A 57,671-nucleotide genomic window follows, 5' to 3' on the forward strand; every position below is an offset into this window, starting at 1 on the left:
GCGAATGTCAACAAAAAAGGGTGGCGAAGCCACCCACACATGTTGATGAAGAGCCGGAAAAATTTATATTTGCGCCCATGAACGAGCAAGAAAAAGCACAGGAACAGAACAAGGCCCTGATCGCCGCATGGAGCGATCATTCCCGCATGTGGAAAGACAACACCTGGGTCTACCCCGTCATTAGCCGTCGCGCAGGCGGTTTATCGGTAGGTATAAACCTAAATCCCGACCACAAATGTTCCTTCGCCTGTGCCTACTGCCAGAGCGGCCCGCAAGAAGGTCACGAAAGTGTCGCCATCGATATCGACGGCGTGGAGCGGGAGCTTCGTCAATTCCTGGAATTCTACAAGTCCGGCGAATTCAGCAAGTGCGATTTCTTTGGACACGTTCCCGAAGACAAAAAGATTCTAAAGGACATCTGCCTTTCTGGCGATGGAGAATCCACCATCGTCAAGGAATTCCCCGAAGTGTGCAAGCGCATGCGCAAACTCCAGAAGGAAAACGAAGGGCAGTTCAAGCTCCGCCTGATTACAAACGCCAGCCGCCTCGGGAACGAGAAAGTCGAAGATGCCCTGGCCTACCTGCTGGAAAGTGACGGTGAAATCTGGGCCAAGCTGGACGCCGGTACCGAAGAATGGTACAAGCGCATGAACCGCTCCGCAGTCAAGTTCGAAACCATCCTGAACAACCTGGAAAAGGTCATCAAGCTGTACCCCATCTGCATCCAGACCATGTTATGCAGCCTTCAGGGAGACGTTCCCACCGACGCAGAAATCGAACAGTACATCGGACACCTCCAGCGAATTTACGCAGCGGCACCCAAGAACTTCGTAGAAGTTCAGTTGTACACCGTTATCCGTCAGACGGCCACTCCCGACGTCCTCCCTCTCCCCAAGGAATTCCTGGAAGCGGTCGCCAAAAAGATTAACGAAAAATTGCCGGTACAGGTTCGAATTTTCTAAAGTAAAATTAAACCATATAACGAAAGAAGCCCGCGTCGAAGCGGGCTTTTCTTAATTTCGCCAAATTTCAAAATCGGCAAAATTGCCGTCGCGGCACTCGCCCTAGATCAACTCTTCAGGCGGGAGGTTCGTGTCGGCTTCAGGTTCCTGGTAGCAGGTTTCGGGAATCTGAACCTGGTTCTGGAAATAGGCACGATGGGCGGCGATTACCTTTTCGCGGGCAAAGGCGGCATCCTTCCATTCACCAATCTGAACATCCTTGCCTTCCAGTTCCTTGTAGTTCTGGAAGAAGTTCTTGGTAATGCGGAGGAACATCTGGTCCACATCCTTGATGTCGTGAATGGGGCGCGGGTTAAATACGGGAACGCCAAGAACCTTGTAGTCCTTCTTGCCGCCGTCGGTCATGTCCAGAGCGCCAACCACGCGGCAACTGCAGACGGTACCGGTCATCATGGAGGCGGGGCTGTAAATCAGCATATCCAGAGCATCGCCATCATCGGCCTTGGTGCTGGGGATAAAGCCATAAGTACAGGGGTAGCTCATGGAGCTCAGAAGGCAACGATCCAAGCGGAAAACATGAAGACGTTCATCATATTCGTACTTCAAATTGGTGTCCTTACCAATTTCCACAACACAATCCACTTCGTACGGATATTTCTTGCCGATGGGCAAATCCAAATAGTTAATAGCCATTTTTCTCCTACGAGAACTCACCTTGAGTTCTTCATCTTTTGACAATCCATCAAATTTTGTAATAAGAATTTAGTATTATAATCCTATACGTCAAGCGGTAAGGGGTCTAACATTGAGATAATGTTGTTCTCGCTCACCGTTTTCTCAACATCTAGAGGATATAGGGGCGTGCCTGCTTGAACATCAGTTCGCGTTCGTCGCCCATCACCTTAAATTCAATATCCAAAATCAGCTCATCGGCGCTCTTCTTGTAGAGTTTGGCGAAATGAGTCTGGATTTTCTCGACGAAGCCATAGAGTTCCGTCACCTCGGAATCAGTCAAGACGGGTTCATCCGGAGACAACGTGGAGCTCTGCAGAAGAACCTTCTGAACGCCCTTGGCCGCAGGAACGATAGAGAAAATTTCGGGTCTGGAATTGTTTTCGGGATTCGTAATGGAAACTTCACCCTTCTGCACATTCACATAAATGCCGGCAACAGAGAAGTCTGCGATGTTCTGGGTAACAATGACACCATTGGCAGCTTCATCGATGAAGGCTCCATGTACGGCAACAGCCATCTGCACAGAGAAATGGTCGATGTTCCACAGGGTTCGTTCCTCGTAGGCCTTAAAGCTCCAAACCGAGGCCCAGACCTTACGAATTTCATCGGAGGGCAAATCCTTAGGCTCGCGGGTCGCCTTTACTGACTTATAAAGTCCTGCGCCATTAAATTCATCAAGGTCTTCGGAGTTCGTGCTGGAACGCAAGCGCACCGGAGTCTCCCCAAAAATCTTGTAGACCTTTTCATCCAGTTCCGTACCGAATTTTTCGTCTACGGGAATATGGCGGATCATGTAACGGATATTATCAAGAACAGCTTCCCTTGTACGGGTATCTGATTCAAACTTTTCGTCAGCAGTTACAGCGGCGATGTACTTTTTCAGCGGCAAGGAATCGTCCTTGACTGCAGACTCGCACAGGGTCTCGATGTAATCGCAAATTTCAGAAGAGCGACCTTCCTTCTTGCAATCCTTTTGAGAGCGAAGGCAAAGAGATTCCGTCACCTGGGCATAGCTCATGAAATTATCGTAATGATAGAACGGTACCGCAAAACCATCAGGAGAATTTTCGGGAATAAACTTTTGAAGTTCAGCCAGGTTTGCTGCCTTGACGCCTACGAATCCCGCAGAATTAAAACCAAGATCCTTGAAATCGGGGAATCCCTTTTCGCTCAAGTCATAAGAGAGGATCGTCTTTTCTTTCTTGAGACTTTCCCAATATTCCTTAGCTTCTTTCAAGGTCGTCTTTTCTACGGTATAGGACGTGGTGCTGACCGTCAGCTTCACCAGGCTATCGCAAAGAGCCAGAAGGGAGTCCGGCAGTTCATGCCCGTTAAAGGCTATGTTGGGAGTCTTACGAGCCTTGGCCGCAAGGTTCACATGAGAAAGCGGAGTCTGGGCATCCTTGCTGATAGCGCCAGCCACCAGCGGAATTTCGGCAGGCAGGGTTTCAAGAATTAAAATATCATGGGAAGAAACAATAGCCGTATCCAGTTCATCGGCGGTAAACTTTCTGAGAGTACCGTAAGCGACACCCGTATTCATAATCTGAAGACTGACGTCTCCAAAGATTTGGGCATGAGTGTACACGGGAACGTCTAACCGTTTAAATTCATCAGCGTAATCTTCGGCCGCAGATTCGGCCACGCTACCCGACGGCATATAATACAGGCGATTCTTTTTTGTTCCCACATTCAGGAACTGCAGACGGGATTCAATAATGCGATGAGTTTTCGCCACCAGTTCTGCACTAATCTTGTCTGTCGGGAAGAACGTCAGGGCGATCATGGAATCTTGAGCCGCATAATAGACTAACGTTCCAGCCACAGTCTTCTTTTTCGTGCTGTAATAAACATCGCTTTCAAATTCCGACAAGCTACGGGAATCCTTCAGCACCTTCTTTGCAAATTCATAATGCAGAGAATGCTTGCCGGTATTCTGCAAATGCAGCACAGGCTTCTTGGAATCAAAATCCGTAATGATGAATTTGACCAGGTAGCTTCGGCCAATTTCAGTCGACGACTTATAAGCCTTCTTCAAGAAAGCATCGTAACCTTCATCAGCAGTAAATCCAGAAGCTTCATCTGCAGTATTCTTGAATTCGTCAAGGCGACTCAAGGAAACATCGATATTACGATCCTTGTCCGCGCCCAGCTTTCCGGCAAAGAATTCGTTTCCCCAGGCCTTCACCACCACATCGGCAGAATCGCCTACGTCAAAGGAAATAGAGACACCCGAAGAAGTACACTTCAGATTGTCACTATCCGATCCCGGACATAAAATTTGCTGTCCATCGACTCCGACAAAAAAACTCTCAAGTTTCGCACCAGAAGCGTTAATATGCAGACCAGAAAATTCCTCGTTCACCGAAGAAGAAGAACTGTCATCGGAACAAGCCGAAAAAAAGGCCACTGCGCTTAGTGTGGCCATAAAACAATTACGATATTTTTTCAGATTAATCATCAAAATCACCAGGGCACTTTTCAAAAGTATCATCAAAGCTACTTACGCGGCCCTTTTCATCAACATTTCTACAGACAACAGGCAAGGAGCGTTCTGAAGTGCAACCATCCTTGATTTCAGTTTCACCGTCAGCCTTGAAAACCTGCAGACAGTCCATTTCCTGGCAAGAACGCCATCCAAAGCCAAAGGAAGAGTGGTAAAACTTGAACACCTTGTCCTTGTAGGTAAAGGAGATGTTATCGTTATGATGGTTTCCACCCCAGCTATACTCGGCCTTAGAAACAGGCACCATTTTACCATTCACATAAAGTTCAGCTTTTTCAGTTTCAGAGGAAACCGGAACAACAGACATGAGCATTTCCACTTCGTCTACAGAAGACTGAATGTAGAAGTAACCATCTTCACCTTCGTAGTTAAAAGTGCAAATCCAATCCTGCTGCATGAATTTTTCAGAAGCAGGCTTGCCATCTTCGTCGGTATAGGAAACCTTCACGGAATCCGGCTTACGGACTTCGAAGATGGACATGGGATCATCGTTCTTTACGGGATCTGCAGAAGAGTTGGAAGAGGAATCATCACCGCAGGCAGCAAATAAAGCAAGTGCGCCAATGGACAGGATAAATTTTAAGTTCATATTTTCTACTCCTAATTTTTTGAAATAAAATAAAAAAATTTTTATAAATCGTAAATCAAGAAATTATCGACTGCGCCAGCGGGCAGAAGTCGTCTTGTCGAAAAGTCCGAAATAGAACTTAGGTTCCTTACGGTCAGGGCTATAGCCTACTTCAAAACGCACACGGTCCAAGGCGGGAATCACCAAGTGCAGGCCACCGTAAACAGCACCTTCATAGTTCTTCCAGCTTGGCGAACCTTTGTCCCAAAGCAGACTTCCATCAAGGCCAGCCACCAGCTGCAAACCATAGAAGAAATTGATTCCCCAGAGAGAAGCCGCCTTACGTTCGCGCAACACAAAACGTTCTTCCAAAGTCAGAAGAGCCTCGTGGACGCCTAAACTATTGCTGTCGGCTTCATGTCCGCGGAAGGTATTGGTTCCGCCATGATAGAAATAATCGTAACGTTCTACATCGCCTGGACGAATACGAACAAGAGCCGTAGCCCCAGTAATAAAGCGCCATGCCGTATAATAGGCGCGTGCATCCGTCAGCAGTTCCCAGTAGTTCTCGCCGCCCATGTCGTCACAGCTTTCCACAGTACAATCAGCATCATGATCGTCTCCATAGCCTACGTGAGTCATCATGTACTCAAAATACACACCCTTGCGGCTGTCCAGTTTACTATCGCGGAAATCAAAGGCAAAGCCAAGGCCCGCTTCGGGAAGCCACGCCGCCTTCTCCAAATAACGAACCGCCACCGTTCCCAGCAGCGAAAGTCGGGAAAGCACCTGATATTCTACATCCAGATCGGCCAGGTAGCTATCGTCCTGAAAGGAACGCAAGTCATCCCAGCTATCGGTCCGCAAGAATTCGAAATTCCAGCCCACCGGGAGTCCAAACAAGTACGGCGAACTTGCATAGAAGGCATATTCGTTGCTTTCAAAAATCGGGTCAATTGCAGTACGGTACTGGACCTCGGCACGAATGTCCTCACCAAGCACATTGAGATTTGCCAAGGCAAGGCCGATCATGAGCCCGTCGCGGTCAGTCGTCTTCCCCGCCGGAGCGGGAATCCAGCGGAAAATTTCCTTGAAGGAATAATGAAGGACCATCCCGCCGCCATTATCGGCACTTTCACAGTTTGCGGAAATCTCTGTGAATAAATCCAGATCCTGAAGTTTTAATTTTTCAGACTCAAATTTCTCTGTAGAAAAGGGTTCGCCTTCACGATTCTGCAATTCACGCAGCACCACGCGTTCATTTGTATGTTCTAGACCACCCAGTTCTATTTTCTTGATAATCGACCCATCAACACAGACAGCACCAACAGACGGGACCATCAAAAAAAGCGCCAACAAAAGCAGCAAGGCTTCCAAAAAGTGTAATGGGGCAAAAACTATCTTCACAAATCCTCAAATTTATAGTACAAAGATAAAAAAACACATTTCATTTTTTCTATCTTTGGCTTCGTCAAGGAGAAAACCCGAGGTTTTTATGTTAGACTTTCTTGCCAACAATTGGCCCTATCTTATCGCACTAGTCATTATCGTCTTTGCAGTCTTCGCAATTCGCGGACTCCGCAAGGCCCTCAAGGAAGGTGGTGGAGCATTCAGTCTCGAAACCATCAAGAAGGCAACCGAGCCCAACTTCGCCGCCCTCAAGCAGAAGTCTCATGCCCTGCTGGCAGATGCCGACATGATCTGCGAAGTCAAGGAAGGCGCCACCTACGTCATCCCCAAGAAGGAAGACCTGAAGCTGTTCCGCAACGCCGTCAAGCAAAAGTACAAGTTGGCCATGTTCCTGGTGCCGGGCACCACACAGGTTGCCTATTTCTTCTGCAAGACTGAACAGGGCCTCCGCCGCCGTATCGACAACCTGGTCATTAACCAGAAGTTCCAGGCCGGCAAGAAGCCTTACAACGATGTCGCCACCGGCGAAAAGCTCCGCTTCCCCAAGACCTAGTAGATTAAAGGTTAAAGGATAAAGATTAAGCGCGATCAAGGTCGCGCTTTTTTCATAAGCATTTAAAGCAGACTTCAAAATTCAACCGCACGAAACAAGATGTTCCGAACATACAAAGACCTTGCCATTGCCGAAGAAGAATCCAAACTGATCGAAGCGATTGACCAAACCAGAAATCTACTGGTTGAAGCGCCCACCGGTTCCGGCAAGTCCCTATATATTCCCTGGTTCCTTTCGAAGCATTGTACAGGTCGTGTGGTAGTACTGCAGCCCCGACGCATCGCTGCTCTTTCCCTGGCCCAGTATTCCGCAAAATTACACGGCGAACCTTGTGGCAAGACCGTAGGCTATCAATTCAGACAGGACACCTGCAAAAGCGCAGAAACCCGCATTCTGTTCCAGACCTACGGAAACTTTCTGCAGGAACTTCTCCACGGGAAAATGGACGCCGAATGGGTTATTTTCGATGAATACCACGAGCGCAAGTCGGACATGGATTTGCTGTTCAGCTACCTGCTTAGACTACAGACGAAAGACGAAAGACGCGAAAAAAACAGTGATAAAGTTCCGCGAATTGCGGTCATGTCAGCAAAGCTGAATCGCGAAGAAATGGAAAATGCCCTAGGCGTAAAATGTCTGGAATTGGGACACCCTCTTTATCCGGTCCAGATTTTACATCAAACCCCATTAGCAGGTTCCTCCCTCGAAAGTGAAGTGGTCAAGGCCCTCAAGTCCCTGTACCGCAGCAACGTCTGGAAAACCACACTGGTATTCCTCCCCGGTAAAGCCGAAATTTCTAAATGCCACACTGCAGCCGAAGAATCCATGGGCAATGCTGCAGAATTTCTAGATCTGTATGGCGGTCAGGAACGTGATGTTCAAGACAGAATCTTCGAAGAAACGGAACGCCCCCGCGTCATCTTTACCACCAATATTGCCGAAACCTCCATCACCGTTCCCAACGTTAGCGGCGTGGTAGATAGCGGCGTGGAACGAATTTCCGAATACGACGACAGCCAGAAAGTAAACGTACTACGCACCGCCTCCATCTCGATGCAGAATGCCATCCAGCGTTCCGGACGTTCAGGCCGTACACAGAACGGAGCCTGCATCCGACTGTGGAGCGAAGAATCAGAAAACAGAATGCCCCGCGGAATCATTCCCGAAGTTACCCAAATTGAACCTTCCGAATTCTTGTTACAGAAGTCCGCACTGGAACGTTTCTTAGACGAGAGAGAAGGAACTAGAGGCGAGAATGGATTGGTTCTGCCGACGGCTATTCCCGAAAAACGAGAAATCGTCGCGAAGGAACTTCTGCAAGAATTGGACATGGTCGACGAAAATGGAATTACGGAATTGGGTCTGCAGGCCGTTCAGTCCCCCCTTTCCGATGTTCAGCTGGCTTACGTTTTAATCAAGTCCAAGCCTGCAGGAATCAGTAATTTAACTTTGTCTGCAATGGCATGGATTCACGGCGGCACAGAAACGTTGCAAAAGAACAAGCAGCCCACCAACCTACTGATGTTGGCAGGCGATTCTTCTGGACACGGCAACAACATTCCCCGCGAAGTTTCACTAACGCTGCGACAGTTGCAAGACTATTGCAAAAAGGAGAACTTCAAGAAAAGCGCAGACAACGAAACCGAAACCATCCAGATGCTAATGAAGGCCTACTCCGATAGGCTTGCCTCCCCCACGTCCAGTAACGGATCCTATAAGCTTCCCAACCAGAATGTCATCCGCCTGCAACATCCGGAACCGCCCTTTGCATTGCTGGCCATGACCATGCTCCGCACCAGCTCTGGCGCCGCTGCAGGCACCAAGACGGAACTCCGTCTAAACCTTTACGTTCCCGTTCCTAGAAGTCTTCTAGAAAACGAGGACGAAGAAGCCCGCTACGAACTCATTTGGCGTAGTGGCCAGGAACGTTTTATCGGAAAGGAAATCCGCGGCACAGTCGAACGGGAAATTCTCCCTCAGGAAGCCTCCCCCGCCGTTCTTGATCAGCTAAAGGAACTGACCGTCAGCGCCTGGAAAGAAAAGCTGGAAAAGGAAAACTGGACCGGGCGTTACCTTACAGAAAATCTGCAGACTCTTCTAATCAAGATGCGACTGGCCGCACAACTGTATCCAGAATTCAGCCTTCCTGAATTCAATGAAGAAGATATGGAACTGATCTTTGATGAATTCGCCAACGGCATCTTCCTGCTACGCGACCTGAACGAAGACCGCTACCGCGCCATTCTTGAAGACTACTTCGGACGATCCATGTTGCAATGGCTTCACAAGACCTTCCCCGACCATTACATTCTCCCCAACGGCAAGAAAGCTCGCTACAGTTATCAGGAAGTTGAAGCACCGGAACCGGGAACCCCCGGCAGCAATCTCGTTACCCAAAGTGCTGAAGGCGTTCTCGTAGAAGTTTCCGCCCGCATCGAAGACTTGATGCAGTTGCGAGGCGAACATAAAATTGCCGACGGAAAGTTGAAGGTCCGCTACGATATTCTTGCCCCAAACTTCAGAACCATTCAGAAAACTTGGGACTTAACAGGATTCTGGCAGAACACCTACGCCGAAGTCCGCAAGGAACTTCGCGGCAGATACCCCAAGCATCCCTGGCCGGAATCCGTTCTCTAGGCCACGGACCCCGAACTACTTGATAGTATAAATCACCAGCGACTTGCTGTATTCGTAATTGACAATCAGAATGGGAGTTCCCACAAGGGGGCTGTTCTTCTCATCAATAAACAACATACCTTCAGGACCGCGATCTTCAGGATCCATGGTATATTCAACAAGCTTCGGAGCAACATGCTCCGTGCCAATGCTGGTCAAGTCAAAAACAGCAACACCACTCATCCGTTCCAATCCAACGAAGGCTAGACGGCGGCCATTTACAGTACCGATTACAATATTTTCCGGTTCGCAGCCCTTATCATCGCTGCGGGCATCAGCCTTACGTTTTCCCTTCTTGGAATTCCAGTTAAAATATTTGGGATACTTTCTGGCAAATTCCCTTTCCAGGGCATCTCCGGAATCCCAAATCAACTTACCCGAAAAACCATCAAACACGCTAATGGAACGGGAGCCAAATTTCACCTTGCACATTTCTTCATTGCCGCAAATTTTTGATTCGTCAAAATTCTTGACATCGGCACCTTCATTTGCTGTCACGACAAAAGTTGAACTTTCCGTTTCGAAGGCCTTAATTCCATCAGGTTGACGGAGTCCCCTAATGAACGCATTTTCAATACGGATCTTGCCATCCTTAATGGCATCCAGTCCAAACCCGGCCTTGGAATGATCCACATAGCCTAAATCAAACACGCCATCCAATTTCTTGCCGACCACGTCGATGCGGGCAATGGCGTTGTTTTCCTGCAAGCTGACCCAAGCCCATTTAGAATCCTTAGAAACTGTAATGTATTCCGGTTCCACATCCACATCGTCAAAAGGAACCACGGTCACCACAGGAGAAATATCCATAAAGGTGGCATCATCAAGACTTACAATGGCAACACCGCCAGGAGGATTGATTTTACCATCTTCGCTAGGTTCGCCTTCGCAAGCCACTAGCAACGCCTTTCCATCAGGGGTAAACGTAATCATATCCGGATGACTACATACCTTGTACGTCCCGATTTTCTTGACGCCCCCCACCACAGACGAATCCTCAGGTTGCTCCCCCACGTACTGCATCAGCTCAACAAAACCATCTTCCCAAGCCGGGTCCGCAAGCAAACTAGAGGCAATCAAGTTTCCATGAATAGAAACACTTGTCGCTTCCCCATCAAGCGAGAATGTTTTTTGAACCACAGGCTTCGTCGGATCAGCCAAGTCCACGACATCCATATTGTTGGAATCGCCCACAGAGAACAGCAACCTGTTTTGAGGCATGTAGGCAGAAATCTCGGCAGATTTCAGCTCAATTCGGGAAAGAGGTCTAAGAACTGACGTCTCCTGGGAATCGCCACCCTTCTTGGCGCAGCTAATCCCCGCAGCAAGCAACAGCGGTATCAAGATAAAATTTAGACGAACCATTCCAGACACCCTTTAAATTTCTAGTCGAAAATCAACCAGAACAGCAACATACCGAGACCGAGACCGCCCATAAAAGAAGTAGAAGTCATCATGGCGGCCTGCTGACGGTCCATATTTTCCTTTTCCTTCTTCTTTTCATTAACGCCGATAGAAACGCTCAAGGCCTGGGCGCAAACTTCGTTGTTCTGCTTGGCAGTATTGTAGCTCTTTTCCCAGTTGGCGCTCTTGGCCTGTTCCACTTCCAGAGCCTTCTTCAAGGAATCCCTTTCTACAGAATAGGAACTATCGCGAACAGCCATCACGGAATCACGGACAGCGATTTCACGCTTCAGTTCATCTTCGGCAGAAACTTCTGCAGGAGCAGCCTGTTCAACAACAGCAGGCTCAGCCGGAGTGGCGACAGGTGCAACCACAGCGGAATCCTGGGCAAAAAGAAAAGTCGCCGAAAGAACGACGACTGCAAAAATAGAGGCAATCAAATTCTTCATGTTTTACAATATAGCAAACTGAAGAATTTGAGTTTTGGAACTATCGCGGAAGAACCATCTGCTTTTTCCAAATACCATTGGCACCCTTTACATAGTAAACACCAGGCACCATGGCGTCACCAGGAGCAACCAAGGAACCATCTAGACGGCGCACCTGCAAACGGCTTCCCGAGAATTTTGGAACAGACTTCAAGTTTGCAATAGATGTAAGACCATATTCGTCATCAGAAGATGCAGGCTCCACTGACTGGGAAGAAGATGAAACTTCATTTTCAGAGGAAGCAGGCTCCGCGGACTGGGAAGAAGATGAAACTTCATTTTCAGAGGAAGCAGGCTCTGCTGACTGGGATGACCCAGCCACCGCATTTTCAGAGGAAGCAGGCTCCGCAGACTGGGAAGAAGATGAAACTTCATTTTCGGTAGAACTACTCAACCCGATCTTCCGTTCGTCCATGAATATGCCATGAACTACTTGCAATGTCACGTCCTTAATTGAATCCGGAATTGCAACAGCCTTTTTAGCCTGATCAACAACCGTTACAGAATCCATGCCAACACTTTCACCAAAGTAATACTTACCTGCGGTAGTCACCTTGGTCTCACCACCCTTAACAACAGTATCCCTTCTAGTGACATGGTAATAGGCTACAGAAGCATACCACCAGTCAAACTGGAATTCATAGGTTTTAGACGCAAGAATTTCTCCAGAACGATAAGATCCATCTTCAGGAAAGTCGTCCTCCACAAACACCCGAAGATTATTGGTATTGGTAGAATCATAACCATTCATCTTATTGCCATGGATATCCAAAATAACCGTAGCATAGTCACTCGAACCTTGCTCCCACCTTCCAGAGGAACTCGAACTCAACCAAGAGTAATACTTATAGTCGTTGGAATAAGTTTCACTACAGGCAGCGGTTACCGTATACGGGAAATTGTACTTGGTATTTCGAGAAGGCTTTAAAGTCCAAATATCTTCATGACGAGTTTGCGTGACAGAAGTAGCCGTTTTCAAATCCTTGCTACCTTTCCACAAGGTCTCATCCATATAGGCCATCTTCAAAGTCACCTTGGGAAACGAACTATGAAGCAAAGTATCGCACACATTGCGAACATAAATGGATTCTTCAGCCCAGGCAGACACACCCAGCAGCATTCCAACAAACAAAACTTTTTTGGCCAGATTCATTTTAGCCTCCAAAACACAATTTTACTACCACTAAAGATATATCAAAAAAAGACAGTCCGTAAACTGTCTTTTACAAAGAGTGATTAAATCAGCCGAATTTTCGTAAAAAAGACTACAATTCCGTTGACTTAATGCGTTTCCACCCCTCTTCAGGAATCATGGCACCCATGACCTGCACCACTTCGTTAGAAACAACACTACCCAACTTACCGGCACGATCCATATCCCAGCCATTCATATAGCCATAAAGGAAACCGGCAGCCCACAGGTCGCCTGCCCCGGTGGTATCAATGGCCTTGGCAGCACCAGCCTCCACACGAGTCACCACGCCGTCCTTGGCAATCAAGGCGCCACGCTTGCCGATCTTAACCACAGCCACCTTGGCCTTCTTGGCAAGAACTTCAAGAGCGGCCTCTTCCTTGACACCGGCATAGGCGAAGGCTTCGTCTTCGTTGGCAATCACGATATCGATCATCTTCTTTTCGAAGAGTTCATCGAACAAGCCGCGGCAGGCATCCACCACCCCAAAGGAACTGAAATCCAGAGCGGTTTCAACACCAAGGGAACGGGCCAAGGTAAAGCACTTCCTGAAATTTTCGGTATCGAAGGCGCTATAACCTTCCGCAAGAATCAGGGAGACGCCATCAAACAGTTCCGGGCAGAAATCCTCAGACTTCATATCGTTAGACGCACCCAAAAAAGTCCACATAGAACGCTGGGCATCGGGAGTCACCGCGCTAAAGACGCAACCCGTAGCCACGTCAGAAAGACCCATACGATTTTCCACATTGTGAGACTTCAGATGATTCTGGAACAGTCGACCCAGTTCGTCATCACCCACGCGGCTAATAAAGGCGGAATCGCCACCCAGCTTCGAAATACCCACCATGGTATTGCAGGTAGAACCGCCAGGAACGCGAATGGGATTATTCAACTCGCCCAGGAACTTTTCCATCTGGGACCAATCCACATGATTCATGCCACCCTTCTGAACACCCTGTGCAGCCATCCATTCTTCGCTGACATTGGCCAAGACATCAACCAGGGCAGCTCCAATACCAAGAATTTTTTTTGTCATATGAGTTCGTTCAACCTTTAAAAAACAAGGCGGGTACAGAGACCCGCATTTTTAAAACTACCGACGGCGGCGAAGCTTTTCGCTTGCATCCAGAAGGAATTTACGTTCAGAGTCAGTCAGCGAATTGATTCCGCTTTCGTTCACCTTCTTCAGGATTTCGTCCATGCGCTTGTTTTCGTCTACATAGAAAACTTCACCTTCCAAGGGTTCGTCCGACTTGCGGGAACTGCGACTGGATTCCGCACGGCCACCGTCATTCATCTTGAACTTAGGGCCGCGGGCCTTGCGGGCGGCGCGTTCAAACTTGTCGGCAAGATTACCAATCTTGCCAAAGCCACGTTCGTAAAAATGCATATAGATAAAGCCACCAACGACACCGCCCAAATGAGCCAGGTGAGCCACGCCATCTCCGGAGGGAGCCATGAACACGTCGATACCCACCATAAACCACATGGCGTACTTGATTCGCATGGGGAAGAACATGAACATGAGAATCACACGGTTGGGGAAGAACTTATAGTAGGCCACGAACAGCCCCATCAAGGCGCCAGAGGCTCCGATAATGGGATTATTGGTCAGGCCCAGTACACACATAACCAGGCTGAACACTGCAGCAAAAATTCCGCAGAACATATACATGCCCGTAAAATGTTTCGAACCCATCATGTCCACCACGTCGGAACCGAACATCCAGAGCATCAGCATGTTAAACAGGAAATGCCAGAAATCCACATGGACGAACATGTAAGTCACATAGCGCCAGGCTTCGTACGGAACCGTGGGGAAATAGGCGCCAAAATAAGTGATATAGTCGCGAAGATTGCCCGGTCCAACACCGGGAATGTTCAATTGCAAGCCTAGCACACCACCCAGAACAAAGGCTGCGGCAAAAACACCAGCGTTGATCAGGAGCAGAACTCGCAAAACCTTAGGCAAAAAACTAAACGGTCGCATTTCACATTACCTATTCAATAAATTGTCGAAAGAATTTTCACTACGAAAAATAGCAAATTCACACAGCTGACTTTGTGATAAACCGAATTACATTTTCGGGCAGGAACTTCTTTAAAGTCTCGACACCTTCAGCGGTATCAGCGATTCCACATTTTACGATTTCACGGACCACGGTACTGCTAATAGCCAGATGTTCCTGCTTGCTGGAAAGCAGCACGGTTTCGCAATCCGGGTAAAGCACCTTGTTGTTCCAGGAGACGCTCTGCTCGAAATCCAGGTCCATACCGTTACGGATTCCGCGAACCAGGAACTGGGCCCCGACAGACTTCATGAAGTCTACAGTAAGACCTTCGTAGGAAGCCACCTTTACGTTGGGCAAATGGGCAACAGCTTCCCGTACCAGAGATTCACGGCAGTCTCCAGCCAGCATATACTTCTTGGAGGTATTTACCGCCAGCAGTATCCACAATTCATCAAAAAGTTTGCAGGCCCTTTCTGCGATATCCAAATGACCTAAAGTAAAGGGATCAAAGGATCCCGCAAAGACCGCCACTCTAGATGTAGCAACATTCTTCTCGGACATTTCTACCCCAATTAAAGATCCTTGCGGAAAATGACCAGGGAGGATTCGCCATACTTTCGGACAGAGGCCTCACCCGCTTCTTCGGATTCCTTGACCCAGGCCGGTAAATTCTTGGTGGGAGCCTCGAACACCGCCACGCCACCAGGATTCAGCCAATCAACGAAAGGGCGCAAATCCGGGTAATCCATATTCTTGAAAGGAGGATCGGCGTAAATCAGGTCAAAGCCTTCTTCCTTGCAAAAGGTTTCCTTGGACAAAGTCAGGGCATTGCTTTCCAGCAAAGTCAACTTCGATTCAAGATTCAAGGCCTTGTAAGCCTGTTGCACCAGGCGGGCTTGCACATGAGCCATTTCTACAGCAATCACGCTGGCGGCGCCACGACTCAAGGCTTCGATTCCCATGATACCGGTTCCCGCAAACAGATCCAGCATACGGAAATTTTCTACGCCCTGAAGAATATTAAAGAGGGCCTCCCTCGTGCGGGAGGCTGTAGGTCTAGTTTTTGATGTGTCCGGAGAGGGAACATTGCGTCCCCTCAGATTTCCACCTGTGATGCGAATGGGCATGAGTTCAACCCAATTACGGAATCACGAACATTTCGAAACGAATGGCAGTCAGCAAGTCCTTTCTTGCAAACTTCATTTCTACAGACGGAACGCCCATGCGGATGGGAGATGCGCTAAAGGCAGCGACAAATGCCTGCAGATCGCTAAAGTCAGCAGAAGTAGTTACCTGATAGGTAAAACGCTTGTAGACACCGAAATCTTCAACAACAGGCTTTTCGAATCCATTGAACGATACCTTGTTGGTAGAGCCCAAGGTCTTTATAGCCTTGACTTCGTTGGCAACTTCAGCAGCGGAAACAAACTTGTTGACAGAATTCAGGTTAACATTCTCTACGTTGTACTGACCGAAGGCGGTAATGTCGGTTGCAGGAGCGTTTTCCGGCAGAGGCGGAGTCCTAAAGTTGGAGCTAACCGTCTTGATGCGATCCAGGAAGCTGCGCTGAGAAGCAGGCTTAGCAGCCACACCACGAACATAGAAGTAGTTGGGAGCCTGGTAGATACAGTCAGAGAAGCCCACGTCTTCGGGAGTTGCCGAATTCATGAAAGCAACGAACTGACCCAGAGAAGACTTCTGGAAGGAAACCTTTTCGAGAGGCAGGTAGGAATTGTAATCCGTGCGTTTGTTGTTAAACAGAGCCTGAGGATTGATTTCACCCACGACCTGCTTGGCGGTCATATTGTCGCGGTAACGCAGGGCGGCAGCCTGTGCAGCAGCCTGAGCTTCCAACGAACCACCTGCGGAAGTCCGCTGTCCGTTGCCCATGACAAGTGCGGTGCGGCTTGCATCTTCGGCACCAATCAGAGACAAGTAAGCCTCGGGGAAAATACCCTGCAGAGGAGCGGGAACGCCACAAATGCTGAGGAAGGCACTGAAAGCAACAATGGCAAACAGAGCGGCAACGGCAACCGTAAGAGCCTTCTTGCGGCTCTTCTTCTTCAGTTCGTCGATACTGGTAACGTGAACCGGAGAAACGGACTCGACCACAGTCAGTCGTTCAGCGGCATCAATCAAGTTCAAATGAATCATACACCCTCCAATGCGTAAAGGGCAGCACCAATGGCACCGGCGCAACTCAATACGGCAGCGGAATCTTCAGCTTCCACCGGAAGTCTAATGTTGGAGAAAGAATCCATGGATGTGAGCAGACAATCCGGAAGAGCCTTTCTGAGGCATACCATGAATTCGGGGTCCAGAGCCATTTCACCGCAAAGATTGACATTCTTGGTGACAATGGCAGAATTTTCTTCCTGGGCAACCTTAATCTGTTCGACAATGCCCTCGACAAGGATCTTGTAAGCTTCTTCCTTAGTCTTGTTTACCAGGGGAAGAGTAGAGACACAACGCAGGGCCTGCAGATTATCCTTGGTGAGCCAAATCAGCGTCACACCGGCGTAGTCAGCCTTAATAACGCATTCCAGTTCAGTCATGTTTTCTGCAAAGGCCATCAGGTTCATTACAGAAAGAACATCCACGTCCAGGGACTTCGGTGCGAGGGACTTGTTACGGAAGCCCTTGCGCATGTTGTCCACCCACTGGTGGCGGACCGCAATCAGCATGACGGTAAAGCCCAGCGATTCGCTTCCGCTCAAGACCTGGTAATCGATGATATAGGCACCAGGATCAGCATTCGTAATCAGGGAAACGTACCACTTCAGGTATTCGTCCAGAGTCTTGGCAGCCTCAGCCGGAACAAACACCTGACGGACAATAGACCTGAATGCAGGAACGGTAACCGAAACTGCATCTACGGATTCAATCTTCGCAAATTCCATCCAACCTTCGAGGACGGATTCAAAAGCAAAAACGTCATCCAGAGGGCTGGTTTCAGTCTCGAGAATAGCTGTCTTCAGAACGCGGCGTTCATCCACATCAAAAACGGCAACTTTCAGGGAGGCGTCAGCCACCTCGATACCCATGTATAATTTCTTATCACTCATACTATCAATGACTTACAAAAAGTTTTCCATGTAAAAAATTAATCAAAAATTACCCCTTGCAGTATGGTCTCCAACTTTTTCTTGCCAATTCCAGGCACTTTTTTCAGGTCTTTTTCACTTTTAAAGGGGCCAGAGGACTCTCTTTGGGCAATAATCTTTTCGGCAAGCTTCGGACCAACCCCCTTCAAGGCACAAAGCATATCTAAATCCGCCGAATTGATCGGTATGGGAAATTGAACTTTTGGCGGCTTCTTTTTGGACATTTTTTGAGAATTGTCTTTTATTTTGTCTGCAACAAAAACCGTTTTTTCAACCGGGTCTCCGCGTAATTCCCTATGAGTTGAATCTTCAACATTCGCGATGACAACAGGATCTCCGACCTGGAACGTATCGATCGAAGGAAGTCCCCAAGGCAAGAATCGGTAAACGATTCCCATGACAAAAAGGACAAAAGACAGAAAAACCATCTTTTTTTCTGGTCCGTTCATAAGAACTCTCGTAAGGCGAGGGTCTGAATCTAAAAAATCAAGGGACTAGACGAGCCTCTACGGCAGCCACGTCCGATGGTACATCTACAGAAATGGAGATATAAGGACTTTTAACCATGCGTATGGTCCTGCAATTAATAATACGCATCTGTTCCAAAGAGCGTTCCAATTCAACGCTGGATTGAGGAAGAGCTGCGAATTCATCGCGGGAAGCCCGAGAATAAGCATATACACCCTGATGTTGGAACCACTCCGCAGATAACTGATCTGCTGTGGCGAGACATCGCTCGTCTACATCACGGGTAAAATCAAGAGCCACACCATCTTTCACCAGGACTTTCACCACGGTGTTCAAGTGATGTTCGGCAGGATTAAGGGGGCAGGCAACCGTCACCCAGCAATCAGGATGACATTCCAGTTCCCTAGCCACCTGAGCCAGCAAAGCAGGCTCCACAAGCGGTTCATCCCCTTGCAAGTTTACCACAAGGTCAAGTCCCAGCTTGCAAGCGGCCTCAGCCACACGATCAGACCCCGTCTGGGCAGGACCGGTCATGACACATTCAAAACCAGCCCTGGTCACTACATCGGCAATGACTTCAGAATCAGTAGCACAGACCACCGTCCCAAAACAGCCCGCATCACGGGCCCGTTCCAAGGTGCGTACAATCATTTCCTTGCCAGCTATCTTGACTAGGGGTTTCCCGGGATAACGAGACGACCCCATGCGGGCAGGAACTATGCAATGCACGGTCATAGACTAAAAATCGAAGAGATTAACCGCCAATGACCTTGGGAATAGCAAAGTGGTCGTTTTCTACGGCCGGAGCGTTTGCAAAAGCCTGTTCCAGGGTGAAACCCTGCATGGGAACATCTTCGCGAAGAATGGTAGCACCATTTTCGACACCAGTCATAGGTTCGACATCGGCAAGGTTCAATGCCTTCAAAGCTTCCATCTGGTTCAGCATCTTGTCAAGATGACCCTTCAGAGCCGGAATTTCCTCTTCGGAAACACTCAGGCGAGAAAGCTTAGCCAATTTCAATACTTCTTCACGTTCAAGCATAAAAGCCTCTTTTTTATCAAATACAGGAACAATGTAGAAAAAAGTAGATAGTAGGTAGTAGGAAGTAGACGGTTGGAAGGCGGTAGTAGACGGTAAAAAGAGTGAGAAGGGCGGAGCCTGCGGCTCCTTTCAGCAGTGAGCTATGAGCTGTGAGCCGTGAGCTGTGAGCCGTGAGCTGTGAGCCGTGAGCTAGATAATCGCGCCAAAGGCGCCTTACTTTAACTCATAATTCGTATCTAGGTCCCTGGATCCCTCGACTTCGCTCGGGATGACACACCCTCACAGCCCACCATCCACTCTTCACTATTAACTATTAACTGTTAATCGTTCACCCTCTAGACCACTTCCAACGATGCGTACTTCAGGATAATGGTTCTCGTGACACCGTCTCCAAAGCGGACGTCCACTCGGGCGTTGTCTCCAGTTCCGTAGGATTTCTGAACCACGCCGATACCATATTTGATGTGGCGAACCTTTGCTCCCTGGTGGAACGGATTCTCGCTGAATTCGTCGTACACCACACGGGGGCCTGCGGGTGCCGCAGGAGCAGGCTTGGGAACAGAAACCGGATTGCGGTAGACAATGCGCTTATCGTTCTTGCGAATGGAATCAGGAACAGCGCCAGGGCGACTGAATCCACCGCTAAAGCCGCGTGAACCGAAATTAGAAGGTGCGGAACTGCGGCCACCAAAGCTACCGGAACTGGGACGACTGCCAAAGCTACCAGAGGCTCCCGGACGACGAGGAATGGGCGGAGGAGGATTTCCCATGCGAGGAGCCCTGAAGCCACCACCCTGAGAGTAATCCTGATTGAAGCTATTGAAACCGCCACCAAATCCGAAATCTTCACACGGTACAAAATCTACAACAGACGGATCCAATTCCTTGAGGAAGCGGGACGGGGCGAAGGGACGGATATTCCCCTGGAAGAACCTGCGTTCCGCATGATACAGGAACAGCTTCTTTTCGGCTCGGGTACATCCCACATAGAACAGTCGACGTTCCTCTTCCATCTGTTCATTCATCTCGGATCCAGACATCATGGAAGACATTCGGATCAACGGGAAAATTTCTTCATCGCAACCCGCAATATGAACCGTATTGAATTCCAGGCCCTTGGCCATATGAATCGTCATAAGGGTAACTTGTCCCTTAGAAGAATCCACCTTCTTGTCGCCATCTGTCAAAAGGGAAATATCCTGGAGGAACGCATCCAAAGTAGCACCGGGATGTTCTTCATCGAATTCACGGATGGCGTTAACCATTTCATCCAAGTTAGCGATTCTTTCGTCAGCAGTAATCTCATCTTCCTTACGGAGGAATTCCTTATAGCCAACGTCATTGATAATCTTTTCGGCAAGGATGGGCAGCGGAGTCTCGCCTGCGGCCACCAAAGCCTTCCAACCGAGAACCAAGTCTGTAAATCCCTTAAGTTTGGGAGCCGTACGTCCAAGGCCATTGGCTTCGGCCAGCAGATTTTCCCAGAAGGAACCTTCCCCATTACGTTCCTTTTCCAGGACCGTTTCCACAGTCGTCTTACCGATGGAACGAGGAGGCGTATTGATAACACGGAGGTAGGCGGCGTCATCACGTTCGTTGGCCAATACGCGCAGATAGGCAATAATGTCCTTGATTTCCTTGCGGTCCCAGAATCGCGTTCCACCAAAAATCACAGAAGGAATGCGTCGATCGTTCAAAGCCTTTTCAAGAGAACGGGACTGGGAATTTGTTCGATAGAAGACCGCAGTCTTGGCATACGATTCAGGACCGGCCTTGGCAATAGTATCGGCAATGGCAGAAGCTTCGGAGCGATCGTCCATAAAGTGGCGAACATGAATCAGTTCACCCGCCTCCTGCTTGGAAAACACGTTCTTCTGCATTTCCTGCGGACGGATATTGTGAGCGATCACAGACCCTGCGCCTCTGACAATATTCGATGTGGATCGGTAGTTCTGTTCCAGTTTGACGATTGTCACCGGAGCAAAGTCGCGATGGAAATTACGGATGATCTTGATGTTGGCACCACGCCAGCCATAAATACTCTGGTCGTCGTCGCCCACCACAGTCACATTGTGCTGTTCATTCATCAGCAACTTCAGCAGTTCATACTGCACATCGTTGGTATCCTGATATTCATCCACAACCACATACTGAAAACGGGTAGCCAGCTGATTCGCCAAATTGGGCAACTTCTGCAGCATGAGCACCGTATTGAACAGCAAGTCGTCAAAGTCCATGGCATTGGATTCCAGAAGTTTCTTCTGGTATTCCGTATAATAGCGGGCGTACTTTTCTTCGTCAGGGTACTGAGCATTGTTGCGAGCCACTTCCGGAGTCTGCAACAAGGTACTGTTCCCTACCACCATCATAGAATTCTTGAACTTGGAAATGGCGGCGTGAGCCTTTTTTACATCAGCGGCTTCCACATTTTCATCACCGTCAGCCTTAAGAATTTCTTTAAGGATACGCTTTTGATCATCATCGTCATAAATGGAGAAGTTACCGTCGTACCACCTACCCCCCGAGCCGGCCATAGCGGCCACTACGGATTCCTTGGACAGGCAAAGTTTCAGCAGACGAAGACAAACAGAATGGAAAGTTCCCATCCAGCTGAAGCTCATCCTGCAATCCAGAAGCTTGTGAATACGTTCCTTCATTTCGCGAGCGGCCTTATTGGTAAAGGTCACCGCCAAAATACGATCGGACTCCACATTGTGGGCAGAAACGAGATGGGCTATCTTATAGGTAATGCAACGGGTCTTTCCCGAACCAGCACCAGCGAGAATCAGCATGGGTCCCTGGATTTTCTTGGCTGCAGCAGCCTGTTCCGGATTCAGTTCCCGGTCCAACACACCATTGTCCACAATATTTGCCATTTACCTCTCCTGACTTTTTAGGACTCGCAAGATAGCAAAAATGTCGAGACCCATGGGTCCCGACATCTAAGTTTTGCAATACATCTACGGAACTATTAATCGTCGGCAGTAGATGCACCCAGAGCCTGTTCCAGAGTTGTAATACCCTGCAGAGCCTTGGAAATACCATCCATACGAAGCGTAATCATTCCGCATTCCTGCATAGCGGCGCGCTTAATCACGTCACCGGAAGAACGTTTGATGATCAAGTTACGAACAGATTCGTTAGGCACCAGGAATTCATAGATACCCGCACGACCCTTGTAACCAGAACCGTCGCACTTATCGCAACCCTTACCATGATAGAACTGCATATCCGGAGACAAGTGCAATTCTTCGCGGAGGGATTCGGAAATTTCATATGGTTCCTTACAGAACTTACAGATACGACGCACAAGTCGCTGAGCCAACACGCCCTTGATAGCGGTAGACACAAGGAAGGGTTCCAGTCCCATTTCCAGCAAACGGGGGAATGCACCAGCAGCATCGTTTGTATGCAACGTACTAAAGACCAAGTGACCCGTCAATGCGGCTTCGATAGCCATTGAAGAAGTTTCCTGGTCACGCATTTCACCGATCATGATCACGTCAGGGTCCTGACGGAGCAAGGCACGAATGCCCGCGGCAAACGTAAACCCGGCCGCATTGTTGATCTGCCCCTGGTTGACGCCGTCGATATTCAATTCCACAGGGTCTTCCATGGTAGAAATGTTAATAGTACTATCAAGAATTTCACCAATAGATGCGTAAAGCGTAGTAGACTTACCGGAACCCGTAGGACCAGTAACAAGCACAATGCCGTTAGGAGCGTTAATAGCGTCGATAAACTGCTTGAGCACGCGAGGATCGAAGCCCATATCCTTCAGCGGGAACTGACCGGAGTTGGGGTTCAAGATACGCATAACGATCTTTTCGCAGACACCGCGCTTACGGAGAGAGATGGGGAATGAAGACACACGAAGGTCAACTTCAGAACCCTTGTATCGCACCGTAAAACGACCATCCAAGGGTCTACGCTTTTCAGCAATATCCATCTTGGAAAGCAGCTTGATACGGGACAAAATCTGCGGCATCAGACGAGCCGGAATAGGAGACATGACCTGCAGGTCACCGTCAATACGATAGCGGAGCTTCAGGAAGGTTTCCTGAGGTTCCAGGTGAATATCGGAAGCCTTACGGGCAATAGCTTCGTGAATCAAGGTGGTCACGATCTTAACGACCTGGCGACCTTCTTCGTCACTCAGTTCTTCTTCCTGGTTGCCCTGACCGCGTTCCACGGTCTCAAGTTCTTCACCATCCTTGGAATCACCGATAAGGTCTGCCAAAGATTCTTCGGTGCCGCCACCATGGCCAGCATAGACTCGTTCGATGGCCTTCTGCACATCGGCATCGGAAGCCATCACCACGTCCACGTCCATCTTCACCTTGAACTTGATGATGCTGATGGTACGCATGTTGGTGGGGTCCGTCATAGCAAGTGTCAGGATGCTATGGGCCTGACCCATTCCGTCTTCACCCTTCTGCATGTACAAAGGACATACCTTGTACTGCTTACACATATCTTCAGGCAGGTAAGTGTAGGCCTCGGAGTCAATGCTAAACGTATCCAGCTTTACGTAAGGAACTTCGAACTGCCTAGAAAGAATTTCAATAAGACGTTCTTCGGGCATAAAGCCCAGATCCACCAAGGTACGACCTAGACGCTTACCTGTGGTCTTCTGAGTTTCTAGAGCCTTGTTCAACTGTTCATCGGTGATATAACCTTGAGCGATCAGCATTTCACCAATACGCATCTTGGTGGAAGACTGCATCTGCACACCCAAAATGCTCGTTAGCGTATCTTCGCTAACCATGCCCAGTCGAACAAGAATCTTACTGAGCATAAGGCCAGTGCGTTTGTGTTCCGCCATGGCATGGGCCAACTGATCTTCGTCAAGCACACCTTGACGCAGCAACAGCTGACCCACATTCATTTTAGTACCATTTATCATAAATGCGACCAAGCCTGCGGTTTAACAGGCATTTTAGCTCCATTCTTGCAAAGCATGCAGACATTGTCATTCCCGGACCATTCACGGGCAACACCAATCCTGTAGACCTTGCCTAATCCATCATTATATCCATTAAATATACTTATTGGGCTGGAATTGGCAAACAACAACTGGTATTCTTCCCCTCCATTCAGGACTAAATCCAGAGGGTTCACACCATAACAATCAGCCATTTTCACCACTTCAGGATCAATTGGCAGGGAAAGTTCGTCAATTTCAATAGACACCCTGGAAGCCAATGCCAGGTGATTCAATTCCGAAGAAAGCCCATCGCTAATATCCATACAGGCACAAGACGCACCGTTCAGTAGACCTACCAACTCAGCCCCCGCCCTCTCGCAAATACGGGGAGCCAGATGATACTCCACCAGGGATCGGAATTTTTCGCGGTCTTCCGGATGATTCATCAAAAGCCAGAGCCCCGCAGCAGATTTGCCCAGAGTTCCGTTTACATACAAGTTATCTCCAGGCTGTACCGCCGAGCGTAGAAGAGGTTTACTTCCGGCCAATTCGCCGAGAAGAGTTGTGGAGAACACCCCCTCTTCGCCAGAAACGGTATCACCCCCGATCAAGGTTATTCCACGTTTGGCAAAACCCTCGGCCAGGGCGACACGCACTCTAGTCTTGATTTCGTCAGACCAATGACGATTCAGGCAAAGCCCCAGCAAGGCGATACGGGGACGCCCGCCCATGGCGGAAATATCCGAAACATTTGAAACGATATGCTTTTCTACAGCCTGTTCCGGCGTCGACCAATCAAGACGGAAATGGGTATTTTCAACGGAAAGGTCCTTGGTAGCAAGCCATCCGTCAAAAATGGCGGCATCATCCCCCACCCCGAGCCAAGTACGGCTACCGGGAGAACGTTCCTCCAGGGGGGCGGCATCCTTCAAAAGAGCGTCAATAAAACGAAATTCACCAAGATCGAGCATAGCAATTAACAATGAAGAGTGAATAGCTTAAAGGTTAAAGAGCGATGAGCTGCGAGCAATGTGTATTGAGTTAAGGTAAGGCGCCTTTGGCGCGATTATCTAGCTCACGGCTCATTGCTCACCGCTGAAGGGAGCCGCAGGCTCCGCCCTCATACCTGATTCCAATAACAATGTAGTTTTTACGGAGGAAAATCGCCAATTTCGGAACAATTTGCTTTATCTTTTTTTACATTTTAGCCAATGGGTCACATTTTTTTCATTTCACCGTCTTCACCAGGCAGCTTGGATAAGCTGAGCCAATGGACATTCCGTTGGCTGCTGGAGCACGATGAACTGTCCGAAGATGCTACCCTTTACACCTGCAATACCATCGAAGATGCCACGAACCTTCTGGAATCGGCTCTGATTATTGGCGAATCCCCGGCCCTCATCGTGTTGGACCATGCCGACCGCCCCAAGGCCGAAAACCTGATTTTCAGCAAGAAACTTCACGACGGCATCCCCGAATCCTGGATTGTGGAACTGGTCCCCGACTCCATGCCCCTCCCCGACAAGGATTGCGAAGAAAACGGTTTCTACTGGATCCGCAAGCCGGTCAGCGAAGAAGAATGGCACAAGACACTGGAGTTAGTCCTGGTCCGTAACGGATCCCCCCAATGGGCCAGTAACAATTAGATTTTTTCATCCGACTTAAAAAGTCAGACCTTAAAGAAAATGATGGAAGTAAAAGTAAAAGGCGTAAGCTACTTTGGCGTGCGCTCCCCTAAGCATGTTCTTGCCGACATGGCCGACATCAAGGCCGCAGGATTCAACGCAGTACTCCACACCTGGAGTGAAGAAGACCAGCAGTATTATTACGGCACCATGAAGGAAATCGTAGACAGTTCCGCCAACCTCGGACTGAAGGTCTACGTGAACCCCTGGGGAATCGGCCGCGTGTTTGGCGGAGAAGCCTATTCGGAATTGACCGCCCGCGACCACAGTATGTGCCAGGTTGCTCTAGACGGGAAACCCAAGGTTGCAGCCTGTCCCAGCAATCCCAAGTTCAGGGAATACATGCACAAGTGGATTGAAACCGTTTGCAACACCGCCGTAGACACCATCTTCTGGGATGAGCCCCACTTCTACTTCGAAAAGGGCGGTCTCAGCAACTGGAGTTGCCGCTGCCCCGTCTGCTGCGCCAAGTTCCGCCAACGTTTCGGCTACGATATGCCCGCCGCCCCCTTTGATGAAATGCAGCAGGATCAAGCCCGAGACGTCCTTCAGTTCCGCGAAGACAGCCTTATTGACTTCCTGAAGGAAATGACAGAAGACGTTCACGCCCGCGGCAAGCGCAACTGCGTCTGCATGCTGCCCCCCTGGTTCCCTGCAGGCCTTGATGACTGGAGCAAGGTGGCCCGACTGGAATCCGTAGACGAAGTGGCCAGCGACCCTTACTGGGAAAAGGGAGCTACCGAGGAATGGGTCCGCGAAAAATACGCCGAAACCGCCCGCAAGTTGACCGACGTCGCCAAGCAATTCGGCAAAGACGTGCAGATGTGGATCAAGGCCTATCAAATCGAAGCAGGCCGTGAAAACGACCTCGCCATCGCCGTCGAAGAAAGCCGCAAGGCCGCCATCGACAACATCTTCGCCTGGAGCTATCGCGGAACAGAAACCCTAAGCTGGCTGAAATCCGACAATCCGGATGCCGTAGCCAAAGCATTCCGCACCGCATTGAAATAACCTCTCAAGCCCCACCACATAAATTACTGTGAACGGAAAAAGCCCCCGGCAAAACGCCGATGGGCTTTTTTTCTCAAGATCCAGTCTGAAAGTACGCTCTCCTTACCTGACGAAGTGCCAAGTTATCGGAGGTTACCATCCCGATGAATTACTTGGCACGTTCCAAATAAGAACCGTCGCGGGTATCCACGCGGATCTTGGTGTTGTTTTCGATGAACAGCGGAATCATGACCTTAGCGCCAGTTTCAACGGTGCATTCACGGAGAACGTTACCGCTGGTGTTGCCCTGGACAGCCGGAGGAGCGTCGATGATCATGAGGTCAACGAAGGTCGGCGGAATAACTTCGACGGGGATAGTAGCCAGAGACTTCGGGTCCTTCCACCAGGTCACTTCAACGGTAGCACCGTCGAGGAGCCAAATTTCGCAGCCGCCCATGCTTTCCTTACGGATTTCCATGGTTTCCTGAGTGTCGTTGTCCAGGAAGAACCAGGTTTCGCCATCGTTGTAGAGATAAGTCATTTCGGTGAAGGTCACATCTGCTTCTTCAACAGTGTCACCGCTCTTCCAGGTACGTTCGAGAGTACGGCCGTTAACCAGGTTCTTGATACGAACGCGGTTGAAAGCCTGGCCCTTACCCGGCTTCACGAACTGGTTTTCAATGATTTCGTACGGCTGATCGTCGACGATGATTTTGAGCTTCTTGCGGAATTCGTTGGTGCTTACAGTACCCATATTATCCTCTTTTTGTGTTTTATGTTTCTAAATTTAGTAATATAATGGAACACCCCGCTTTTGTATTCACACAAATTTCTGACTTTTTGGACTATTTAGGCCCGGATTTTGCGACTTTGATTGCAAATACGCCCTATCTGGCCAACTTGGACCACGCCCCCTCGTTCCCTTTCTGCTGTTCCAGGCATTACGCAGACCTGATCAAGAACGCCAAGGAACCGGCGGCCCTATTGCGGGAAGTGCTCCCCACGAAAGAAGAATATGCCGACATTCCCGGCTTCGTCATGGACCCAGTCGGCGACTTGGACGCAGGCAAGAGCGAATGCGTCATCCAGAAATACGACCGCAGAGCCCTTATCGTAACGACCGCCACTTGTGGTGTCCGCTGCAGGTTCTGCTTCCGCAGGAACTACCCCTTCCAAAGTTCTCCGAATATTGCAGCCGAGGTCGGCTCCTGGCTGGACACACACACCGATATCTGGGAAGTGATTTTGTCTGGAGGCGACCCGCTGACTTTATCGCCCGCAAAATTGCAGAGCCTCATTGAAGCCATTAGCGACCATGGTTCCGTGACCACACTTCGCATCCACAGCCGTCTGCCCGTAATGCGCCCCGACCTGGTGCAGCAGCACTTCGAATTCCTGCGAGACCTCCCCGCCCGATTTGACTGCATGCTGGTAAGCCATGTGGACCATCCCGACGAACTGGACGAAAGTAGCATGGAAATTTTCGGTCAGCTGAGATACAGCGGTTGGACGCTGCTGAACCAGAGCGTTCTTCTGAAGGGCGTAAACGACAACGCGGACACCCTGACCAAGCTTTCACGTAAGCTCTTTGAGCAGGGCGTCCTCCCCTACTACCTGCACCAGCTGGACCACGCCAAGGGCGTTGCCCACTACGAAGTCAGCGACGAAAAGGCAAAGGCCCTTATCGAAGAAATTCGCACCAAGCTTCCTGGCTATCTGGTGCCTCGCCTGGTTCGCGAAATCGCCGGCGAAAAAAGCAAGACGCCGGTGTAACTCAAAGCTACTCCTTAATGCAACGGACGGGAATACCGAAGCCACGTTCCTTATCAGTAATGGAATAGGAGCCGCCCCACTGGGTAATGTTGCTAAACAAGAAGGTATAGTTGCCAACAAGGCCGTTATACCTGTCGCTTAACCACATGTGGAATCGGTGGGTATAGTCCGCGTAAACGCCGGTCTCATAGAAACGTCCGTTGTCGTAGCCACGAAGGCCGCCCGGCAGCATAGTAAGTCCGGTAGCATTGTTTCCTTCAAATGCGTTTTCGTTGGGCAGATCCCACAGATCCGTCTTTGCCATGAAAATTTCTACACCGGCTTCTTGATTCTTCATGTACTCAATAAGTTTGTTTACATCACTTTGGCTAGGTACACGGTAACCTTCAGGGCAGATGGGGTCGTCTGTAGCAATGGCGTTGCCGCCATAGTAACGACCATACTCGTTGCAATCGCCGAATTCGTCTAGTTCATCGTTAAAGCACCAGGAACTACCGATGGTAGCCTCATAGCGCAGGTTTTCGGCCATCCACAGCTGATCGCCCACATAGACAGTCTTGTAATAATGGCTATCACGTTCGTCAAAGATGCAGCCGTATTCCACATCCGGATTCAAGTATTCCCAGTTGCTGTTGTAGCCAGAGTCGTTACAGCCTTCGGCTACTTCGAGAACCGGCGTGGCATTGCCAGATGACGAGGACGGAACTGTGTTGGGAGAGAGTTCGCCCTTTACGCAACGGACATAGGCGCCAGTGTATTTATGACCGTTATCTTTATAAAAATAGATGTGGTTGTCGTGAATGTACCAAAGCCAGGCATATTCGTAGAGGGATGATGATCCAGATACATCGTATTCTGTAGAACTTATAAAAGTCACCTCGGAGCCGACACTTCTGTAGAAACCTTTGTAATCGTAGGCTCCGCCGTACTGGTTCTGGAAATAGGTCAGGTATTCCGGATTTGCCTTGATGAATTCATTCAGTTGCATCCATTCCTCATGGCTTGGCAAGTGTGAACCTTCGGGGCAAATTCCCTGGTGAGGTTCCTTAGTCTCACCGTACTTCTTTCTGTCGTAGGAAATGTCAATGTCCATGGCCATGGACCATGTATAAATGCGACCATATTTTTCGCAATTTTCCGGCTTGTCATTGTAGCAGGAACTTCCTTCCACATCTACATCGAGATTCCTAGTCATCCATTCCTGGTTACCAATCTTCACAAATTCGCCTACTGCAGGCTGGCTGCTGCTGGAGACCTTTTCGATAGAGGAACTGGATCCTTCAACTCCGGCACTGCCGTTCAGAACACTGGAGGAGGATACATCCTTAGAAGAGCTGGATTCCACGTTCCCGGAAGAGCTAGATGACTCCACCTTTTCCTCGGGCTTGATTTCTCGATAGAGAGTCTTTTCAGCATTTTCCTTGCAAAGGCAGTCATCCAAAGTCCACTGGCGACCCTTGGCAATAAGCGGTTCCATGTCACCATCGGTACCCAGCTTATAGCTGCAACCATCCATCTCCACCCAGATATGCATATACCTCTGTTCTGTAATGACCTCGATATCGAAGCGGTTCTTTGCAGAATTATAATCCGCAGAGGTGCACCTTGCATAGAAAGCAAGCTGGTAGCTCATGTATTCCGAAATGCTTTCGCAAACCTGCTTGCTAATGAATTCGTTTCCTGATAAGGTTTCTGCCCAGGTATCGTTTTCCGTCGTACCGAACTTTTCATAGCAACGCTGGGCAATTTCTTCTTCGCTCGGGCCGGAATCACTGGAAATTCCTGATTCCGCAGAAGAGCTGGAGTCACCGCCACAAGCAACCAATGCAGACGAGGCAAAAGAAACCACGCCAGCAGTCATCAAACTTTTCCAAAAACCAAACTTCATAATAAAACCTCTAGATAAAGATTATGCAGAACTAGTTATCCTGAAGGCAGCGGACAGAATAGTACAGATTTTCGGAGACACTGCTCATCCCAACGCCACCCATGCTATGCAAGAAATAGACCATCACGTTATAGCCATCAGCATCAACGGAGGATGTCCAAAGATGGGAGTCATACTTGATTGTCGATCCGTAGACTCCAGTTGACGTAGCAAAACTAGCAGGCAATATTGAGAAATTGTACTCATCTATTCCAGCGTACTTTTCAAAGTTTTCCTGTAGAACCCAGTTGCTTCTAGATTTCAGCTTGATGCCAGCAACATTGGTTCCGCCCACATATTCAAAAAGAACCTTCCATTCATCAAGAGAAGGAAGATGCCAGCCTGTGGGGCACGCCGTCATGGCCTTGTCCCTTTGATACAGGCGACCGTAGACATCGCATTGTATATAATCGTCGGAATGGCATCGGGAGCTTCCTACAGGACCTGCATATTGCAGATTCTGGGCAAACCAGGTCTGATTGCCGATTTTTACAATCCTATACACATGGTTGTCACGAGGATCCTTGAAAAAAGCGGATTCTTCGCTCTTGACACTTGATGAAGATTCCTCTTTCTGTTCACTGGAAGAGGACACATCGTCCTTGACTTCCGGGTTGTCCTCCACATCCTGGGAGCTAGACAAAGGTTCATCTTTCTGGCTACTCGAAGAAGTATCTTCCTTTTGGCTGCTTGAAGAAGCATCATCCTTCATTTGGCTGGACGAGGACTTTTCCTCATCTTGACTTGACGAAGATCCACCCTCATCCTGGCTAGACGAAGAATCATCCTTGTCTACGCTTGATGAGGATTTTCCATTTTCAGAACTTGACGATTGTTCATCCTTCTGAACGCTGGAAGAAGATTCCTCGACAGAACCGATTTCATCGAGAGGGGACCATTTTCCAGAATAGCAGACATACTCTCTATTCTCGTTCTTGACAAAGATGATGGTTCCTTTTCGGTCGTCCTTGCATTTTCCCAGTTCATACACTGAGCCGACCTCGGTAACAGTTTCCTGATCCCCAGGCAAGTCCATTGTGGAATTTGAAGACGTGGAATCACCACAGGCGTAAAATACAGCGCCTGCAATAGAGATTAAACTAGCAATACCGAACTTATTCATTGCAATCATCCTTTAAAAACTTAATTCTATTAATCTATTATACAACGAATGGAGTAGCCTCTGTCTTTGTCGTTGTATTGGGCGTCGTGATAATCAAAGGTACTACTGCCGTACTCAAGGAACCAGTAGACAGCACCCGTGGCCTTTTTGCCCTCTGAAGCAGACCAGTAGTTGGCATAGTAACTGGCATCGTCAAAAACATACCGGCTGAATTGCCCATCCGGATCCCTATGAGAACCGTAGTAGGCTCCAGTGGGAATTGCAGAGAATCCATACGGATCTCGGGGCGTAATAAAGGGACTTTTCAAATCATGCCAGCCAAGCACGGACTTCAGCTGTCCGGAGCCATCATTAAAGTCAACCTTTCCACCCCCTTCCATCATAACCACGTACTCTCTAAGAATGCTAAACTCGCCTGTATTGGGAATATGCCAACCCGCGGGGCACAGCCCCTGATGCGGAATCTTGATAACACCCGCTGCCGATGCGGAATTGGAATTGTACTTGGGATCAAGGTTCATGGCTGCAGCCCAGGTATAGAACCTGCCGCCCACTTCACAATTTTCTTCAACATCCTCATAGCACCAGGTGCTTTTCTGCAAATTAGCATTGTTCTTGTCATAGTAATTCAGGTTTTCCGCCATCCAAGTCTGGGTTCCAATCTTTACGGTCTTGTAAGTCTTTCCGTCGCGAGAATCCTTCAATGTCCCGTAGCTCTTGCTGGGATTGAAATAGTTACTCTTTGGGTAGTCGTAAACTCTAGCCAACCTCCAGTTTCCGTCGCCGGGGCAATACCAATCCAGATTTCCATTAGTGGTACCCTCGTGCACAATGGTTCCCTTGTTCTTAACGGCACATGCGAAACCTAGGCGTTTTTCGGTGGAAGTAGGCTTACGCCACTTGCCATCGGCACAAACGTATTCCTGACCTAAATTCTTACTATAGGGATTCTTGATTTTAACCTTTTCGCCGTCCCTATTTTCAGAGCAGACGCCAATGTCATACACAATGCCCGCAAACTGGTAGATATACTTTTCGAAGTTCGGAACGCGGGGGCCCACTTCAAGCAATTTTTCGCGGATTTTACTAAAGGACCTAGTGGTATCCATAGCCCAGTCTGCCACAGCGATTCTTGCTGCAGAATCGTTCCATACGCCATCATCTTCAAAATCGGTGGTCAAGGAAGCGAGTCGGCTAGAAAAATCAGCATCGCTTAAATCACCCTGCAGAAGAATCGATGCAGCAAGTAGCTTGGCATCATCTTCGGTACTGCCGAAAATATTCAAGTCTTCAAATGCATGGTTATTGACAGTCCAGTGGAAGGAGTTCATCACTTCCTTTTCTGCTGCGGACTTTGCTGCAGGCACATTCTTGTACTTGCCGCTTTCAGCAAACAGGTTTACAATTCGCTTATGAGTCAGATGACCCAGGATGTTCACATTGGCGGATTTGCGTTCATTCAAGTCTACCATAGACTTCAAGGTAAGCTGGCCCGTAGAAGTCTTGCCTGTATTCTCGTTGTAGTAGAAACCGCTGACCTGCATCAACGCATATTGACTCCTCAAGGTCACCTTAGAGGAAGTATATTCACCCTGATCGGTAGTCACTTCCCATTCAAAGGAAGTTCCCGTAAGATCCAGCACTTCGTCCAATTCAGACAGTTTCACAACGGAACCTGCCGTAAAGGGACCCTTCTGGGCAACACCGGTAAAGGTCTGCTTAGAAACAGCCACATCGGCCACGACCTCGTTCTGCCCGCGGACACTGGAACTGGACTCAACCACACTGCTGGAGTTTACCACAGAACTGCTGGACGAGCCCGGAGTTTCAGAAGCTTCATCCTTCGAAGAGGAGGATACTTCCTTGGAGTCGGAGGATTTGTCTACAGACGTATTTTCATCCTTGGATGCAGAAGACAAGTCGTCCTTGGAATCGGAAGACTTATCCGTCGAGGAAACGTCGTTCTTTGAATCAGAGGATTCATCTTTGGACGTAGAAGAATCATCCTTGGAGTTGGAGGATATGTCCTTGGAATCGGAGGATTCCGGAGTTCCAAGATTTTTCCAGTTGTTTCCATCACACAGATAATCCGAATCGTTTTCTTCAACAAAGATGATTTCACCTTTTCTTTCTGAAGAACACTTTCCCAAGTCGTAGATAGTCTCAACCGAGGTCTCGGAAGTTACCTTGTCACCAGAGTTCGATCCAGTGGAAGAATCTTCTCCGCATGCGCCCAGGAAAAGGGAGGTGCAAACGGAGGCTGCAAGGACGGACAACTTAATTTTATTCATACCAGCATCCCGCTAAAAATTTTTACTTCAGGCGAAACAACGCCCATATCAACATTTATTACAAATGTAGGTTATTCCCTTTTTATCCTCAACACACAACAAGTCTAAAACAGCCAAATAAACAGCACTGTGACCGGGAACACACTTTTTCAAAGAAACAAAATGTTTTATATGATTCACAATGAATCATATGAGTTTGAAAGCCCATAATAGTTTGAATTCGGCTCCATTTCGGCGAGCTATGATTGCACAAAAAATTTATATTCTAAATGAAAAAAAGCAAATGAGGTGTGTGAATGAAAAAACTGTTTTCCTTAAGTGCAGCAGCCCTATTATTCGTTGCCTGTGGAGATGATTCCTCTACAGGGTCTAATACCGAAAACAAGGTTTCCTACGCCACCGAGGTGGAATCCATCTATGATCTAGGCAAATGCTCCTCTGATAGAGAAGGTGATGTTGTTTACGTAGAGGACGAAGATTCCGATTACCAGTGCGTCAACGACGATTGGAAGAACATCGGCAAGTCCGAATCTTCTTCTTCAAAAACCGGAGACAAGGAAGACGGAAAATCTTCTGCAAATGACAAGTCTTCCTCATCGGCAAAAGACGGATCCTCCAGTTCCCAAAAGGACAACTCTTCAACTGAAAATCCTGAAAGTTCAAACGGATCCTCCCCTGACAAGACCGAATCCTCTGACTCCAAAAATCCCGGTTCCAACGACACCGACGATTCTAGCTCCAGCAGCATTCAGGAATCCAGTTCTAGCATCGTACCCTCTGATAAGGTCGTAGAAAACGTTGCCATCACCAAGATGACATTCACTGGTGTTGCCGAAAAGGGCCCATACAAGTCGGGCACGACAATCAAGCTGTCCGAACTTGACGACGAAATGGACCCGACTGGCACCACATTCGACTGGGAAGTTACATCCGATCTCGGCGCCTACACCTCGACTAAGGTAACCCTCAAGAGCCAGTACGCCCTGCTCCAGGCAAACGGCTACTATTACAACGAAAATACGGCTAAAACGACAGCCAACCAGGTGAGTCTAAAATCCTTGATCGACTTGAACGGACGTACTTCGGCAAACATCAACATCCTCGGCCATCTCGCCTACAAGAGAGCCGTAAATCTCTTTGTCGAGAGTGGAAAGTTCAAGAACATTCCCGCAGCCAAGTCCCAGGCAGAAAAGGAAGTCCTTGCAGCCTTCGGCTGGCCGACCAACAATCACGCCTTTGAAGACCTTTCCATTTTCGGAACCTCTGAAGACGACGCAAAGCTTCTGGCCGCATCGATCCTGCTCCAGGAAGGCTTGAGCGACGTAGACATGACCAGCCGCCTGACCGTTCTTGCTACAGACTTTGAAGAAGACGGTCTGTGGAGCGATTCTGCCGCCAAGGTAAAGGCAGCCGACTGGGCCATGGACACCACAAGAAAATTCTCCAAAACAAGGACTCAGCTTGAAGAACTTGGAGGATCCGTTCCCAACTTTGAAAAGTACATCAGCCTCTTTGTTGGCAATGTATACGGCATCGGCGTTTGCAACGGTGAACGCGACGGCGAAAAAATCAAGATGACAAATGCCTACAGCGACAACCTGGGCAAATTCTACGCTTGCGACGACACCAAGTGGCGCTACCCCACCGCCAACGAAAATAGACTCGGCAAAACCTGTTCAGCCTCCAAAAAAGGAACTTTCGCATCCCTCTTTGATGCGTATGACCGTGAAACGGAATACGTCTGCGATGGAGGCAACGGCAACTGGCGAGTTTCAACCGTTTACGACCACCCGAAGGAATACTACTTGAATCCGGACTACAAGTACGGAACCCTCAAGGATTCCCGCGATGGCAAGACCTATAAGACTACTGAAATCGGTTTGCAGACATGGATGGCCGAAAACCTGAACTACTACGACAAGAACAATTCAAACCTTGTCGACAACAGCTGGTGCTACAAGAACGTAGAAGCCAACTGCAACGTAGGCGGTCGTCTTTATAGCTGGACTGCAGCAATGAATTTAGATCCTAAGTATGCAAAGACCATCGCCGACTTCCTGGTCGAAAGCCCCCACAAGGGTATCTGCCCCGATGGATGGCATGTTCCCACCAACGCCGAATGGCTCCAAGTGAGAAATTATATTTCAAAAATGGAAGGTGGTTCTACAGGAACATACACCGGAATCATGAAGTCCTCCAAGGGATGGTATCCGTACTCAACTAGCTCCAAGCCCTCCGCGGATTCCTACGGATTCTCGGCCATTGCAACAGGCGCTTATTACGGAAGATACGCTGATCCTAGCGAAAGCTATAGTAGATACGCTTTTGACGACGCAAAGTATTTCGCCAACTTCTGGAGTGCAACAGAAGCAACAAAGTACACCGGCGCAGTTTATTGGTACCTCGACTACAGAGAAAACGCAATTCGTAGTTACGAAGCATCGTACAATGAAAAGGATCGCGGATTCGCACTTCGTTGCGTCAAGGACTAATTAAAAACAGGTGCCTATCATGCGCATTGTAGGACTAACTCTAGCAGCTTCTGTCGGAAGCATGCTTCTTCTATCCTGTGGAGATTCAACCTCCACATCGTCCTCGGATAACGAAAACTCCAAAAACGATCGAGTAGAAACCATCTACAATCTGGGAAAATGCGTTTCCGATAGAAAGGGCGAAGTCATTTTTGTGGAAAAAGAAGACGCCTACTACGAATGCGATGGAACAAGCTGGATTTCCGACAAGGACGACTCCGAATCCGGCAAATCTTCTACAGTCCAAAGTTCCTCGTCAAAGGATGAAGAAAAGGAAGAATCCAGTTCCAGCGAAGACGCCAAGTCCAGCTCTAGCAGCGAAGCCGCATCCGAATCCGACGAAAAGCATTCGTCAAGCAACGATGTCGATGCAGGTTCATGCTCCAGTTCAGAGCCGCAGTCGTCCTCCAGTAACGACAGTTCCAAAGAAGACAGCTCTAGTGAAGCATTGTCCAGCTCCAGCCAGAACCCGACCCCGGTAATGTCCCTAGGCACCTACGACTGCGACAAATACGTCTGTGCTCCAACAGAACACTTGAATCAGGATCTTTTGGCAAAGGGCGAATACGGAGAAGTTTTGGACATTCGCAACAAGCATGTGTACAACACCATAAAAATCGGCGAACAGACTTGGATGGCCCAGAACCTGGACTTTATATATAAGATCTACCAGAATGGCAAACGCGTTATCTATGAAAACGAGTGCTATTATGACAACGATAATTGCACCGAAAAGGGCAGATACTATACTTGGGCAGCAGCAGCAGATTCCGCCGCAGTCTATTCTACAGACATGAAAGGGGTGGGCTATGGATATGCCTTAAATTTCGATGTTTACAAGTCGTGGTACATACAACAAAATCCAACAGGCATCTGCCCAGATGGCTGGCATTTGGCTACAAAACGAAACTACGAAGATCTTTTTGAATATGTCGGCGGAGCGGAAACCGCAGGATTATACCTAAAATCGGCTAGCGGTTGGATGGACAGAGATTATTATGGAGATTATACAGATTACGGTGGCGAAAACACTTATGGATTGTCGATGCTGCAAGAATGCGTATGGACATCTACAATAGGAAACACTTACCCCAGCAAAAATGCCATCTGTATGTGCATCCTTAACAATCACGAAGCTGTTTTTAGCGATATCAGCAAGTATAACCTCGCCCCTATTCGCTGCATGATGAATTCTCCAAAAGAAGAAGACGATTAAGCAAAAGGCTCCTGAAAAGGAGCCTTTTTCATACGTCAAACCAGTTTTCAATTTTCAAAGGAAAAAATCCCGAGATTGATTTTACCTTACCAAATTTCCTTTTCCTTGTAATAGACACGAAAAAAACGTTCCTATTCCGCACAGTTGGTTTTCAGTTCCAGCGCACGTTCGTACAGATAATGCTTCGCAGAAACAGAAGGCTTTAAAATTCTATCGCAGGTCCAATATCTGTATTTATCGTCCTGCAGATGGTCTGTCAATTCGCCCTCATTTTCTGCACATTGGCTACTAAATTTCGGGACATATTCTTCATCAACCAATTCATGATTATTGGAGGAAATTAAAAGGCGTTCCACAGATTTTACGACCCCATCATTCAAGGACAAATACTGTTGGAAGGAGGCTATATAATCATCATCCAAAATATGTAATTCAAGACCATTTTGCGGTTCATCCACATAAACAACACACGCACGCCAACCATGTTCATCATAGTATTCATGAACAAAGGTTCGTTCTCCCGTAAAGATAACTTCATACCAAGGTTCCCCATGACCATATTGATGTGCAGAAGAATCAACCTTTATTTCGGGCTTGTATGATGCAAGGATTTCTTCCGGAGTCATGGAACTTTCTTCCGCATAGATTTTTTCCATAGAATAGGATCTTGCCGAAGAACTGTAGGGTTCCTTTTCTTCATCAAACAAATCTTCACTGGAGGAACTTACCATCGGCTCATAACCGCTAGAAATACCGGAAGGACCTGCATCAGGAAGCGTTGCTGATTCAAAGCGGCCGGATGTCGGTTCGCCAGGATTTGCGTTAGCCAACTTGTCGCAAGCAGAAACAAAGCGTCTTTCGAATTCAGAAAGTTCATGATCGAAATTACGTTCGCCAGTCCGTTCTATGCGACACAGAACATCGAAGGATTTTTCATTGCAGTTTTCATTTTCGTCCAGCAAGATTGCATCGTCAGCAAAGCATTCCCCAGAAATATCCTTCCATAGGGAATTGCACATGTCGTAAGACGCAACCGACAGGGCACTTGAATAACTAAGCACGCCCCTGCCTACAATTTTGAACGCAGCAGTAAAGACGATTTCACCCACGGTACATGTACCTTGCGCACCCTGTTCTTCTTGATAAACACGCACAACAGTTCTACCAAGAAGATTTTCGCTAGACGGTTTTGTGGTGAAGATAATTTCTCGTATTTCTGAAGAATCCGATGATAAACCAGAGGAACTTTGCAGCAACACAGAACTGGACGATTCCAATTCGCCAATCGTATTGGGTTCCGTGGCATTGCCCGCCGTTTCCTTTTCGGAGCAACCAGACGCTACAAAAAACAAGGCTACCGTTAACACCAGCGAATAAAAAATCTTCATACCCTAAATTTAGGCTTTTTGAGTGCGTTAAACACTGTTGTAGTCCCGCACATTCTTCGCATTCTTTACCTCACTGGCATTTTTCACTTTCTATATGATTCATCGTGAATCATATAGAAAAACGTTTTTCAAGAATTTATTCCAAAGTCAATTTCGCTGCACATTTTCAAAATCCGAATTGACAAATCAAAAAACTATATTCAAATACATGAAACCCATCTTTGGATACAGTGACTATCGAGATTACATCAGGGATTATTTTGAGGAACGCAAAAAACATTCCGCTTTCTCCTGGCGTGAATTCAACAGATTAGCAGGATTTGCCTCCCCCAACTACCTAAAGCTTGTTTGCGACGGGAAAAGCAAGCTAAGCAAGAAAAGGGCGGGATTCGTTGCAGCCGTAATGAATTTATCTGCCAGCGAACAGGACTTCTTTGAGCTGATGGTCGCCATCGACAACACCACTAACGAAGCCGACCGGAAAGCACTGACTTTGGAATTGCGCAAAATGGCACGCAAGTCAAAAGCCCGCATCATCGATGCCGATGCTTATGTTTTTTACGAATCCTGGAAGTACCCTGTCCTTCGTGAATTGGCCCCTTTGATGCCAGGAGCAAGTTCCAAGAAAATCGCAGATGTCTGCCACGAAAAAATTTGCGCTGAAGATGTTGAAAATACTCTGCAGTTTTTGGTGAATTCCGGATTTCTGGAAAAAGATGAAAAGGGACGCTACACGCAAACGGACGCCAACGTGACCGGTTCCAAGGAAAGCCTCCCCCGCGCCATGCGCGAAATGCAGCGTCAAATGGCAGCTCTCGCCGAAAAAGCCATCGGCAAGTTTTCAAAGGACGAACGCCACTTTCTAGGAATCACCTGCGGCTGCGACGAGGAAACCTACAAGAAAGTAACCGCCGAACTAGAGGATTGTCGCGACCGAATCACAGCCATCACTTCCGCCGCCAAGAACATCAATCAAGTGTTTCGAATCAACCTGCAAATGTTTCCCCTAACAAAGAAAGTGTAAAAATTATACGCAAGGAAAAGCCTTATGAAAAAATTCCTATTGCCAAGGATGAACCAGAAAAAGGAAAACTGGTGACAGAGAAATTCAAGGCCATGTCGGTTGTAACGGGCAACATCCAAACATACAATGGGCATGGCACAGTCTCTGCTCAGAAATTAAACCTCAGTTTTAAATATTGGATCCACGTTACCGGTGACGAAACCTCTTGTACTGTTAAAATGACTAAGCTTAGAATGTGGATGAACGATGGCGAAGCCGAATGGGTGCGCCCGGATGACGCAGGCAAAATGACATGGGACCCGATGTTCCGCTCCATCGGGGAGCAGTTGGAAGACGACAACGAATAAACCCCTCTACAAAAAGAGAGATTTTTAAAATTCGTGAAGAAACATACAAAAAGATTTGTATGTTTCGTGATTTTTGCTAAAGATTTTTAAAATTCGTGAAAAACTAGCCAAAAAGATTTTCATTTTTCGGTAAAATAAACAGACACAAAAAAAATGACTTTCGTGTTCCCCCAGCTAAAGCTGAGGGACAAGTTCATCGTCTACACAAAGAATTTGGAAGTCAAGGACGGATTCACCTACCTGCCGGTATACATGGCGGGATTGATCTAGAAATCATCCCATATGATTCACATTGAATCATATGACATCCAAATTTTTAATAAAGCCCTTTTTTGACGTAAAATTTTTTAGGAAGGACCTTGTGTAACAAGGATTTCTTTTTTTAGTATTTGCTAGGTATACCAAACTCCTTGCTTTTGTAAAAAAAACTTACATTTGTAAAGACTGAACTCTGGAGTTTTTATGGATTGTCGCAAAATAGCCTTAACGCTAGGTCTTGCCGCAGGCATGTCCTTCGCATCGGTATCCCTCAGTTTTTACGAAAAGACAGACGGTTACACCACCACCAACGCCAAGTTTGAATTGGACCAGAAATCCTGGACTCCTTGGGTAAAGGAAAAAGGCTACGTAACCACAACCATCACCGGTTCAGAATTTTCCTCTGGCTTGACAGTCACCCCGAATGAAACATGCGAAGGCTACCTTACCGGCATCGTCAATTACGGCGGTACCTGTGGAAGCAACAGTCTTGCCGCCTATGGCTATTACGACGGCTACTGGTACGAAATCGGAGCCTTCTCAAGTGGTCAGGCGTTGTCAATCGAATGTGACTACTCTAAAATAGCCTTCCAGGCACAAACTTCCTCTACAAAGGAATGTAGTGTATCCATCAATTCTATTGCCATTGGCGGCCCAAGTGATGTTATCGTTACAAAAGCCAGCGTGACAAGCGATTATACCAATTACGTCAGAAGCAACGACACCATCTACTTCACGGTACCGTTCACTGCAAAGATGGAAAGCATAACCCCTTACTTTACGGGATTATACAGTTCGGTCACCCCCAGTACCGCACAAGATTTTAGTAAGGGGCCAGTTACCTATACATTCAAGTCCAAAAGCGGACTCAGCACCAAAGACATCGTCCTAAACATAAGCCGAACCCCAGGCGATACCAATGCGGCAATTGTCAATGTTTTTGACTTCTGTTCAGAAAGCAAAGTTTATCAGTGGTACCAAACATATTCAGACTCCCCCATTATTGATGTTACAAAAAGTACCTTGGCTAAACAAGGCACATACTGCACAGAGGGAACAAAAATCACCCATCCCCAAAATTCTGGCGACACAGGGCTGGTCGAGTTAAAGCTTTACAAATGGGTACCAGATTCCATTCGTCATAATTTGTATGGCCGATACAGTGCCGGCAGATCAAATTCAAACTACGCCGGATTAAAATTTTCCGGCTTGGCGAAAAGGAATTGGTATAAGAATGGCGAGCCAATCAGTGTTGACTTGTTCAATACCCCCATTGACCTAGAAAGCTCAGTTGTAGAAGTCATTGCACAAAACGGAAGTCCTATTCACTATTACAAATTCAAATTTGTTGACGTCATAGAAGAAAACAACTACTTGAGCCAACTGCTCATGATCGACACCACAAAACAGGAATACATCTACCCAAGAACCATTTATGACCCGGAATCTCCCAACGACACGGGAAAGATTATTTACGACCTTCCCTACAAGGGAACGCCCGTTGCAAAACTGTTTGCCTGCGGTTCAGGAGATGATTTTTTAGTCGAGAACACCTTTTGGAGAAATTGCGAAAGAACATTTTCTCTTCCCGATACGAACATCACCTTGACTATTACCGGGAAAATGTACGGTACATCCGGCATGTATGCTACACTGACTAAAGACTACGATAAAAAGACTTATGCCCTTAAAGTTGTTAGACAGCCAAAGGTCTGGCCTGATTACAACGTCTCTGGCATTTACGTTGTAGACCTCACCGACAACAAAAATTTCTCCGCCATTGCAGCAACTCCCAACGCAACGAGTCAAAAGTTCAGTATAAACCTGGCTGATAAAAGGTCAAGTATAAACTATAGCGACTATGACCTCTATGTCGCAATGCCCAATCCATTCGCCACATATTCTTATGAACCCACAAACTACGATTACCCCGTATGGGGTCAGGGAAGTATACTTTCAATTATAACCTACAATGAAATCAACAAACGAACAGTTCTTTCAGCAAATGTTGTTCACAAGGCTGAAGAACAGGATGTTGCCGAACTAAAGTCATTCTTTATCGAAGCCGGGCTTGCATATTTTGAAGGTAAAATTGATCAGGAAAACAAGATTGTTCACGTAGACCTCCCCTTCGAAATAAACTTGAAGCGAGCAACCATCGTTTTTGCCGGCCCCCATAAATCTTATTCTGAGAATTATAAAATTTTCCATGAATATGACTTAAGCGACACCATTGACTTTGACTTCCATTCCGCAGATAGCAGCAAGACCACCATTTATAAAATTGTGGCAACATACAACCCGGACATGTACAAGGAAGAACCAACTATAGATCCTGGTAAGGATACCAGCGAGACTTCGTTTGCGAAAATTTCAGACAACGCCAGTGCAACAGTCAAATTTGCGGAAAACAACCTCATTTACACAGGCGACATCCACGAAGTAAAGTCAATCGTTATATATGACGCCCTCGGAAATAAGGTTTATTCTAAAACAGGTTTTGAATATCCCGTCATGAATTTAGAAATCCTAAATCAGGGAGTTTATGTAGTAAAAGTTCAAACTACAAACGGAATGTCTTCACTTAAATTCACAAAGAAGAAATAAACGATCTACATTTCCGAAAAGGCATCCGTCATCCCCGAAGTCACCTTGGACCTGCGTCGCGTTGGTAACGACGATGTTTCTTACACCGCATGGGCCATTGACGTTCCCGTTCTCTTCCACTATACCCCAGTCATGAACCTCTACGTAGAAGCAGGTCCGCAGATTGCCTTGATCCTGTCTGGTTCCTGGGATGTTTCTAGCAGCGGTTCCTTCTACGACGATGGTGACGACTATGGTTGGGACGACTATGACTATGGTTGGAACGACTATGACTATGACTATGGCTACGGAGCATCTAGCGCAGCAAGCAACCTCCTCGACGACATGTACAAGAAGAACACCTTTGAATTCAGCTTGGTATTCGGTCTCGGCTATGACGTATCCCCGAACATTGACGTAGGCTTCCGTTACATTCTCGGTCTTACCAATGTGTTTGACGATCTAGACCTGGGTCTCGGTTCTTGCGAAGTCGATATTCAGAATTACCAGATGCAGTTTACTGTAACCTACTGGTTCTAACATTTTCTGCCTTCGGATATGCGAAAGGCTTGAGTTTTCCACTCAAGCCTTTTTTCTTTTTCAATTCAAATTCTAGAACAGCGTTTTGACACCGACGCCCACAATACCATCCAAGTAGCTTTCGCCATTGCGAAGGGCATAATAAAAATTGACGCTCCAATTCTTGCGATACTGAGTAAAGGCCAAGCCGTATTCCTGTTCACGCTTCCAGCCATGATCCGGACGAGGAGCGCGATACAAGCCCGGCATATAGAAGCCTTCAATGCTCAGGTCATAACCATCCTGCCAAAGCAAAGCGAACTCGGTATAGCCATAGGCCCGACTACGCAGGAATCGATAATCCATTCCACGAAAATCGTTCATGCCTCCCAAGGCAAATAGATCTTGACGATCAAGGTCAGCATAGGGAGCAAATATTCCACCGGCGGCACCACTGAATCTTGTAATCCAGTTTGCGTAAACCGGTACATAGCGCACCAGGGAGCCTCGCACCTTCAAGTAATGATCCAGGGAATCGGGACGGGAAAAATTCCAAGAGGCAAGTCCATAAAATTTGGTTCCGCTACGAGGTAAAGCAAACCGGTCAAGGGACGTGTAGGTCAACTCCAACGAGGACGTCTTTTCATTATCACCGATTCCTACAAAGACCCCAATGGTAAAATCAAAACCGATATCGCGGCTAATGCCCACTTCGCCGTAAGCTTCGCGGGTTGAGGAATCTTCGTCAAAATAGCCGCGGGCAATAACGTTCCAGGCAGAGCCAAAAATCCATGGTTCCTTATAGGAGCCTTCAAGACGGCGGGAATCTGCGGCTGTATAACCTTCCAGTTGTAGGTCGCGGGCTGTCCCCAAAATGTTGTACAGCGACACGTTGACATTACCTTCCCACAAGTCAGTTTCGCTGGAATAAGTCAGCAAGGCTTCCGCCTCGGACATGGCTGCAGCCCGCATATTGAACACGGGAATGATACGGTTCCGGTAGGCATCTCGATACATGCGGGGTTTACCCACTTCTTCAAAGTACCCCACACGGGCAAGTTTATAATTAGCCCGCTCCAGATCTCTGGGGGAAACATAGGAGCCCACTTCCAGTCCTGTCAATTTACGGAACACTTCAGGTTTGGTTCCGGTAGAATCCATATTTTCTGCAGGTCCCCACACCCAGGCACTGCCACGATTCAACTCCAACAGCAATACAGCGGTATTCGTTGCCTCACTGGAGTCAGCAGGATTTTCCAAAAGTTCGCCAACAAGACTTGCAGCAAGGAATCCGCCATTTTCATAACGTTCCTGGATTTTTCGAGAGGTGTTTTTCCAGACGGGGCCGTTCAAACCTTCGCAGGGCATTCCAACAAGATTCGCTGCATCAGCTTCATCAGCCATCTCGTGGTCGCCATTCCACACCACGTCAGAAATACGACATTCACCACCAAAGGCAATGCTCACCAAAAGAAGAAATGTCAAGAATAATCTAATCAAGGCAACGAAATATAAGATACAAATTATGAGATACTAGATTCTTCGCTCAGAATGACACCAACTCATCACTGTTAACTGTTAAAACACCGCTCTGGCTTCTGTGCTGAGTTTCTGGAAAACATTTTCCTCGGAGTTACCAAAGCGCAAAATGTAATGGCAACCCAGAGAAATAAAATCATTCATGTCAATGGAAAGGGAGAATTCAAAACGATAGGTACGGCCATCACTATAACCGGACAGGACCTGATAGGGGATGTAATCCCCCCGGTCGTCCACCTGGATTACAGAAAAATTCGCAAAGGCATCCACTTTTTTTTGCTTGTTATATCCGACTCTAAAAGCGCCTTCCCAAAGGTCAGCTTCAAAATCATTATCAAGATCATCAGCTCCAGTTCCCTGGCGGTAACGGCCTAGAGGCTGAACGAAAAATCCGTTCAAGAAATCAAACCGATATTTCAAAGAAACATCATAGATGTTCCAGTTCCAAATTTGCAATGCAGAAAGTTCATCATCTTCCATCAACAGGTCCGCCCCAACAAAGTGATCAGGATTTATGCGATAGCCCGTTTCGATTTCATGGGAATAGACCGTTTCGAAATATGAAATGGAGCTAAGTTTTTTGTCAAAGGAGGCACCCGGTTTATAAGCGAGACTAACACCCGACGGATGTTCCCATTCCACCAGACCTTCCATGTTGATGCGTCCCGAAGTGGTTCGGCGCAAGGCGGCTGCAGTGACCGGAGGGAAATACAAAGTGCGTCCTGTCGTATCGCTACCTTCTCCATTCCAGGAACCGCCAAAAGTAACATCACGCAAAATTCCTCGTTTTACACCAAGAGACACACCGGGATTCCAGCGGAAATCAAATCCGAAGGAGGCGTCCGACGAAAGAACGGCCCCCACGGAATCATTACGTCCCATACCGTCATAAACGAAATCGCCATTGTCAACTCCCTCGATAAACGTTCCCGTCAGGCTATCATAGCGCACATCTCCGGTACCAGGCGCCACCGCCTTATACACAGCCGTATAAATTTGCTCTTCTGTCAGACCGATTTTATAAGTGACGTTTCCCGTCAGGCCAATTTCGTCACCACCCATTCGGGAATTCAATTCCCCCACCCAGCTATTTTCCCCCTCGGAGGAATCGCGGGCAATACGTTCATACTGCAGCAGGTGATTCAAACTAAAGTAACGGGCTCCGTAATTCGCTTCCTGCAACCACATGGCCGACCGCAAGGAATCCGCCCATTCATTGCCATAGGTATCGCCCCTGCGACAGGCGATTCGACCTCCTGCACTTTCACGCAAGAAGCCTTTGTCAAAATACATCCCGAAACCGCCTGTGGATTTTCCGTACAGGACTTCATTATGTATCGCTCCCACGCCACCGTCAATTCCTGCCACATCAGAAGTTTCATCAATTCGCGTGTAGCGGAAATCGCCGCTGCCAAAGGGGCGTACAAAGCCCTGTAAAAATTCAGCGGAAGCGGTTCCCTGGTAACGTTCCATATTCCGGTCTGCGGTACTAGCCACACGAATCAAGGCCACTTCACTTAGGGTGTTTCTATTCCGATGTTGCAACGAAATTTTCGCCCTCGAGGAATTCCATTCTTCCCCATCGTTTCGGCGGTACCCCCAAAGGGCATTCCCGAACCAGCCATTTCCAAAGGCCGTGCGGAATTTTACCTCGTCGTAAAGCAAGTCGTCATCCAAGAATGCGGAACCACCGTAGGCCAAATCCCACTGGTCCTGCAAAATGTATGGATCCCAGTCCGAATTTATGCTGCGGAACTCCGTAACATCATAGCCTTCCATAATGCGGTTGCCGTAAACATCCATGGCCAACGGGAAATGCAGCAAGTCCCTGGTAGAATCTGTGGTAACAAACCAGCGGAACGCCTTGCCTTCCGGCCCACCCACATGATCAGAAACCGTATTGGAATCGCTCTTGTTCAGAGCCACTTCCAAGTCTGCGTAGAATTGCCGGTTCTGCCGAACGCGAAGGCGGGCCCCCATACGAGCGCTACGATCGGGGCGACGTAAAGCCCTCAGGGAATCATCACGAACAAAAACTTCTCCGCGGTCAGACTTCAACATATTGTAATCTTCGTCCGTCCACACGCCGCGACGCAAACGGTCCACATCGTTCTCCAACTGGAACATGGAAAGATCAAGATACAAGTTGGGATGCCTATAACTGGCGGCAGCCCCCTTCAGAGAATAAATGTTGTCATCTTCGTAGGCGTCGTACTCCACCCGAATTTCATCATCAAAGCTAGGAACAATGGAACCCTTGAAATCCAGCATACCGCCAGCATAATTCACCAGATAGTCTACACCGCGGGTCAGCTTCACCCCATTCATCCAGACCGTTTCGGACTGGGGCACAATGGCTACAAAGCCACCAGACGCATCCAGGGAATACCCCTCGCGCTGACCGCTGACACCATTCAGAGTTCGTCTAAAATGTTGAACCTCGTCGGTGCCAACAACGCCACGAACCTCAGTGTACCCCCCACCGAAATCACCACGCACACCACCCATGGCCCCAAGGCTACTCCGTTCAACGGAATACAGTTCCAAGGAATTGTCGACCCAGTTCAAATCCCCCAGATGCAAAAAATAACGGGGCGATTCCACGCGAAAGTATATTTGGTCCACTTCCCGCAAGGTAGCCGTGGTCTGGTCACCCGCCTTGCGGCCCACATCCGAAAGCAGGGCGTCAATCCATACGCTGTCGGCGAGACGCCCCGTTATAGAGAGGCGCAGCTCCTGATCCACCTGGGTGCCGCCATCGCCCACCGTAATCTGCATGGTCTTATAGCCGTGGGTTTCGACGGAATCATGACGAACATTTTCCGATGATTCATCCACGGAACCCAAACCGTTAGCGGTACTTATTGCGACCCCATTACTTCGTACAAGAATGGAGGGGTCCCACACAGGCAATGAATCAACATTCATTGCAAACGCAAAATTTATAAGGGAAAGTAAAAAGAGCAGGCGAAGCCGTCCCAAACGCAATGGGCGGGACATAAAGGCTACCTACGGACGGGTTCCACAAGGAACTGCTGAGTCGACAGAAGCTTTCGACCTGCCGCCAGGTCAACACTCCACTCACCCGGTTTCAGAAGTTTTGGGACAATGGTCGTATGGCAAACGCCCATAGAAACAATGCAATTTGACTTCTGGACCGTATCCGCCCCGTTGTACCAAATATGCAACAAGGTATCGGATTCCAACTTTACAGACGTGGACAAGGTGGAGTAATAGTAAAGGCGAGTGCCTTCTTCAAAAACGCTATCTACACCGAAAGGGGAACCGTTCACGATATGGCTGCAAACCACACTCTGAGCAAGGGAAAGTTCTGCGTCGGCGGAGGAGCTAATAGAAACATCATCCAGGCAGAAGGCCACAATACGATGCACCAAGAAGCCGAAAAAGACGGCAACCACAATGATTGTCGTCTTTCTCAAATTACGTAATGCGGTAGCCTTTGCCACGGAATACCCGACAAACTAACTAGACCAAACTAGCGGACCAGTCGGCTGGTATTCTGGGTAAATGCAGGAACGGCATCCACCAGCTTTTCGACCAACAGGCGGTTGAAGTCCTCGATGCGGTTGGGCAGATGGTTGCCCGGGAAGATCTGCACAAGGAGCAAGGCCTGGTCTACAGGGGAAATGTAGATGGAACGATTGTCGCCAACATAAGAGACAGAGTTGAAATTTTCGCCACCCAACATGAGACCCACCTGCTTGGCGGAGTCAAAGGAAGCGGTGCTCAGCACTGCCAGCGGAGTGGCATCGACCCCAATGGAACCCACTTCTGCAATAATGGAACCATCGCGGTGGCAGAGCACAATGTATTCGGCCTTAATGCTAGCCTGATAGGCAGACATCAAACGGCGGACTTTGTCAGCATCATCAGAATAAATGGTAAAATCACTCATGAGTAGATTCCTTAAAAATCAGATTAGTCCTTCTTCTTGGGAACGTAAGGACGCAGTTCGATTTCGTCGTCAGCCTCGTTGTTGGGCTTTGCTACATCACGACCAAAGGTGGGCATACGGGGAACCGGGGCTGCAGCGCGGGGGCGACCGAAGGGGGAAGATGTGGCTCCCTTCTGGAATAGACCACCACCGGCAGATGCAGGAGCGGCAGCACCACCAGCTGCAGGCGGCTTGGCTGCGAAAGAGGGCATGCGGAACGGAGATGCAGGGGCGGCGGCCTGTGCCGGCTGGGCGGTTGCTTCCTTAACGGAAACACCATCCTTGGTCAGGGACACATCGTGAACGCCAGCGTTGTTTGCATTGGCGGCAGCCTGGCGGAGGAAGCCCTGCTTGACGTTGAACTTTTCAATCACCAGCATAGCGATGGTCTTCAGGGTAGTAACCACGCCCTTACCGTTATGGGCAGTTGCCGGGAAGAAAGGCACGTTGCGCTGATTCAGTTCAGCATTCAGTTCTTCAAGAGTAAAGACGTTTTCCATGTCGCGCTTGTTGTACTGAAGCACGAAAGGCATATCGTCCAGGTCCATGCCGTAGTCCTGCAGGTTCTGTCTAAGGTTCTGCAAGCTTTCCAGGTTTTCGGCCTGACGGGAACGCTGGGAGTCAGCCACGAACACGATACCATCCACACCGCGAAGCACCAGCTTACGGGTACTATTGTAGTACACCTGACCGGGCACGGTATAAAGCTGGAAGCGGGTCTTGAAACCCTTAATGTCACCCAGGTTCAGCGGAAGGAAGTCGAAGAACAAGGTTCGATCACCTTCGGTAGCCAAGGAGACCATGTCCGTACGCTTGTCTTGCGGCATCTTCTGGTGGATCACCTGCAAATTGGTGGTCTTTCCGCTCAAGCCCGGACCGTAGTAAACAACTTTACAACTAATCTCACGTGTAGCAAAATTTATTGACGACATTACAAATCCCTGAATACTCAGATTTTCAATTAATCGTTGATAATTTAACAAAAAAAGAAATGTTTTTAACAATCAAAGGATGAATTGAAACGTCTAAAAGCAAGTATTTCGGCAAGAAAAAGAAAATTTTACGTAAAAAGGGGAGCGCGGGACAAGTTCCGCATACATGGGAAAGACAATTAATAGAAAATAGGTAAAAACAGGAAAGGCCGATACAGTTTCCTGTATCGGCTAAACCTTAAGCACTTAACTAAAAATTAAGCGAGGCTGTTGATGACCTTAGCGGCCTTAGCCTTGTAGTTGGCAGCGCGGTTTGCGCAGAAGCCAGCGCGATGCTTTGCAGCAGCCTTGTCCAGCATGCTAAACAGTTCCGGCATAACCTTGAGGGCTTCTTCCTTGGTGGAAGCAGAACGCACAGCCTTGAGAGCGGTACGGATGGCGGAACGGGTAGAACGGTTCATGGCATTGGCCTTTTCGGCCTGAAGCAAACGCTTTTTGCAAGATTTGTGTTGAGGCACCTTATTATCTCCGGGTGAAAACCTACTTAAAAATGTTGGCACAAAGTTAGTAAATGTTTGAAACTTTTCAAGGGGTGTTCAAAAATTTCTACTTTTAGGGCCATGATTCCCTTCGTAAACCTGCAAAAACAGCGTGATTTCTACAAAAACGAGTTCCTCGAGGCCGAGAAAGAAGTGCTGGATAGCGGCTGCTTTATCGGCGGCCCTCAGGTAGACAATCTAGAAAAAGAGCTGGTCGATTACATCGGGCTCCCCGATTTGCAGGCCATTTCCTGCGGAAGCGGCACCGACGCCATCACCATTGCGCTTATGGCATTGGGGCTCAAACCAGGGGACGAGGTCATCGTTCCGGACTTTACGTTTATCGCTCCGGCGGAATGCGTCGCACTGTTGGGCGGAACCCCGCGATTCGCCGACATCAACAACCAGACGTTGCAGATCGACCCCGAAAGCGTTAGAAGCCTTATAACAGATAGGACCGTCGGCATTATCGGAGTGGATTTATTCGGGCAGTGCGCCCCCTTCGAAGAACTGCGCAGAATTTCCGACAAGCACGGACTCTGGCTGCTGGAAGACGCAGCCCAGGCTTACGGAGCCAAGTGCGGGAACCAGACGGCTTGCACCTTGGGCGACATTTCCATTACAAGTTTCTACCCCACCAAGCCTCTTGGCTGTTACGGAGACGGCGGGGCCATGTTCACTCGAGACAGCCAACTGGCCGAAAAAATGCGAATGCTGGCCAACCACGGCAGCAAGGGACATTATCATCATGAAATTTTAGGCTTGAACAGCCGACTGGACGCGTTACAGGCAGCGATTCTCCGCGTCAAGTTGCGACACTTGAAGGATGAACTTGAAATTCGACGGAATAACGCCAGCAAATACGACGAACTATTCCACGATTCAAACATTTCCCATAAATTAGGCGATCCCATCCCTCAAACTTTATCCCCAGGAAACGAAAGTTCCGTAGCACAGTATACCCTGCTGGCCCAAAATCGTGAAAAATTCATCGAAATCCTGAAGGGTATAGAAGTTCCCTATTGCATCCACTATCCCGCCCCCCTTTCCGAGCAAAAATGCTTCCGGGAAATCCTCGCAGATAAAACCGGCAACGGCCCAGTCTACACGCCCAACGCACACCTGGCATCAACACAAGCCATCAGCCTTCCTGTCTGCGCCTTTACCGACGTTGACGAAATCATCGGCCGCATTAAAAATTTCTAAATTTGCGGCGTGCCGTTTTATTCGCCAGAAATACTCAATGACCTCAGAAGCCGCGTTGACATTGCGCAGGTGATTGAAAATTTCATTCCGCTAAAACGATCTGGTAACGGAAACTACATGGGGCGATGCCCTTTCCATGACGACCGATCTCCATCAATGAACGTAAACCCAACGCTAGGCATATACAAATGTTTTGCTTGCAACGCTGGTGGCAATGTATTCAAGTTCGTTCAAGAACATGAAAAAATAGACTTTATTGCGGCCGTGGAATGGGTAGCAAATTTTGCAGGTTACGCATTACCTCAACAGGAAAAAAACGAGAACGCCGAGGTTTCCGAAGAGCGGGCCATGGTTCGCAAGCTAAACGAGCTGGCTTGCCAATGGTTTGAAAGTCAGCTGTCCATGAGCCAGAAGGCCCTGGAATACCTGGCCAACCGACACATTACCGAAGAGACACGCAAACTGTTCCACATCGGCTACGCTCCCGATGGCCGCGAAGGTTTTATCGGATATGCAGTCAAGAACGGATTTTCTCCCCTGGACTGCGTCAAGGCAGGTCTCGCCGTGGAACGCGAAAACGGCGGAGTGTCTGACAAGTTCCGCGACCGTCTGATGATCGCCATCCAGAACCAGTCCGGAATCGTAGTGGCATTCGGAGGACGCGACCTCTCTGGCAATTCCCCGGCCAAGTACATGAACAGCCCGGAATCAGCCACCTACCACAAAAGCGACATCCTCTTCGGATTCAACCACAGCCGCGTAAGCATCGCCAAGGAAAAATCCGTCATCATCGTGGAAGGCTACTTCGACCTGATGAGTCTCTATCAGGGCGGCGTCACCAACGTGGTGGCCGCATCGGGAACCGCCCTCACCGAAAATCACGCCAACATACTTTCTCGCTACGCCAAGACCGCCTACCTGGTTTTTGACGGTGACGCCGCCGGCAAAAAGGCAACCCTCCGCAGTTTGGAAATCGTGTTGCCCAAGGGAATCGCCCCCCGCGTTTTTGCACTGTCCCGGCCCGACGGCACCAAGATCGACCCCGACAACTTCGTAAACGAACAGGGTCCCGACGCCTTCAGGCAGGCACTCACCCAAGCCGAAGACTGGCTCAACTATCTGGCCATGGAACGCAACCCCCGCTCCCCCGAAGAAAGGGCGGAATTCGTCAGCTACGTCAAGAGCTTGGTTAAAAGTATAGACGATCGCGAACTGCAGAATCAATATCTCAAACTTATTTCGGAACGTTACAATACAGACCGTTCCCTGGCACACGTCAAGAGCATCAAGCCCGCCTACAAGGCACCTCGCCCCGTGGCAAGTTCCAACTCCCAGGACGAAGTCATCCCTCAGTTGGAGCAGGAAGCAAGCATCGACTGGGCCATGATCCCGCCCATGGAAGTACGCTTCGCCAACCTGATTCTGCGCAACCCCACCTTGATGGACCGAGCCGCAGAATACTTCGACATGGACTGGGCCACCAGCGGCATCCAACTTTTTGAATCCCGCGTCGTAGAAGATTTCGTCAGTTCCACCGTGGCCATCTACCTGGAATCGGGTTACCACTCTCCCCAACTTTTGTACGAGAACTTCTCTCCGGAACTGCGACTGTTCCTGGAAGGCCTCCCCGAAGAGCAGTGGAAGTCCCCCCAGGAAATCAAGGAATTCTACCAGACCCTGACGGTGCTTTCTACAAAACTTTGCGACAGGCAAAAACGCATGATTCCCCTGAACTCCAACGACGCCGTTGAAATCAGAATGCAGATGTCCAAGTTCACCCAGGGCATGCAAAAAATCAACCAGCTCTACAGCACCGAAAAAATTGACATCAACGCCTTCGCCGACCAGGTGGTCAAAAGTCGAAGCATGTTGATGAAGTTCCAAGCGGCCATCCCCGACAATGGGTATTGATTATTTTGGGGTTCGCAAACAAGGAACGCAGACTTTATAAATAAAGAGGAAAAAATGTTAAGCATCAAGAATCTTAAGGCAAGCATCGAAGACGGCACCCAGATTTTGAAGGGCATCAACCTGGAAGTAAAGCCCGGTGAAGTCCACGCCATCATGGGCCCCAACGGAAGTGGCAAGAGCACCCTTTCAAAGGTCATCGCAGGCCATCCGGCTTATACCGTCAACGACGGCGTCGTAGAACTTGACGGCAAGAACCTCCTGGACATGGAAATTTGCGAACGCGCCAATTCCGGCTTGTTCATCAGCACCCAGTACCCCACCGAAATTCCCGGCGTGAACAACGTGGAATTTTTGAAGATGGCGCTTAACTCCAAGCGGAACTTCCTGGGCCTCCCGGAAATGAGCGACGCGGACTTCAAGAAGCTTTGCGAAGAAAAGATGCAGCTTTTGGAAATGGACGACCGCTACCGCGACCGTGGCGTCAACGAAGGCTACTCCGGCGGCGAAAAGAAGCGTAACGAAATCCTCCAGATGGCAATTCTCGACCCCAAGGTTTCCTTCCTGGATGAAACTGACTCCGGCCTGGACATTGACGCCTTGCGTATCGTTGCAAACGGCATCAACCACATCATGAGCCCCGAAAAGGCAGTGATTCTGGTGACCCACTACCAGCGTCTTCTGGACTACATCAAGCCCACCTACGTTCATGTGCTGCGCCATGGCAAGATTATCCTAAGCGGCGGTCCTGAACTGGCCTTGAAGCTGGAAGAACAGGGCTACGACTGGATTGAAGAAAAGTAATCGAGGCGAGAATGAGCTATATGAATTCTGAATTAGCACAGGCCGCCCAGGCTCGCATCAACGCCCTTGGCATGCCCAAGCGCAACAACGAGCTGTGGAGTTTCTTCCCGGTCCATAAGATTCCATCTGTAGTGGATGCTGGTGCCGATTGCACTGCTGGTGGGATCGTCGCGAACAGCGCCGCTGTGGAATGCGCCGACTTCGGCATTGCCGCCGAAACCGACATTGCAGCCCTTCTGCCCATCGCAAAGTCCGCTCCCGCCATGAAGAAGGATTTTGCCGCAGGCGAAACCGAAATGGGCCTCATCAAGAGCCGTGACGACTTCGGTCACAGCATTTTCAACATCGGGAAGAACGCCAAGGTCTCCCTCGAAATTCTGGACAACAAGGTGGAGCACGAAATTGCCGCCGAGCGCTTCGACATTAACGTGGAAGAAGGCGCTGAGCTGGAAATCTTCTTTGCCAACCCCGCAAACGAACTGCCGCTGCAGTTCCGCCACTTTGTAATCAAGCAAGCCGCCAATTCTGTGGTACGTTTTTCCAACATCCTGCAGGACGCAGGCATTGGCCGCATCAGCATTGACGTAGACTTGAACGGCGAAGGCGCCAACTTCGATTACCGTTCTCTCAGCGTGTTGAAGGGTTCCGCCAGCAAGCACCAGCGCCTGACCATCCGTCATAACGCACCCAACACCGTCAGTTCCCAGTTCGCCCGCAACCTGCTTGACGAAAAGTCCTACGTCAGCTACGATGGAAGCGTCATTGTGGGTAACGGATGCAGCCAGGTGAACTCCAGCCAGCTGGTAAATTCCATTCTCCTAGGTGACGAATCCAGCGTTTCCGTAAAGCCGGTGCTGAAGATTTACCACGACGATGTGGAATGTACCCACGGCAACACCTGCGGTGAACTTGACGCAGATCAGATGTTCTATTTGACCAGCCGCGGCATCCCCGCCGAAACCGCCAAGAAGATGCTCATGAAGTCCTTCGCCAAGGAGCTGTTCCTGCCCCTGATCGACGGCCCCGCCAAGAAGCGTCTGCTGCAGGTATTGGCATACCTGTAGTTAAATCAAAGTTTTGTTAACGAAAATCCCCGGAAACGGGGATTTTTTTGTCAATAAAAATAGCTTTTCCATTAAAATACCTCTCAAATGACATTTTTTTGTCAATAAAACTTTATACATTAGGAGTATGAAACTTTTATCTAAAATCCTGGTCTCTTTAGCTATTTTCTCGGCATTTGCTTTCGCCAACGTTCAAAGTATAGCCGACACTTTGCACAACAAGGTTTCAGAAAATATTGAACAGAAAATCGCTGCAGCCGAGGCCGCAGTAACCGAGATTTCCAAACTGGCAAAAAACGATCCTTCCGATTCCGCTGTTCTGGAACGCCTCAATAAGACGGATTCCTTAGGCGAAGCCACAGCAAAAAAGCACGCCGTCTGGATCAAGCTGGAAGGAGACGTGGAACCATCCATGTACGATTTTTGCGCCCGTGCCATTGGCGACGCCTTAAAGGAAAATCCGGACTACATCATTTTTGAAATCAACACCTTTGGTGGCCGACTGGACGCCGCATTCGACCTGGTAGACACCATCATGGCGATTCAAGGTCCACAAACCATCGCCTTTGTAAAGAAGAAAGCCATCAGTGCGGGCAGCCTTATCGCTCTTGCCTGCAGCAAGCTTTATATGATGGAAGCCACCACCATCGGCGACTGCGCGCCCATCGTACAGAACGGTGACGGAACCCCGCAGATTGTGGGAGAAAAGATTCAGTCCCCTCTCCGCGCCAAGTTCCGCAACCTGGCCCAGAAAAATGGTTACCCCGAGCTACTCAGTTCCGCCTTTGTAACACCGGAACTAGCGATTCTTGAGCTCAGCACGACATTGGATGCCGGTAAGAAGACCGAACGAGATACGTCCATGATTATTGAAGCCGCAAAGTACGAAGTTCTAAGTCAGAAGGACATCGAATTCTGGGGTGCACCCAAGATTCTTGTAAAGGAAGGAGAACTTCTGACCATGACGGACAAGGAAGCTCTAGAACTGGGTTTTTCTCAGGGAACCTTCAAGAGCCGCAATGAATTCGAAAAGACTCTTTTCATCGAAAGTCGTAGTGAAGTAGAAACGACCCTTGGCGAAGACATCGCCAGCGCCATTGCCGCCATTAGCGGATTGCTATTAATTCTTGGATTCGGCGCCCTGTACATTGAGTTCAAGACTCCTGGTTTTGGAGTTTTTGGAATTGTCGGTATCGCATTGATTGCCGTGGTGTTCCTAGGACAGTTCGCACCTCAGCTAGACGGAATGTTCCCCGCCATTCTCCTGATTGCAGGCGTAGCCCTTTTCCTAGTTGAAATTTTTGTAATGCCAGGAACGTTCCTCTTTGGCGTAGGTGGCATTATCTGCATGATTCTAGCCCTTGCCTTTAGCTATGATCCTGCCAATATTCCCGAATACGTTCCCGAAGCTACTGAAGAAACCTTTGATGCCCTTCCCTGGCTATTCGGATTATTCTATATGCTTTGCTGTGCGGCAATCGCACTCATATTCCCCATTGCGGCAAGCAAATACATTATTCCATTACTACCTGAAGGCTGGACTCCTATGTTGAAAACTGATTTGGAAACAGCCTCCTCCCCCACAGAAGCCGTCAGCGAAATTCACGTTGGCGATATCGGAGTTGCAAAGACATTCTTACGTCCCGTTGGACAAGCCTCCTTTACATTGCCTGACGGGAGCGTCAAACTTTATGATGTTCATACAAAAGGTGAAATCATTGAGGCCGGTCAGAACATCAAGGTAGACGCAGTGCAGGAAGGTCACATTTTCGTTTCAGCCTGTTAGCGCCAACATCCCATATTTAATCATCAATCGTCAATTATCAATGAATAACTTCATCATTTTTGATAATGCGCCTCGGTCATAAAAATAAACAAGTTTATTTTTGCGACACTCGGCTTAATTATCAATTAAGTTTAATTACCACGAGGAACACAACATGGATACACTCATTACCGTAGGCATTGTCATTGCCGCCATCGTCGTCATCATTCTTCTCGCCTTTATCGGCAAGT

The 57,671-nt window shown here is 48.5% G+C and carries 47 protein-coding genes and 1 pseudogene (1 of these 48 running past the window's edge); 18 read left to right on the forward strand and 30 right to left on the reverse strand.

Features of this window, described 5'->3' with window-relative positions; translation table 11 throughout:
• Positions 1–77: 77 nt before the first annotated feature.
• The gene (locus tag B7992_RS08380; RefSeq protein ID WP_073161343.1) at positions 78–962 is read left to right on the forward strand and encodes a radical SAM protein; all 885 of its coding nucleotides are present in this window, start codon (positions 78–80) and stop codon (positions 960–962) included.
• Positions 963–1,064: 102 nt separating this feature from the next.
• Here the strand turns inward: B7992_RS08380 and B7992_RS08385 are convergent, their stop codons facing one another.
• The 4 genes from B7992_RS08385 to B7992_RS08400 form a co-directional block, all read right to left on the reverse strand.
• Complete coding sequence (locus B7992_RS08385) at positions 1,065–1,655, reverse strand: inorganic diphosphatase (RefSeq protein WP_073161344.1); 591 nt, start codon at positions 1,653–1,655, stop codon at positions 1,065–1,067.
• Positions 1,656–1,806: 151 nt separating this feature from the next.
• The gene (locus B7992_RS08390; RefSeq protein ID WP_176421892.1) at positions 1,807–4,158 is read right to left on the reverse strand and encodes a PEP/pyruvate-binding domain-containing protein; all 2,352 of its coding nucleotides are present in this window, start codon (positions 4,156–4,158) and stop codon (positions 1,807–1,809) included.
• Positions 4,151–4,792, reverse strand: coding sequence for a hypothetical protein (locus B7992_RS08395; RefSeq protein ID WP_088666039.1), 642 nt, complete (start codon positions 4,790–4,792; stop codon positions 4,151–4,153). The genes B7992_RS08390 and B7992_RS08395 overlap by 8 nt, the downstream gene beginning before the upstream one ends.
• 63 nt (positions 4,793–4,855) lie before the next feature.
• Entirely contained in the window at positions 4,856–6,178 is a 1,323-nt protein-coding gene (locus B7992_RS08400; RefSeq protein WP_249269279.1) for a BamA/TamA family outer membrane protein, read from the reverse strand.
• Between the two features lie 88 nt (positions 6,179–6,266).
• On the opposite strand from B7992_RS08400, the gene B7992_RS08405 reads away from it, so the two are divergent.
• Positions 6,267–6,734: a hypothetical protein gene (locus B7992_RS08405; protein ID WP_073161348.1), complete on the forward strand. Its 468-nt coding sequence runs from the start codon at positions 6,267–6,269 to the stop codon at positions 6,732–6,734.
• Between the two features lie 99 nt (positions 6,735–6,833).
• The gene (locus tag B7992_RS08410; RefSeq protein ID WP_088666040.1) at positions 6,834–9,371 is read left to right on the forward strand and encodes an ATP-dependent helicase C-terminal domain-containing protein; all 2,538 of its coding nucleotides are present in this window, start codon (positions 6,834–6,836) and stop codon (positions 9,369–9,371) included.
• Between the two features lie 15 nt (positions 9,372–9,386).
• Here the strand turns inward: B7992_RS08410 and B7992_RS08415 are convergent, their stop codons facing one another.
• The 15 genes from B7992_RS08415 to thiL form a co-directional block, all read right to left on the reverse strand.
• Complete coding sequence (locus B7992_RS08415) at positions 9,387–10,775, reverse strand: hypothetical protein (RefSeq protein WP_073235087.1); 1,389 nt, start codon at positions 10,773–10,775, stop codon at positions 9,387–9,389.
• Between the two features lie 20 nt (positions 10,776–10,795).
• A complete protein-coding gene (locus tag B7992_RS08420) occupies positions 10,796–11,263 on the reverse strand; it encodes a hypothetical protein (protein ID WP_073161351.1) in 468 nt (155 codons plus the stop codon).
• Positions 11,264–11,303: 40 nt separating this feature from the next.
• Positions 11,304–12,455 (reverse strand): hypothetical protein, encoded by a 1,152-nt coding sequence (locus B7992_RS08425; protein WP_088666041.1) that lies wholly within the window; start codon positions 12,453–12,455, stop codon positions 11,304–11,306.
• A gap of 112 nt (positions 12,456–12,567) precedes the next feature.
• Positions 12,568–13,533, reverse strand: coding sequence for an adenosine kinase (locus B7992_RS08430; RefSeq protein ID WP_088666042.1), 966 nt, complete (start codon positions 13,531–13,533; stop codon positions 12,568–12,570).
• Positions 13,534–13,590: 57 nt separating this feature from the next.
• Positions 13,591–14,487: a rhomboid family intramembrane serine protease gene (locus B7992_RS08435; protein WP_088666043.1), complete on the reverse strand. Its 897-nt coding sequence runs from the start codon at positions 14,485–14,487 to the stop codon at positions 13,591–13,593.
• Between the two features lie 58 nt (positions 14,488–14,545).
• Positions 14,546–15,070 carry a pantetheine-phosphate adenylyltransferase gene (gene coaD, locus B7992_RS08440; protein WP_073161355.1) on the reverse strand — a complete coding sequence of 175 codons (525 nt, stop codon included), beginning with the start codon at positions 15,068–15,070 and terminating at the stop codon, positions 14,546–14,548.
• A gap of 11 nt (positions 15,071–15,081) precedes the next feature.
• Positions 15,082–15,636 (reverse strand): 16S rRNA (guanine(966)-N(2))-methyltransferase RsmD, encoded by a 555-nt coding sequence (gene rsmD, locus B7992_RS08445; RefSeq protein ID WP_088666044.1) that lies wholly within the window; start codon positions 15,634–15,636, stop codon positions 15,082–15,084.
• A 13-nt stretch (positions 15,637–15,649) separates the two neighbouring features.
• Positions 15,650–16,663, reverse strand: coding sequence for a hypothetical protein (locus B7992_RS08450; protein ID WP_088666045.1), 1,014 nt, complete (start codon positions 16,661–16,663; stop codon positions 15,650–15,652).
• On the reverse strand, positions 16,660–17,574 hold the full coding sequence (locus B7992_RS08455) for a hypothetical protein (protein ID WP_073161358.1): 915 nt from the start codon (positions 17,572–17,574) through the stop codon (positions 16,660–16,662). Before B7992_RS08455 ends, B7992_RS08450 begins: the two co-directional genes overlap by 4 nt.
• 38 nt (positions 17,575–17,612) lie before the next feature.
• Positions 17,613–18,062, reverse strand: coding sequence for a helix-hairpin-helix domain-containing protein (locus B7992_RS08460; RefSeq protein WP_073285507.1), 450 nt, complete (start codon positions 18,060–18,062; stop codon positions 17,613–17,615).
• Between the two features lie 37 nt (positions 18,063–18,099).
• On the reverse strand, positions 18,100–18,816 hold the full coding sequence (locus B7992_RS08465) for a 3-deoxy-manno-octulosonate cytidylyltransferase (protein WP_088658520.1): 717 nt from the start codon (positions 18,814–18,816) through the stop codon (positions 18,100–18,102).
• Between the two features lie 19 nt (positions 18,817–18,835).
• Positions 18,836–19,123 carry an Asp-tRNA(Asn)/Glu-tRNA(Gln) amidotransferase subunit GatC gene (gene gatC / locus B7992_RS08470; RefSeq protein ID WP_073161361.1) on the reverse strand — a complete coding sequence of 96 codons (288 nt, stop codon included), beginning with the start codon at positions 19,121–19,123 and terminating at the stop codon, positions 18,836–18,838.
• A 335-nt stretch (positions 19,124–19,458) separates the two neighbouring features.
• Positions 19,459–21,999 (reverse strand): ATP-dependent helicase, encoded by a 2,541-nt coding sequence (locus B7992_RS08475; protein ID WP_073161362.1) that lies wholly within the window; start codon positions 21,997–21,999, stop codon positions 19,459–19,461.
• A 95-nt stretch (positions 22,000–22,094) separates the two neighbouring features.
• Entirely contained in the window at positions 22,095–24,029 is a 1,935-nt protein-coding gene (locus tag B7992_RS08480; protein WP_249269280.1) for a GspE/PulE family protein, read from the reverse strand.
• Positions 24,026–25,021: a thiamine-phosphate kinase gene (thiL, locus tag B7992_RS08485; RefSeq protein WP_254917659.1), complete on the reverse strand. Its 996-nt coding sequence runs from the start codon at positions 25,019–25,021 to the stop codon at positions 24,026–24,028. The genes B7992_RS08480 and thiL overlap by 4 nt, the downstream gene beginning before the upstream one ends.
• A gap of 282 nt (positions 25,022–25,303) precedes the next feature.
• Here thiL and B7992_RS08490 point away from each other — a divergent pair, with 282 nt between their 5' ends.
• Both B7992_RS08490 and B7992_RS08495 read left to right on the forward strand, forming a co-directional pair.
• On the forward strand, positions 25,304–25,696 hold the full coding sequence (locus B7992_RS08490) for a hypothetical protein (RefSeq protein ID WP_101479365.1): 393 nt from the start codon (positions 25,304–25,306) through the stop codon (positions 25,694–25,696).
• Positions 25,697–25,735: 39 nt separating this feature from the next.
• Positions 25,736–26,746 carry a hypothetical protein gene (locus B7992_RS08495; RefSeq protein ID WP_249269281.1) on the forward strand — a complete coding sequence of 337 codons (1,011 nt, stop codon included), beginning with the start codon at positions 25,736–25,738 and terminating at the stop codon, positions 26,744–26,746.
• A 148-nt stretch (positions 26,747–26,894) separates the two neighbouring features.
• Here B7992_RS08495 and efp read toward each other — a convergent pair whose 3' ends face one another.
• Positions 26,895–27,479 (reverse strand): elongation factor P, encoded by a 585-nt coding sequence (gene efp / locus B7992_RS08500; protein WP_073161365.1) that lies wholly within the window; start codon positions 27,477–27,479, stop codon positions 26,895–26,897.
• A 44-nt stretch (positions 27,480–27,523) separates the two neighbouring features.
• Between efp and B7992_RS08505 the strand changes: the two genes are divergently transcribed.
• Positions 27,524–28,498, forward strand: a complete 975-nt coding sequence (locus B7992_RS08505; RefSeq protein WP_088666046.1) for a KamA family radical SAM protein — start codon at positions 27,524–27,526, stop codon at positions 28,496–28,498.
• 7 nt (positions 28,499–28,505) lie between these two features.
• Here the strand turns inward: B7992_RS08505 and B7992_RS08510 are convergent, their stop codons facing one another.
• The 3 genes from B7992_RS08510 to B7992_RS08520 are packed head-to-tail and all read right to left on the reverse strand — an operon-like array spanning position 28,506 to position 33,839.
• Positions 28,506–30,386, reverse strand: a complete 1,881-nt coding sequence (locus B7992_RS08510; protein ID WP_088666047.1) for an FISUMP domain-containing protein — start codon at positions 30,384–30,386, stop codon at positions 28,506–28,508.
• Between the two features lie 31 nt (positions 30,387–30,417).
• Positions 30,418–31,548 (reverse strand): fibrobacter succinogenes major paralogous domain-containing protein, encoded by a 1,131-nt coding sequence (locus B7992_RS08515; RefSeq protein WP_176421893.1) that lies wholly within the window; start codon positions 31,546–31,548, stop codon positions 30,418–30,420.
• 29 nt (positions 31,549–31,577) lie between these two features.
• Complete coding sequence (locus B7992_RS08520) at positions 31,578–33,839, reverse strand: FISUMP domain-containing protein (RefSeq protein ID WP_073235065.1); 2,262 nt, start codon at positions 33,837–33,839, stop codon at positions 31,578–31,580.
• A gap of 296 nt (positions 33,840–34,135) precedes the next feature.
• On the opposite strand from B7992_RS08520, the gene B7992_RS08525 reads away from it, so the two are divergent.
• Positions 34,136–36,331: an FISUMP domain-containing protein gene (locus B7992_RS08525; RefSeq protein ID WP_088666048.1), complete on the forward strand. Its 2,196-nt coding sequence runs from the start codon at positions 34,136–34,138 to the stop codon at positions 36,329–36,331.
• 19 nt (positions 36,332–36,350) lie between these two features.
• Positions 36,351–37,586 (forward strand): FISUMP domain-containing protein, encoded by a 1,236-nt coding sequence (locus tag B7992_RS08530; RefSeq protein ID WP_073235059.1) that lies wholly within the window; start codon positions 36,351–36,353, stop codon positions 37,584–37,586.
• Between the two features lie 131 nt (positions 37,587–37,717).
• On the opposite strand, the gene B7992_RS08535 is transcribed toward B7992_RS08530, so the two are convergent.
• Positions 37,718–38,974 carry a hypothetical protein gene (locus B7992_RS08535; RefSeq protein ID WP_088666049.1) on the reverse strand — a complete coding sequence of 419 codons (1,257 nt, stop codon included), beginning with the start codon at positions 38,972–38,974 and terminating at the stop codon, positions 37,718–37,720.
• A 208-nt stretch (positions 38,975–39,182) separates the two neighbouring features.
• Between B7992_RS08535 and B7992_RS08540 the strand changes: the two genes are divergently transcribed.
• From B7992_RS08540 to B7992_RS08555, 4 genes are all read left to right on the forward strand, one after another.
• Positions 39,183–39,998: a TIGR02147 family protein gene (locus tag B7992_RS08540; protein ID WP_088666050.1), complete on the forward strand. Its 816-nt coding sequence runs from the start codon at positions 39,183–39,185 to the stop codon at positions 39,996–39,998.
• A 71-nt stretch (positions 39,999–40,069) separates the two neighbouring features.
• Complete coding sequence (locus tag B7992_RS08545; protein WP_088666051.1) at positions 40,070–40,345, forward strand: hypothetical protein; 276 nt, start codon at positions 40,070–40,072, stop codon at positions 40,343–40,345.
• Between the two features lie 462 nt (positions 40,346–40,807).
• Positions 40,808–43,210 carry a T9SS type A sorting domain-containing protein gene (locus tag B7992_RS08550; RefSeq protein ID WP_088666052.1) on the forward strand — a complete coding sequence of 801 codons (2,403 nt, stop codon included), beginning with the start codon at positions 40,808–40,810 and terminating at the stop codon, positions 43,208–43,210.
• A gap of 45 nt (positions 43,211–43,255) precedes the next feature.
• Complete coding sequence (locus B7992_RS08555; protein WP_176421894.1) at positions 43,256–43,729, forward strand: outer membrane beta-barrel protein; 474 nt, start codon at positions 43,256–43,258, stop codon at positions 43,727–43,729.
• A 72-nt stretch (positions 43,730–43,801) separates the two neighbouring features.
• On the opposite strand, the gene B7992_RS08560 is transcribed toward B7992_RS08555, so the two are convergent.
• The 6 genes and pseudogenes from B7992_RS08560 to rpsT all read right to left on the reverse strand — a co-directional run bounded on the left by B7992_RS08560 (position 43,802) and on the right by rpsT (position 50,694).
• Positions 43,802–45,193, reverse strand: coding sequence for a BamA/TamA family outer membrane protein (locus tag B7992_RS08560; RefSeq protein ID WP_176421895.1), 1,392 nt, complete (start codon positions 45,191–45,193; stop codon positions 43,802–43,804).
• Between the two features lie 93 nt (positions 45,194–45,286).
• A complete protein-coding gene (locus B7992_RS08565; protein WP_254917661.1) occupies positions 45,287–48,175 on the reverse strand; it encodes a hypothetical protein in 2,889 nt (962 codons plus the stop codon).
• A gap of 77 nt (positions 48,176–48,252) precedes the next feature.
• Positions 48,253–48,714 carry a hypothetical protein gene (locus B7992_RS08570; RefSeq protein ID WP_073161376.1) on the reverse strand — a complete coding sequence of 154 codons (462 nt, stop codon included), beginning with the start codon at positions 48,712–48,714 and terminating at the stop codon, positions 48,253–48,255.
• Between the two features lie 29 nt (positions 48,715–48,743).
• Positions 48,744–49,163, reverse strand: a complete 420-nt coding sequence (locus B7992_RS08575; protein WP_073161377.1) for a roadblock/LC7 domain-containing protein — start codon at positions 49,161–49,163, stop codon at positions 48,744–48,746.
• Between the two features lie 383 nt (positions 49,164–49,546).
• A pseudogene (locus B7992_RS17405) lies at positions 49,547–50,134 on the reverse strand (ATP/GTP-binding protein); the annotation flags it as partial.
• Between the two features lie 257 nt (positions 50,135–50,391).
• On the reverse strand, positions 50,392–50,694 hold the full coding sequence (gene rpsT / locus B7992_RS08585) for a 30S ribosomal protein S20 (protein ID WP_349292358.1): 303 nt from the start codon (positions 50,692–50,694) through the stop codon (positions 50,392–50,394).
• 60 nt (positions 50,695–50,754) lie between these two features.
• On the opposite strand from rpsT, the gene B7992_RS08590 reads away from it, so the two are divergent.
• From B7992_RS08590 to floA, 6 genes are all read left to right on the forward strand, one after another.
• Positions 50,755–51,879, forward strand: a complete 1,125-nt coding sequence (locus B7992_RS08590; protein ID WP_088666056.1) for a DegT/DnrJ/EryC1/StrS aminotransferase family protein — start codon at positions 50,755–50,757, stop codon at positions 51,877–51,879.
• 9 nt (positions 51,880–51,888) lie between these two features.
• The gene (gene dnaG / locus B7992_RS08595) at positions 51,889–53,790 is read left to right on the forward strand and encodes a DNA primase (protein ID WP_088666057.1); all 1,902 of its coding nucleotides are present in this window, start codon (positions 51,889–51,891) and stop codon (positions 53,788–53,790) included.
• 54 nt (positions 53,791–53,844) lie between these two features.
• A complete protein-coding gene (gene sufC / locus B7992_RS08600; protein ID WP_088666058.1) occupies positions 53,845–54,591 on the forward strand; it encodes a Fe-S cluster assembly ATPase SufC in 747 nt (248 codons plus the stop codon).
• A 20-nt stretch (positions 54,592–54,611) separates the two neighbouring features.
• The gene (locus B7992_RS08605) at positions 54,612–55,655 is read left to right on the forward strand and encodes a SufD family Fe-S cluster assembly protein (protein ID WP_073235418.1); all 1,044 of its coding nucleotides are present in this window, start codon (positions 54,612–54,614) and stop codon (positions 55,653–55,655) included.
• Between the two features lie 127 nt (positions 55,656–55,782).
• Positions 55,783–57,441 (forward strand): nodulation protein NfeD, encoded by a 1,659-nt coding sequence (locus B7992_RS08615; protein WP_254917662.1) that lies wholly within the window; start codon positions 55,783–55,785, stop codon positions 57,439–57,441.
• A 154-nt stretch (positions 57,442–57,595) separates the two neighbouring features.
• Positions 57,596–57,671, forward strand: partial view of a flotillin-like protein FloA gene (gene floA, locus B7992_RS08620; protein ID WP_073235031.1) — the 5' end (the start) only. 899 nt of this gene lie beyond the right edge of the window; only the first 76 of its 975 coding nucleotides appear in the window; the start codon lies at positions 57,596–57,598; its stop codon lies beyond the right edge, outside the window.

Source organism: Fibrobacter sp. UWH1 (assembly GCF_002210365.1).
Lineage (GTDB): Bacteria > Fibrobacterota > Fibrobacteria > Fibrobacterales > Fibrobacteraceae > Fibrobacter.

Bases quoted from the DNA above. Each gene is read 5' to 3' on its own strand.
- B7992_RS08395 (WP_088666039.1), bottom strand. From the start codon at position 4,792: ATGAACTTAAAATTTATCCTGTCCATTGGCGCACTTGCTTTATTTGCT.
- B7992_RS08455 (WP_073161358.1), bottom strand. From the start codon at position 17,574: ATGAGTGATAAGAAATTATACATGGGTATCGAGGTGGCTGACGCCTCC.
- B7992_RS08415 (WP_073235087.1), bottom strand. From the start codon at position 10,775: ATGGTTCGTCTAAATTTTATCTTGATACCGCTGTTGCTTGCTGCGGGG.
- B7992_RS08420 (WP_073161351.1), bottom strand. From the start codon at position 11,263: ATGAAGAATTTGATTGCCTCTATTTTTGCAGTCGTCGTTCTTTCGGCG.
- B7992_RS08605 (WP_073235418.1), top strand. From the start codon at position 54,612: ATGAATTCTGAATTAGCACAGGCCGCCCAGGCTCGCATCAACGCCCTT.
- B7992_RS08520 (WP_073235065.1), bottom strand. From the start codon at position 33,839: ATGAATAAAATTAAGTTGTCCGTCCTTGCAGCCTCCGTTTGCACCTCC.
- B7992_RS08575 (WP_073161377.1), bottom strand. From the start codon at position 49,163: ATGAGTGATTTTACCATTTATTCTGATGATGCTGACAAAGTCCGCCGT.
- B7992_RS08480 (WP_249269280.1), bottom strand. From the start codon at position 24,029: ATGATAAATGGTACTAAAATGAATGTGGGTCAGCTGTTGCTGCGTCAA.
- B7992_RS08380 (WP_073161343.1), top strand. From the start codon at position 78: ATGAACGAGCAAGAAAAAGCACAGGAACAGAACAAGGCCCTGATCGCC.
- B7992_RS08540 (WP_088666050.1), top strand. From the start codon at position 39,183: ATGAAACCCATCTTTGGATACAGTGACTATCGAGATTACATCAGGGAT.
- B7992_RS08430 (WP_088666042.1), bottom strand. From the start codon at position 13,533: ATGACAAAAAAAATTCTTGGTATTGGAGCTGCCCTGGTTGATGTCTTG.
- thiL (WP_254917659.1), bottom strand. From the start codon at position 25,021: ATGCTCGATCTTGGTGAATTTCGTTTTATTGACGCTCTTTTGAAGGAT.
- B7992_RS08525 (WP_088666048.1), top strand. From the start codon at position 34,136: ATGAAAAAACTGTTTTCCTTAAGTGCAGCAGCCCTATTATTCGTTGCC.
- B7992_RS08495 (WP_249269281.1), top strand. From the start codon at position 25,736: ATGATGGAAGTAAAAGTAAAAGGCGTAAGCTACTTTGGCGTGCGCTCC.
- B7992_RS08450 (WP_088666045.1), bottom strand. From the start codon at position 16,663: ATGATTCATTTGAACTTGATTGATGCCGCTGAACGACTGACTGTGGTC.
- B7992_RS08550 (WP_088666052.1), top strand. From the start codon at position 40,808: ATGGATTGTCGCAAAATAGCCTTAACGCTAGGTCTTGCCGCAGGCATG.
- gatC (WP_073161361.1), bottom strand. From the start codon at position 19,123: ATGCTTGAACGTGAAGAAGTATTGAAATTGGCTAAGCTTTCTCGCCTG.
- B7992_RS08505 (WP_088666046.1), top strand. From the start codon at position 27,524: ATGGAACACCCCGCTTTTGTATTCACACAAATTTCTGACTTTTTGGAC.
- B7992_RS08465 (WP_088658520.1), bottom strand. From the start codon at position 18,816: ATGACCGTGCATTGCATAGTTCCTGCCCGCATGGGGTCGTCTCGTTAT.
- B7992_RS08565 (WP_254917661.1), bottom strand. From the start codon at position 48,175: ATGAATGTTGATTCATTGCCTGTGTGGGACCCCTCCATTCTTGTACGA.
- B7992_RS08390 (WP_176421892.1), bottom strand. From the start codon at position 4,158: ATGATTAATCTGAAAAAATATCGTAATTGTTTTATGGCCACACTAAGC.
- B7992_RS08515 (WP_176421893.1), bottom strand. From the start codon at position 31,548: ATGAATAAGTTCGGTATTGCTAGTTTAATCTCTATTGCAGGCGCTGTA.
- B7992_RS08435 (WP_088666043.1), bottom strand. From the start codon at position 14,487: ATGCGACCGTTTAGTTTTTTGCCTAAGGTTTTGCGAGTTCTGCTCCTG.
- B7992_RS08535 (WP_088666049.1), bottom strand. From the start codon at position 38,974: ATGAAGATTTTTTATTCGCTGGTGTTAACGGTAGCCTTGTTTTTTGTA.
- B7992_RS08425 (WP_088666041.1), bottom strand. From the start codon at position 12,455: ATGAATCTGGCCAAAAAAGTTTTGTTTGTTGGAATGCTGCTGGGTGTG.
- sufC (WP_088666058.1), top strand. From the start codon at position 53,845: ATGTTAAGCATCAAGAATCTTAAGGCAAGCATCGAAGACGGCACCCAG.
- B7992_RS08510 (WP_088666047.1), bottom strand. From the start codon at position 30,386: ATGAAGTTTGGTTTTTGGAAAAGTTTGATGACTGCTGGCGTGGTTTCT.
- B7992_RS08590 (WP_088666056.1), top strand. From the start codon at position 50,755: ATGATTCCCTTCGTAAACCTGCAAAAACAGCGTGATTTCTACAAAAAC.
- B7992_RS08475 (WP_073161362.1), bottom strand. From the start codon at position 21,999: ATGGCAAATATTGTGGACAATGGTGTGTTGGACCGGGAACTGAATCCG.
- rsmD (WP_088666044.1), bottom strand. From the start codon at position 15,636: ATGCCCATTCGCATCACAGGTGGAAATCTGAGGGGACGCAATGTTCCC.
- coaD (WP_073161355.1), bottom strand. From the start codon at position 15,070: ATGTCCGAGAAGAATGTTGCTACATCTAGAGTGGCGGTCTTTGCGGGA.
- efp (WP_073161365.1), bottom strand. From the start codon at position 27,479: ATGGGTACTGTAAGCACCAACGAATTCCGCAAGAAGCTCAAAATCATC.
- B7992_RS08530 (WP_073235059.1), top strand. From the start codon at position 36,351: ATGCGCATTGTAGGACTAACTCTAGCAGCTTCTGTCGGAAGCATGCTT.
- B7992_RS08460 (WP_073285507.1), bottom strand. From the start codon at position 18,062: ATGAACGGACCAGAAAAAAAGATGGTTTTTCTGTCTTTTGTCCTTTTT.
- B7992_RS08615 (WP_254917662.1), top strand. From the start codon at position 55,783: ATGAAACTTTTATCTAAAATCCTGGTCTCTTTAGCTATTTTCTCGGCA.
- B7992_RS08405 (WP_073161348.1), top strand. From the start codon at position 6,267: ATGTTAGACTTTCTTGCCAACAATTGGCCCTATCTTATCGCACTAGTC.
- B7992_RS08410 (WP_088666040.1), top strand. From the start codon at position 6,834: ATGTTCCGAACATACAAAGACCTTGCCATTGCCGAAGAAGAATCCAAA.
- B7992_RS08385 (WP_073161344.1), bottom strand. From the start codon at position 1,655: ATGGCTATTAACTATTTGGATTTGCCCATCGGCAAGAAATATCCGTAC.